This window comes from Amycolatopsis sp. NPDC088138, from assembly GCF_044741685.1.
Classification (GTDB): domain Bacteria; phylum Actinomycetota; class Actinomycetes; order Mycobacteriales; family Pseudonocardiaceae; genus Amycolatopsis.
Map to the genome: position 1 here is coordinate 171,129 of NZ_JBIUTB010000011.1, position 52,559 is coordinate 223,687.

General features: G+C 72.9%; 38 protein-coding genes (1 of these 38 only partly in view). 14 read left to right on the forward strand and 24 right to left on the reverse strand.

What is annotated here, in order from left to right; genetic code table 11:
- The 6 genes from mftC to ACIOD2_RS48320 all read right to left on the reverse strand — a co-directional run.
- Positions 1-652 carry the 5' portion of a mycofactocin radical SAM maturase gene (gene mftC / locus ACIOD2_RS48295; RefSeq protein ID WP_400552710.1) on the reverse strand. 512 nt of this gene lie to the left of the window's left edge, so 652 of the gene's 1,164 nt are visible here — the first part of the coding sequence; the start codon lies at positions 650-652; its stop codon lies beyond the left edge, outside the window.
- Positions 652-942 (reverse strand): mycofactocin biosynthesis chaperone MftB, encoded by a 291-nt coding sequence (gene mftB, locus ACIOD2_RS48300; protein WP_400552712.1) that lies wholly within the window; start codon positions 940-942, stop codon positions 652-654. Before mftB ends, mftC begins: the two co-directional genes overlap by 1 nt.
- Positions 932-1,057 (reverse strand): mycofactocin precursor MftA, encoded by a 126-nt coding sequence (gene mftA, locus ACIOD2_RS48305; RefSeq protein WP_400552714.1) that lies wholly within the window; start codon positions 1,055-1,057, stop codon positions 932-934. Before mftA ends, mftB begins: the two co-directional genes overlap by 11 nt.
- A 257-nt stretch (positions 1,058-1,314) precedes the next feature.
- Entirely contained in the window at positions 1,315-2,091 is a 777-nt protein-coding gene (locus ACIOD2_RS48310) for an SDR family oxidoreductase (RefSeq protein WP_400552715.1), read from the reverse strand.
- A gap of 139 nt (positions 2,092-2,230) precedes the next feature.
- Complete coding sequence (locus ACIOD2_RS48315; protein ID WP_400552717.1) at positions 2,231-3,163, reverse strand: NADP-dependent oxidoreductase; 933 nt, start codon at positions 3,161-3,163, stop codon at positions 2,231-2,233.
- Positions 3,160-4,107, reverse strand: coding sequence for an NADP-dependent oxidoreductase (locus tag ACIOD2_RS48320; protein WP_400552719.1), 948 nt, complete (start codon positions 4,105-4,107; stop codon positions 3,160-3,162). Before ACIOD2_RS48320 ends, ACIOD2_RS48315 begins: the two co-directional genes overlap by 4 nt.
- A 97-nt stretch (positions 4,108-4,204) precedes the next feature.
- Between ACIOD2_RS48320 and ACIOD2_RS48325 the strand changes: the two genes are divergently transcribed.
- Complete coding sequence (locus ACIOD2_RS48325) at positions 4,205-4,675, forward strand: MarR family winged helix-turn-helix transcriptional regulator (protein ID WP_400552721.1); 471 nt, start codon at positions 4,205-4,207, stop codon at positions 4,673-4,675.
- A gap of 373 nt (positions 4,676-5,048) precedes the next feature.
- Here the strand turns inward: ACIOD2_RS48325 and ACIOD2_RS48330 are convergent, their stop codons facing one another.
- On the reverse strand, positions 5,049-5,588 hold the full coding sequence (locus ACIOD2_RS48330; RefSeq protein ID WP_400552722.1) for a hypothetical protein: 540 nt from the start codon (positions 5,586-5,588) through the stop codon (positions 5,049-5,051).
- Positions 5,589-5,743: 155 nt separating this feature from the next.
- Between ACIOD2_RS48330 and ACIOD2_RS48335 the strand changes: the two genes are divergently transcribed.
- Positions 5,744-6,577, forward strand: coding sequence for an SDR family NAD(P)-dependent oxidoreductase (locus tag ACIOD2_RS48335; RefSeq protein ID WP_400552724.1), 834 nt, complete (start codon positions 5,744-5,746; stop codon positions 6,575-6,577).
- 4 nt (positions 6,578-6,581) lie between these two features.
- On the opposite strand, the gene ACIOD2_RS48340 is transcribed toward ACIOD2_RS48335, so the two are convergent.
- A complete protein-coding gene (locus ACIOD2_RS48340; RefSeq protein WP_400552726.1) occupies positions 6,582-8,660 on the reverse strand; it encodes a PQQ-dependent sugar dehydrogenase in 2,079 nt (692 codons plus the stop codon).
- A gap of 172 nt (positions 8,661-8,832) precedes the next feature.
- Here ACIOD2_RS48340 and ACIOD2_RS48345 point away from each other — a divergent pair, with 172 nt between their 5' ends.
- The 5 genes from ACIOD2_RS48345 (at position 8,833) to ACIOD2_RS48365 (ending at position 14,898) form a co-directional block, all read left to right on the forward strand.
- On the forward strand, positions 8,833-11,634 hold the full coding sequence (locus tag ACIOD2_RS48345; RefSeq protein WP_400552728.1) for a glycoside hydrolase family 2 TIM barrel-domain containing protein: 2,802 nt from the start codon (positions 8,833-8,835) through the stop codon (positions 11,632-11,634).
- Between the two features lie 142 nt (positions 11,635-11,776).
- Positions 11,777-12,262 carry a GNAT family N-acetyltransferase gene (locus ACIOD2_RS48350; protein WP_400552730.1) on the forward strand — a complete coding sequence of 162 codons (486 nt, stop codon included), beginning with the start codon at positions 11,777-11,779 and terminating at the stop codon, positions 12,260-12,262.
- Positions 12,259-13,182 carry an amino acid ABC transporter permease gene (locus ACIOD2_RS48355; RefSeq protein ID WP_400552732.1) on the forward strand — a complete coding sequence of 308 codons (924 nt, stop codon included), beginning with the start codon at positions 12,259-12,261 and terminating at the stop codon, positions 13,180-13,182. The genes ACIOD2_RS48350 and ACIOD2_RS48355 overlap by 4 nt, the downstream gene beginning before the upstream one ends.
- Positions 13,179-13,943, forward strand: coding sequence for an amino acid ABC transporter ATP-binding protein (locus ACIOD2_RS48360; RefSeq protein ID WP_323326575.1), 765 nt, complete (start codon positions 13,179-13,181; stop codon positions 13,941-13,943). The genes ACIOD2_RS48355 and ACIOD2_RS48360 overlap by 4 nt, the downstream gene beginning before the upstream one ends.
- Before the next feature lie 19 nt (positions 13,944-13,962).
- Entirely contained in the window at positions 13,963-14,898 is a 936-nt protein-coding gene (locus tag ACIOD2_RS48365) for an ABC transporter substrate-binding protein (RefSeq protein ID WP_400552733.1), read from the forward strand.
- Between the two features lie 6 nt (positions 14,899-14,904).
- On the opposite strand, the gene ACIOD2_RS48370 is transcribed toward ACIOD2_RS48365, so the two are convergent.
- Positions 14,905-15,345 carry a hypothetical protein gene (locus ACIOD2_RS48370; protein WP_400552734.1) on the reverse strand — a complete coding sequence of 147 codons (441 nt, stop codon included), beginning with the start codon at positions 15,343-15,345 and terminating at the stop codon, positions 14,905-14,907.
- A gap of 79 nt (positions 15,346-15,424) precedes the next feature.
- Between ACIOD2_RS48370 and ACIOD2_RS48375 the strand changes: the two genes are divergently transcribed.
- Positions 15,425-16,186, forward strand: a complete 762-nt coding sequence (locus ACIOD2_RS48375) for a maleylpyruvate isomerase family mycothiol-dependent enzyme (protein ID WP_400552736.1) — start codon at positions 15,425-15,427, stop codon at positions 16,184-16,186.
- Between the two features lie 11 nt (positions 16,187-16,197).
- On the opposite strand, the gene ACIOD2_RS48380 is transcribed toward ACIOD2_RS48375, so the two are convergent.
- Positions 16,198-16,776 carry a TetR/AcrR family transcriptional regulator gene (locus ACIOD2_RS48380; protein WP_400552738.1) on the reverse strand — a complete coding sequence of 193 codons (579 nt, stop codon included), beginning with the start codon at positions 16,774-16,776 and terminating at the stop codon, positions 16,198-16,200.
- Positions 16,777-16,863: 87 nt separating this feature from the next.
- Here ACIOD2_RS48380 and ACIOD2_RS48385 point away from each other — a divergent pair, with 87 nt between their 5' ends.
- Positions 16,864-17,745 (forward strand): SDR family oxidoreductase, encoded by an 882-nt coding sequence (locus tag ACIOD2_RS48385; RefSeq protein ID WP_400552739.1) that lies wholly within the window; start codon positions 16,864-16,866, stop codon positions 17,743-17,745.
- A 28-nt stretch (positions 17,746-17,773) separates the two neighbouring features.
- Here the strand turns inward: ACIOD2_RS48385 and ACIOD2_RS48390 are convergent, their stop codons facing one another.
- A complete protein-coding gene (locus ACIOD2_RS48390) occupies positions 17,774-18,391 on the reverse strand; it encodes a TetR family transcriptional regulator (RefSeq protein WP_400552741.1) in 618 nt (205 codons plus the stop codon).
- A gap of 102 nt (positions 18,392-18,493) precedes the next feature.
- Between ACIOD2_RS48390 and ACIOD2_RS48395 the strand changes: the two genes are divergently transcribed.
- Positions 18,494-19,582 (forward strand): FAD-dependent oxidoreductase, encoded by a 1,089-nt coding sequence (locus ACIOD2_RS48395; protein WP_400552743.1) that lies wholly within the window; start codon positions 18,494-18,496, stop codon positions 19,580-19,582.
- A 501-nt stretch (positions 19,583-20,083) separates the two neighbouring features.
- Complete coding sequence (locus tag ACIOD2_RS48400; protein ID WP_400552745.1) at positions 20,084-20,689, forward strand: DUF3159 domain-containing protein; 606 nt, start codon at positions 20,084-20,086, stop codon at positions 20,687-20,689.
- Here the strand turns inward: ACIOD2_RS48400 and ACIOD2_RS48405 are convergent.
- The 4 genes from ACIOD2_RS48405 to ACIOD2_RS48420 form a co-directional block, all read right to left on the reverse strand.
- On the reverse strand, positions 20,678-21,181 hold the full coding sequence (locus ACIOD2_RS48405; RefSeq protein WP_400552747.1) for a roadblock/LC7 domain-containing protein: 504 nt from the start codon (positions 21,179-21,181) through the stop codon (positions 20,678-20,680). The two genes, ACIOD2_RS48400 and ACIOD2_RS48405, sit on opposite strands and share 12 nt — an antisense overlap.
- Entirely contained in the window at positions 21,178-21,546 is a 369-nt protein-coding gene (locus ACIOD2_RS48410) for a hypothetical protein (protein WP_400552749.1), read from the reverse strand. The genes ACIOD2_RS48405 and ACIOD2_RS48410 overlap by 4 nt, the downstream gene beginning before the upstream one ends.
- Before the next feature lie 260 nt (positions 21,547-21,806).
- Entirely contained in the window at positions 21,807-24,893 is a 3,087-nt protein-coding gene (locus tag ACIOD2_RS48415; protein WP_400552751.1) for an ATP-binding protein, read from the reverse strand.
- Positions 24,894-25,163: 270 nt separating this feature from the next.
- A complete protein-coding gene (locus ACIOD2_RS48420; RefSeq protein ID WP_400552752.1) occupies positions 25,164-26,273 on the reverse strand; it encodes an FAD-dependent oxidoreductase in 1,110 nt (369 codons plus the stop codon).
- A gap of 70 nt (positions 26,274-26,343) precedes the next feature.
- Between ACIOD2_RS48420 and ACIOD2_RS48425 the strand changes: the two genes are divergently transcribed.
- Positions 26,344-27,024: a TetR/AcrR family transcriptional regulator gene (locus ACIOD2_RS48425; RefSeq protein ID WP_400552754.1), complete on the forward strand. Its 681-nt coding sequence runs from the start codon at positions 26,344-26,346 to the stop codon at positions 27,022-27,024.
- A 1-nt stretch (position 27,025) separates the two neighbouring features.
- Here ACIOD2_RS48425 and ACIOD2_RS48430 read toward each other — a convergent pair whose 3' ends face one another.
- From ACIOD2_RS48430 to ACIOD2_RS48450, 5 genes are all read right to left on the reverse strand, one after another.
- Entirely contained in the window at positions 27,026-29,311 is a 2,286-nt protein-coding gene (locus ACIOD2_RS48430) for a lantibiotic dehydratase (protein WP_400552755.1), read from the reverse strand.
- Positions 29,308-29,544 (reverse strand): acyl carrier protein, encoded by a 237-nt coding sequence (locus ACIOD2_RS48435; protein WP_400552757.1) that lies wholly within the window; start codon positions 29,542-29,544, stop codon positions 29,308-29,310. The genes ACIOD2_RS48430 and ACIOD2_RS48435 overlap by 4 nt, the downstream gene beginning before the upstream one ends.
- Entirely contained in the window at positions 29,541-30,461 is a 921-nt protein-coding gene (locus ACIOD2_RS48440) for a threonine/serine dehydratase (protein WP_400552759.1), read from the reverse strand. Before ACIOD2_RS48440 ends, ACIOD2_RS48435 begins: the two co-directional genes overlap by 4 nt.
- A 480-nt stretch (positions 30,462-30,941) precedes the next feature.
- Positions 30,942-32,417 carry an amino acid adenylation domain-containing protein gene (locus tag ACIOD2_RS48445; RefSeq protein WP_400552761.1) on the reverse strand — a complete coding sequence of 492 codons (1,476 nt, stop codon included), beginning with the start codon at positions 32,415-32,417 and terminating at the stop codon, positions 30,942-30,944.
- A complete protein-coding gene (locus ACIOD2_RS48450) occupies positions 32,414-34,708 on the reverse strand; it encodes a lantibiotic dehydratase (protein WP_400552763.1) in 2,295 nt (764 codons plus the stop codon). The genes ACIOD2_RS48445 and ACIOD2_RS48450 overlap by 4 nt, the downstream gene beginning before the upstream one ends.
- Before the next feature lie 175 nt (positions 34,709-34,883).
- Here ACIOD2_RS48450 and ACIOD2_RS48455 point away from each other — a divergent pair, with 175 nt between their 5' ends.
- On the forward strand, positions 34,884-35,087 hold the full coding sequence (locus ACIOD2_RS48455; protein ID WP_400552764.1) for an MbtH family protein: 204 nt from the start codon (positions 34,884-34,886) through the stop codon (positions 35,085-35,087).
- Between the two features lie 5 nt (positions 35,088-35,092).
- The gene (locus tag ACIOD2_RS48460) at positions 35,093-36,205 is read left to right on the forward strand and encodes a methyltransferase domain-containing protein (RefSeq protein ID WP_400552767.1); all 1,113 of its coding nucleotides are present in this window, start codon (positions 35,093-35,095) and stop codon (positions 36,203-36,205) included.
- A gap of 359 nt (positions 36,206-36,564) precedes the next feature.
- Here the strand turns inward: ACIOD2_RS48460 and ACIOD2_RS48465 are convergent, their stop codons facing one another.
- From ACIOD2_RS48465 to ACIOD2_RS48480, 4 genes are read right to left on the reverse strand one after another with little or no spacing between them, the layout of a single operon-like run.
- Complete coding sequence (locus ACIOD2_RS48465) at positions 36,565-37,806, reverse strand: MFS transporter (protein WP_400552769.1); 1,242 nt, start codon at positions 37,804-37,806, stop codon at positions 36,565-36,567.
- Positions 37,806-39,032 carry a cytochrome P450 gene (locus ACIOD2_RS48470; RefSeq protein WP_400552771.1) on the reverse strand — a complete coding sequence of 409 codons (1,227 nt, stop codon included), beginning with the start codon at positions 39,030-39,032 and terminating at the stop codon, positions 37,806-37,808. Before ACIOD2_RS48470 ends, ACIOD2_RS48465 begins: the two co-directional genes overlap by 1 nt.
- Positions 39,029-46,219, reverse strand: a complete 7,191-nt coding sequence (locus ACIOD2_RS48475) for an amino acid adenylation domain-containing protein (protein WP_400552773.1) — start codon at positions 46,217-46,219, stop codon at positions 39,029-39,031. The genes ACIOD2_RS48470 and ACIOD2_RS48475 overlap by 4 nt, the downstream gene beginning before the upstream one ends.
- 21 nt (positions 46,220-46,240) lie before the next feature.
- Entirely contained in the window at positions 46,241-52,294 is a 6,054-nt protein-coding gene (locus tag ACIOD2_RS48480) for an amino acid adenylation domain-containing protein (RefSeq protein WP_400552775.1), read from the reverse strand.
- Positions 52,295-52,559 lie beyond the last annotated feature (265 nt).

Consider the following 52,559-nt stretch of genomic DNA (forward strand, 5'->3'; position numbering starts at 1 on the left):
GGTCGACCAGCCAGTCGTACAGCTCGCGCTGCTGGGCGGCGGTCGGGTGCAGCTCGTCCCACGTGTCGGCGCCGCGGCCGGAGGGGCGCAGCCGGGTGATCCGCAGCTGGGCGCGGTAACGGTCGGCGATGGCCTTGAACTCGTCGAGCTGGCCGACGTTGTGGCGGGTCATCACCACGGAGATCTTGAAGTTCTCGAAGCCGGCGTCGGCGAGGTGCCCCATGGCGCGGATCGCCGTGGCGTAGGAGCCCGGGCCGCGGACGTGGTCGTTGACCTCGGCGGTGGCGCCGTCCAGGGAGATCTGGACGTCCACGTAGTCACTGCCGGTCAGCCGGCGGGCCACCTCGGGGGTGATCTTGACGCCGTTGGTGGAGAACTTGACGCCGACGTGGTGCGCGGTGGCGTAGTCGAGGAGTTCCCAGAAGTCCGGGCGCACGGTCGGTTCACCGCCGCCGATGTTGACGTAGAAGACCTGCATCCGCTCGAACTCGTCGATCAGCGCCTTGCACTCCGCGGTGGACAGCTCCCGCGGGTCCCGCCGTCCCGACGAGGAAAGGCAGTGCACGCAGGACAAGTTGCAGGCGTAGGTGAGCTCCCAGGTGAGGCAGATGGGAGCGTCGAGGCCGTACTGGAATTCGTCCACAAGCGACATCACACGCTCCTCGGCCGGATCATCCGTGACTCGGCCAGCGAGGCCAACGCCGCCTGGTAGCGGGGCATTTCACCGGAATCGACCCCGGCTTCGGCGCACGCCGAGCGGGCGGTCGGGTGCTCGGTGAGCCCGCGGACCACGGCCAGCAGCGTCGGGTTCTTCAGGAAGGACAGGCGGCGGGTGCCGAAGTGGTAGAGCAGCGCGCCGAACCGTTCCGGCCGGATCGAGACCCGGTCGTCGAGGCGCCACGCGCTGTCCAGGTCGAACGCCGCCCGCGGGTCAGTAGACACCGCACATGCCGTCGATCGAGACCTCTTCCACGAGCAGGTCTTCGGCGACGGGGGTTTCAACGGAGGCTTCGGTGGTTTCGGCGGATTCGGTCGCGGGGAGGGTCTTCTCGGTCATCGTGACTCCTTCGGCACGGGCTGAGCAGGACACGCGATATTCGTCACCGTGTGACGAATAGAGTAATGGCACGCGGTGCCATAATCAAGGTTGCCGCCGGAACGACCAGGACCAGCTCCGGCGGCAGCTCGACCCGTTCGGCCGTGGGAAGCAGGCGAGAAGTGCGTTGGTGTGCAGGGGAATCCTCCGAGCTCCCGGTGCGGGAACGCCGAAGGGGCGCACCGGAGGAGACCGGTGCGCCCCTTCACCCGTTCCGGTCAGACCGCCTGGGCCGTCGGCAGGATGGTGATCTCGGTGAGGTTGACGTGCCGGGGGACCGACGCGATGAATGCGATCGTCTCCGCGACGTCGGCAGGGCTGAGGCACTCGATGTCGTGCAGCAGGTCGGCCATCAGCTTGCTCGCGTCGGGGTCGGTGACGTGGTCGGGCAGCTCGGTGTCGACCATGCCCGGCTCGACCGCCGAGACGCGGACCATCTTCTGGCCCAGCTCGACGCGCGCGAGGCGGGAGAAGTGGCTGATGTAGGCCTTGGTGCCCGAGTAGACCGAGAACTTCTGCAGCACGCGCGTCGCCGCGATGGAGGACGTCGTGATCAGGTCGGCCGGGCCGCCCGCCTCGCCGGCCGCGACCAGCTGGGGCACGAACGCGCCGAGGACGTTCATCACGCCCGTGACGTTCAGGTCGATCTGGCGCTGCCAGTCGTCCACCTTCAGGTCTTCGATCGGCGAGATCAGCTGCACACCGGCGTTGTTGACCACGAGGTCGGCGCGGCCCAGCTCCCGCTCGACCCGCTGGGCCGCTTCACGGACGGCCTCGCGGTCGGTCACGTCGAGCGGCACGGCCAGCGCGGTGCCGCCGGCTTCGGTGATCCGGGCGACGAGCGCGTCGAGGTTTTCCTTGCGCCGGGCCGCGACGGCGACCTTGGCCCCGAGCTGGGCGAGCCGCTCGGCGGTGGCCTCGCCGATGCCGCTGCTGGCGCCGGTGACGACGGCGACGCGGCCGGTGAGCGGGGTGGTGGTGATGACCTGCGACATGATGGGTTCCTTCCCGATCGGAGGCTGGACCCGGGTGGTCCGTGCCTTCAGAAAACCAGTCGTGCCACCGGGAAAGGGGGCCGAAAAGGGCTCCGCGTATCCAGGGACAAAGTGGTCCCCCCCCGCCGCGCTCGGAACGTTAGAAGGTGATGACGACCTTTCCGCGGATGTGGCGGCCGGCGAAGTCGGTCAGCGCCCGGCGGGCCTCGGCGAAGGGGTATTCCGCGCCGATCTCCGGGCGCAGGGCGCCGGTCGCGGCCAGCCCGGCGAGCTCGGCGAGCCGTCCCGGGGGCGTGGTGGTGCCGGTGTAGCGGGCGGTGACGTCCCGGTCGAAGGACGGCGGCCCGCCGAGCGGCGAGACGACCAGGCCGCCGGGTTTCGCGGCGGCCGCGGACGCGGCGAGGGCCGGTCCGGCCTGGGCGACGTCGATGACGACGTCGACCCCTTCGGGCGCCCGCTCCCGGACCCGCGTGGTGACGTCTTCCGTGGTGTAGTCGACGACTTCGTCGGCACCGAGGGCCCGGAGGTAGTCGCCGTCGCCGTCACGTCCGGTGGCGAACACGGTCGCGCCGGCCCGCTTGGCGAGCTGCACGGCGTACCCGCCGAGGCCGCCGGTGGCGCCGACGACCAGCAGCGTCGACCCGGGTTTCAACCCGGCTTCGTCGAGCAGCGCGGACGCGGTCAGCGCGCCGGTGGGCAGCGCGGCGCCGTGGCGGGCGTCGAGGCCGGCGGGGCGGACGGCGGCCGCGCCGTTGGCCGGGACGAGCGTGTATTCGGCGAACGCGCCCGACGGGACGCCGTTCCAGGCGATCACCGCGTCGCCGACGGCGAACCCGGTGACGTCCTCGCCGAGGGCCTCCACCACGCCGCTGACGTCGACGCCGGGGATGAACGGGTGGCGGACGGGCAGCTCGGCCCGCAGCCGGCCGGTGACGAGGGCGACGTCGACCGGGTTCACCGCCGCGGCCTCCAGCCGGACGAGCAGCTGCCCCGGACCGGGCGCGGGCCGCGGCGCCTCGCCGATCTCCAGCTGGTCCAGCGGGCCGTAGGACCGGGCGAGCAGGGCTTTCATCGGGAGTTCCCTTCACTGGTGAACGGCTTCACGGCGAGCACCCGCTTGCCGCTGACGTGACGGGTCGCGAGGTCGCGGTAGGCGTCCCGGACGTCGTCCAGGGGGTAGGTCCGGGCGATCGGGATGGTCAGCTCGTCCTTCGCGGCGTACTCGGCCAGCCGCGCCCAGATCGCCGGCTCGTCGGCCTGCTCCTGGGCGTCGGAGTGGACGCCGTAGCGCTGGACGGCCCGGCCGTCGGCGATCGTGTTGATCCGGGCGGGGGAGACACCCAGCTCGATCGCGACGTCGACGTTGCCGTCGCCGAAGGTGTCGAGGAACGCGTCGACGCCGTCCGGAGCGGCGGCACGCAGCCGCTCGGCCAGGCCGGGGCCGTACGCGACGGGCTGGATGCCGAACCCGCGCAGGAAGGCGAAGTTGCCTTCGCTCGCGGTGCCGATCACCGTGGCGCCGCGCAGCTTCGCGAGCTGGGCGGCGAGGACCCCGACCCCGCCCGCGGCCGCGGACACCACGACCGTCTCGCCCCGCCGCGGCGCGACGGCGGCCACGCCGGCCCAGGCGGTGGCGCCCGCACCGGCGATGCTCGCCGCTTCGGCCCAGCCGAGCCCGGCGGGCATCGGGGCGAGCGCGTCCGGTCCGGCGACGACGAACTCCGCCTGCGCGGCCCGCGGGGCGAACCCGAGCACCCGGTCGCCGACCGCGAAGCCCGCGACGCCGTCACCCACTTCGGCGACATGACCGGCGAAGTCGTTGCCCTGTCCTTCGGGGAAGTGCGCCGGCCAGACGGCCGCGAACACGCCTTCCCGGATGCCGATCTCGCCCGGGTTCAGCGCCGCGGCCACCACCTCGACCAGCACCTGGCCGCGCCCGGCCCGCGGCCGGGGGACTTCGGCGACCTCGAGCACCTCGGGTCCGCCGTAGCGGGTGTAGCGCACTGCCTTCGGCACCGCAGTCTCCCTTCGACCACGACCAGTTTGTTGATGGGTCCACAAATTAGCCACGACTCTGTGGACGTGTCAACAAAGTCCGCGCTATCGTGGCGGCATGGCTGGCACGAGGTGGCTCGACGAGCGGGAGGCCCGGTTGTGGCAGGCGTACCGCGCTCTCACCCGGGATCTCCAGCGGGCGTTCGACCGCCAGCTGGACCGGGACGGCGGCGTGTCGGGGGCTGACTACGCCCTGCTGGTGCCGCTGTCGGAGGCCCCGGACGGGGTCGTCCGGATGCGCGAGCTGGGCCGCGCGGTCGGGTGGGACCGCAGCCGGCTGTCGCACCAGGTCCGCCGGATGGAGACGCGCGGCCTGGTCACCCGCGAGGACTGCGCCGACGACGCCCGCGGCCTGATGGTCCGCTTGACGCCGAGCGGCCGCACGGCGATCGAGGCGGCCGCCCCGGAGCACGTGGCCACCGTCCGGCGCTACTTCTTCGACCAGCTCTCGGAGGCTGAGCAGGCCACGCTCACCCAGCTGTTCGAGCGGCTGGCGGGGAAGCTCGCCTCGGACGCTGTCGAACAGTAGGCGTCACCGGCGGGCGAGCAGGGCTAGCACCGTGTCGGACGGTGAGCCGGGTTCCGCGTTGTTCGAGCGGCTCGCCGCGGCCGCCGACGGAACGTAGGCCGTCACCCGCGGGCCAGTTGGGTCCAGCAGGGCCGGCGCGGTGTTGGAGGGCGAGCCGGGTTCCGTCCTGTTCGAGCGGCTCGCCGCGGGCGCCGACGGAACTCAGCCCGTCACCCGCGGGCGAGCTGGTCCAGCAGGGTCAGCGCCGTGTCGGACGGTGAGCCCGGTTCCGCGGTCTGCACCACCAGCAGCTGGTCCGGGTCGCCTGCGGGCTGCCAGTTCGGGGTGGCCTATTCGAACGGCTCGCCGCGGACGCCACCGAACAGTAACCCCGTCACCCGCGGGCCAGTTGGTCCAGCAGGGCCAGTGCCGCCTCCGACGGTGAGCCCGGTTCCGCGGTCTGCACCACCAGCAGCTGGTCCGGGTCGCCGTCGGCCTGCCAGATCTGGGTGGCCAGGGTGAGGTCGCCGACCAGCGGGTGGTGGTAGCCAGCGACCGCACTCGTGCGCTGCCGGGGCGCCGCCCACCGAACCGCGAACTCCGCGCTGCGGATGGACAGGTCGCCGATCAGCTCCCCGAGCGCGGGGTCGTCGGGGTGGCGCCGGGCGTCGCGGTGCAGCAGGGCGGTCGTCGTGCCCGCCGCTGCGGGCCAGTCGGCGAACAGGTCGCGCGCGTGCGGGTCGGTGAACACGAAACGGGCCTGGTTGCGCTCGGCGCGGGGCAGCGCCGGGAAGTCGGCGATGAGCGCGGCGGCGAGGCGGTTGCAGGCGAGCACGTCCAGGCGGCGGCCCAGCAGGTGCGCCGGTGCGCGAAGGCCGTCCAGGAGCCGGAGGGTGGCCGGACGCACACGCTGACGGTGTCGTGTGGTGTCCATGACCACCAGGATGCCGCCGGTTCGCGCGCCGGGACGCGGCGAGGGTGGCCCTGTTTGTCCCCCGACCGGCTGGGCCCTTTTCGGACCCCTTTTCGCGGCTGGTGGCTGGTTGTGTGCAGGGCACAGGCAAAACCACCCAGCGAAAGGAAAGACCAATGGCCACCTGGCTCATCACCGGAGCTTCCCGCGGACTCGGCGCGGAGATCGCCCGCGCCGCACTGGCCGGCGGCGACACGGTCGCCGTGGCGGTGCGCAACCCGGACCGCCTGCCCGAGGACCTCAAGAACGCCGAGCGGGTGTTCCCGGTCGCGCTGGACGTGACCGACACCGAGGCCATCGCCCCGGCCGTGGCGTCCGTCGCGGAGCGGTTCGGCGGGATCGACGTCCTGGTCAACAACGCCGGCCGCGGCCTGCTCGGCGCCGTGGAGGAGGTCAGCGACGCCGAAGCGCGTTCGCTGTTCGACCTGAACGTCTTCGGCCTGATCAACGTGACTCGCGCGGTGCTGCCGTACCTGCGTGAAGCGGGCGGCGGCAAGATCGTCCACATCGGATCGCGGTCCGGGTTCGAGGGCGAGCCCGGCGTGGGCCTCTACAGCGCGTCGAAGTTCGCGGTCGCCGGGATCAGCGAGGCGCTGGCGGCGGAGCTGGCGCCGTTCGGGATCCAGAGCATGGTGGTCGAGCCCGGTGTGTTCCGCACCGACTTCCTCGACCAGAGCTCACTTTCCGTCCCGGCGCACCGGGTCGCCGCCTACGACGGCACCCCGGCCCACTCCACATTGGACTGGGTCGACGACGCCAACCACACCCAGCTGGGCGACCCGGTCAAGGGCGCGGCCCTGATCCGCGAGGTGGTGGGCGCGGACAAGCTGCCGGGCCACCTGCTGCTCGGTGCCGACGCGCTCGACCGCTGGCAGGTCAAGGTCGAGCGCGTCGCCGACGACGTCCAGGCGTGGCGCGAGAAGTCCGTCGCCACCGCCCACCAGGACTGAACCGCTACCCGCCGAGGGTGACGTGGAAGATCTTCTCGTCGCTGTTGTCGGGGATGCTGTCCTTGTCGCCGTTGTTGGTGGTGGTCAGCCACAGGCCGCCGTCGGGCGCGGGTTCCACCGTGCGCAACCGGCCGTAGGTGCCGTTGAAGTACGCCTGGACGTTCGTCAGGTCGCTGCCGCTGATCACCTCGCGGTACATCCGGGTCCCGCGCTCGCAGGCGACGTAGAGCACGTCGCGGACGATGGCGATGCCGGAGCAGGAACCGTCCGCCGTGGAGTACGTCCGCTTGGGTGCGATGAAGCCCGCGGTGCCGCACGTCCCGGACGTACCTTCACAGGCGGGCCAGCCGTAGTTGCCGCCCTTGGTGATCAGGTTGGTCTCGTCCATCACCGCGTTGCCGAACTCCTGCTCCCACAACCGGCCCTGGGAGTCGAACGCCAGCCCCTGCGGGTTGCGGTGGCCGTAGCTCCACACCTGGTTGCCGAACGGGTTGTCCGAGGGCACCGTGCCGTCCGGGTTGAGGCGCAGGACCTTGCCGTTGAGGCTGGCCTTGTTCTGCGCGTTGTCGCCGTTCTGGGCGTCGCCGGTGCTGGCGTACAGCTTGCCGTCGGGCCCGAAGCGCAGCCGGCCGCCGTTGTGGAACTTGTTGCGCAGCAAGCCACTGAGCAGGACCTGTTCGGTACTGGTGGTGAGCTTGTCGTTCTCCAGCTTGATCCGCACGATCCGGTTGTCGGACGGCGAGGTGTGCATGATGTAGAGCCAGTGGTCACTGGCGAACGTCGACGGGACGGCCAGGCCGAGCAGCCCGCCCTCGCCGTCGGTGTTGTCGACGCCGGGAACCGTGCCCACGCTGGTCTTGGCGCCGGTGGCGGGGTTCAGGTGGACGATGTCGTGGGCGTCGCGCCGGCTGTAGAGGATGGTGCCGTCCGGCAGGGTCACCAGGCCCCACGGGATGTCGGTGTCGGTGGCGATCTGCGTCACCGCGCACACGGAGTCGCCGCAGGCCGCGCCGGTGGTCACGGTCGTGGACGCGCTGGGCGAAGACACGTTCGCCTGCGCGTCACGCGCGACGACGTAGTACGAGTAGCTCGTGTTCGCCGCCAGGCCGCTGTCGACGAAGGTGGTCGCGGGCGGCGCGGTGGCGGTCCCGGTGACGGTGCCGACCTTGGCGCCGCCGCGGTAGACGTCGTACGCCCGGACGCCGATGTTGTCCGTCGCGGCGGTCCAGTTCAGGGTCACCGTGGTGCCGGACGCGCTGCCGGTCAGCTTCGTGGGCGCGCTCGGCGCCTGGGTGTCCGGCTGGCACTGCGGCGGCGTGATCGGCACCGTGGCACTGGCCTGCGAGACGTTGCCCGCGGCGTCCCGGGCGTTCACGTACAGGCCCCAGGTCACGCCGCCGACCACGGTCAGGCTCGTCGATAGCGTGCTCCCGCTGACCGACTTCATCAGCTGGCCGTCGTGGTACACGTCGTAGAACGCCACGCCCACGTTGTCGGTGGACGCGTTCCACGAGAACGTCACGGCGTCGCAGACCAGGTCGCTCACGCGCGGGTTGCCCGGCACGCTCGGCGGCTGGGTGTCGGCGGCCAGCGTGGTCCGCCACTTCTGGTTGCCCCCGCCGTTGCAGGTGTACAACCCGACCAGGGTGCTGTTCGCGGTGCCCGCTCCGGTGACGTCCAGGCAGAGGCCCGACTGCACGCCGGTGATGGTGCCGTCGGCGTTGATCCGCCACTTCTGGTTGGCGCCGCCGTTGCAGGTGTAGATCTGCGCGTCGGCCGGGGCGGTGGTGCTCGCGCCGGCGACGTCCAGGCACATCGCGGCGTCGTACACCCGCAGCTCGCCCGCCGAAGTGAACGTCCACGCCTGGTTGGCCTGGCCGTTGCAGTCGTAGATGTTGACGCGCGTCTTGGCCGCGGTGCTGTTGCCGACGACGTCCAGGCAGCGCCCGGAGGCCACGCCGACCACGGTCGAGCCGGTGGCGGCGGTCGCGGTGGTGGCCGTGGGCGCGACCAGCGCGGCGGCGGCGATCACCGCGGTCAGGACACCGAGGCGCAGTCTGCGACGGATGTTCGAGGAGAACATTCTCCTACCTTTCACGGTGGATCGGCCGGAGACGGCGGGGGAGGGCCGGAGTGCCGCACCACTGTCGTGGGCCCGCGACCGGACGTCAAGACTTGTCCGCCTGCTTGTCCGGTTGGTCGGCGATTGTCGTTGTACGGTGTGTCATATATCAGATCGGACTCTGGGAGGCCTGGTGGAACTCACCCGTCGTCAGGCTCTGGCGATCAGCGCGGCCGGCGTGGCCGCCGCGGGATGGCCGACGTCCGGAGTGGCTTCGGCGGCCGCGCTCGCGGGGCCGGTGACCGAGACGATGCTGCTCACCGGCGCCGACGCCGACCACACCGTCGACTGGGACTTCCAGGTCACGGCGGGACGCCGCGCCGGCGAATGGGCCACGATCCCGACGCCGTCGAACTGGGAGTGCCACGGCTTCGGCAGCTACCACTACGGCGGTGATCTCGTCCCGGCGGAGAAGGGCAACTACCGGCACTCGTTCACGCCGCCGTCGTCCTGGGCCGGCCGCCGGGTCTTCCTGGTGTTCGAGGCCGCCATGACCGACGCCGACGTGCGAGTCAACGGCGTCTCGGCGGGACCGGTGCACCAGGGCGGCTTCTACCGCTTCCGCTACGACGTCACGGCCCTGCTGCGGCTCGGCGAGGCCAACCTGCTCGAAGCGACCGTCAGCAAGGAGTCGGCCGACAACTCGGTGAACGACGCCGAGCGCCGCGGCGACTTCTGGAACTTCGGCGGGATCTTCCGGCCGGTGTCACTGGTGGCCTACCCGGCCGCCCGGATCGACCGCGTCGCGATCGACGCCCGTGCCGACGGCACCTTCGCCGCCCAGGTCGCGCTCGCCGGGGTGACCGCGGCGGCCCGGCTGACCGCGCAGCTGCGCCGGCTCGACGGCACGGCCGTCGGCAGCGCCTTCTCGGTCGCCGTCGCGAGCGGCGCCACCGGTGCGACCCTGACGACCACCGCGGACCGGCCACCCCTGTGGACGGCCGAAACGCCGAACCTCCACCAGGTCGAGCTGACGCTCGCGAGCGCCGCCGGGACCCCGCTGCACGGCACGGTCGAGCGCTTCGGCTTCCGCACGATCGAGGTGCGGGCCGGTGACGGCGTCTACGTCAACGGGAAGCGGATCGTCCTCAAAGGAGCGAACCGGCACACCTTCTGGCCGACGTCCGGCCGAGCATCCAGTCCGCGCCTCGCCCGCCTCGACATCGGGCTGATGAAGGACATGAACATGAACGCCGTCCGGATGTCGCACTACCCGCCGGACGCGTACTTCCTCGACCTCTGCGACGAGCTCGGGCTCTACGTCCTGGACGAGCTGACCGGCTGGCAGCACGACTACGACGAGGGTGTCGGCGCCCCGCTGGTCAAGGCCCTGGTCGAGCGCGACGTCAACCACCCGTCGATCCTGTTCTGGGACAACGGAAACGAAGGCGGCTGGAACACCGCGCTGGACGACGACTTCGCGCAGTACGACCCGCAGCGGCGGGCGGTGCTGCACCCGTGGACGACCTTCAGCGGCGTCGACACCAGCCACTACCAGACCTACAGCAGCACCGCGACCAAGGCCGCCGGCACCACGATCTTCATGCCGACCGAGTTCCTCCACGGTCTTTACGACGGCGGCGCCGGGGCCGGCCTGAACGACTACTGGAAGCTCATGGGCGGCGCCCAGCGCTCGGCGGGCGGGTTCATCTGGGCGCTCGTCGACGAAAGCGTCGCGCGGGACGACCGCGGTGGCGCCCTCGACACCAACGGCAGCCGCGCCCCCGACGGGATCCTCGGCCCGTACCGGGAGAAGGAAGGCAGCTTCTTCACGATCAAGGACATCTGGTCGCCGGTCCAGCTGGCCAGCCCGGCCTACTACGACTCGGTGTTCCCGGCGTCGTTCGACAAGACCGTGAAACTGGTCAACCGGTACGACTTCACGAACCTCCGCGAGTGCCGGTTCGCCTGGCAGCTGCTGGCTTTCCCCGCGCCCGGCGCGGGCCCCGGCCACCAGGTCCTGTCCCAGGGCGAGGCGGCCGCGCCGGACGTCGCACCGGGCGCCACCGGCGCGGTGACACTCGGCCTGCCCGCCGACTGGACCGGCGCCGACGCGCTGCGGCTGAGCGTGACCGACCGGACCGGCCGGGACGTCGCCGGCTGGACGTGGCGCGTCCGCAAGGCGCCGGACTTCGCCGCGCGCCTGGTCAAGCCGGCGACCACGGGCAGCGTCACCGCGGCCGAGACCGCCACCGACGTCATGCTCGTCGCCGGCGCCACCCGGGTCACCGTCGGCAAGTCCACCGGACGCCTGACCGGCGTACGCCGTGGCAGCACGCCGGTGTCGCTGGTCAACGGTCCCGCCCCGGCGGGCGGGACGGCCACGCTCACCGGGTTCAGCCACTTCCGCGACGGCACCGGCTGGGTCGTGCAGTGCGACTACAGCGGCGATCTGACGTCCGTGCGCTGGCGCCTGGACGCCAACGGCTGGCTGCGGCTGGAGTACCGCTACCGCGCCACCGGCGACCACGACCACCTCGGCGTGAACTTCGACTACCCCGAGGGGAACGTGCGGGGCCTCACCTGGCTCGGGGACGGGCCGTACCGCGTCTACAAGAACCGGCTGCGCGGGGTGTCCCCGGACGTCTGGACCAAGCCGTACAACAACACCGCCACCGGCGCGAGCGGGTTCGCCTACCCGGAGTTCAAGGGTTACCACGCGCGGACCTGCTGGGCGGTGCTGGACACCACCGAAGGCGCGGTCACGGTGGTCGCCGCGGACGAAGGCCTGTTCCTGCGCCTGTTCACCCCGGCGGTGGGACCCGACCCGCAGAACGCCGTGGTCACCTACCCGGCCGGCGGTATCTCGCTGCTGGACGGCATCGCGCCGATCGGCAACAAGTTCCACGGCGTCGCGTCGCTGGGCCCGGAGAGCCGGCCGAACGCCGCCACCGGCGACTACCACCGCACGGTGCACTTCCGCTTCGACGCGTAGCGCGGGATCGTCCAGGATCTGGAACCCGGGGACCACACGTTGACCGGGCGCGGCCCGGCTTCCTAAAGTCGACGACGTCAGCGGAAGGCGCCCCGGGAACGCGGGAGCCTTTCTTTCCCGTTCTTTCGGAACAGGTACCGTCATGCCCGAATCCGTCTGGGTCGCCCAGTCAGATCCGCGGGTCCGGCCGTTGCTCGCGGACCTGGCCCGTGAATACTCGGCGCGTTATCAGCGTGTCCTCAACGACGTCCACTTCGAACTCCGGGAGTACCCGGCGGATCGCTTTTCCCCGCCCGAAGGCGGATTGCTGCTGCTGGTGGCGGGCGCGCACGCCGTCGCGGGCGGCGCGTTCCAGCGCTACGACGAGGAAACCGCCGAGCTCAAGCGGATTTGGACCGACCGCGCGCACCGCGGTCACGGGCTCGGCCGCCGTGTCGTCGCCGAGCTGGAAGCCGAAGCCGCGCACCGCGGTTACACCCGGATCCACCTGACCACCGGCCCGAAACAGCCCGAAGCCCGCGGGCTCTACCTGGCCGCGGGTTACACGCCGCACTTCGACGTCGACGCCGTCCCGGCCACGCGATTGCGCTTCTCGAAAGCGCTTCCCGCCGCGGTGAGCGCGCGGTGACCAGCGACGTCGGGACCCGGCCCGCGCCACTCGCGGCACCGGAGGAGTCACTCAGGATCGTGCCCGCGCGGCACCCGCTGACCTGGCTGGCCGCCGCCGTCGTCGCGGTACTGGTCGCGATGGCGGGCCACGCCTTGGTGACCAACAAGGCCTTCGACTGGCCGACCTTCGCGAAGTACCTGTTCCAGAAATCGATCCTCGACGCCGTCCTGCTCACCCTGGAACTGACCGCGTTCGGCGTGGTCGCCGGATTCCTGATCGGCACCGTCGTGGCGGTCATGCGCATTTCCCGGAATCCGCTGCTGCGCGCGGTCGGCTGGACCTACACGTGGATCTTCCGGTCGGTCCCGCTCATTCTGCAGCTCCTTTTCTGGTACAACCTCGCGATCCTCTACAACGAGATCTCCTTCGGCGTGCCGTTCGGGCCGTCGTTCTTCTCGGTCGGCACGATGAGCCTCATCCCGCCGTTCCTCGCGGCCGGGCTCGGGCTCGCGCTGCACCAGGGGGCCTACGCCGCGGAGATCGTGCGAGCCGGGTTCCTGTCGGTCGACGCGGGCCAGCGTGAGGCGGCCGCCGCGCTGGGCATCCCGGCCGGGCGGCAGTTCCGCCGGATCGTGCTGCCGCAGGCGATGCGCACCATCGTGCCGACCGCGGCCAACGAGATCATCGGCATGGTCAAGGGCACGTCGGTGGTGTACGTGATGGCCCTGCCGGAGCTGTTCTACCAGGTCCAGGTGATCTACACGCGCAGCGGCCGGGTGATCCCGCTGCTGCTCGTCGCGACCGCGTGGTACCTCGCGCTGACCACCGTGCTGTCGATCGGGCAGTTCTACGTCGAGCGCCACTTCGCCCGCGGTGCGCTGCGCACGCTGCCGCCGACGCCGGTGCAGCGGCTGCGCGCCGCCTGGAGGCGCGCATGACCGGCTACATGGTGGACGTCCGCGGCGTGCACAAGAGTTTCGGCGCGCTCACCGTGCTCGACGGCGTGGACCTGCAGGTGCGCGCCGGCGAGGTGACTGTGCTGCTCGGGCCGTCCGGCTCGGGGAAGTCGACGCTGCTGCGGCTGATCAACCACCTCGAACGCGCCGACCGCGGGTTCATCAGCGTCGGCGGCGAGCTGATGGGCTACCGCCGGGCGGGCGACCGGCTGCACGAGCTCAAGGAACGCGAGATCCTCAAGCAGCGCACCCGGATCGGGTTCGTCTTCCAGAACTTCAACCTGTTCGGCCACCTGACCGCGCTGGAGAACGTCGTCGAGGCACCCGTCTCGGCGCAGCGCCGCCCGCGCGCCGAAGCCGAGGCCCGGGCCCGGGACCTGCTCGACCGGGTGGGCCTGGCCGACAAGGCGGGGGAGTACCCGCGGCGGCTGTCGGGCGGCCAGCAGCAGCGGGTCGCGATCGCGCGGGCCCTGGCCCTCGAACCGGACGTGCTGCTCTTCGACGAGCCGACGTCGGCACTCGACCCCGAACTCGTCGGCGAGGTCCTCGCCGTGATCCGCGACCTCGCCCGGGGCGGCACGACGATGGTCGTCGTCACCCACGAACTGGGCTTCGCCCGGGAGGTCGCCGACACCGTGGTGTTCCTCGACGGCGGCCGCGTCGTCGAGCAGGGCCCGCCCTCGGCCGTCCTCGACCACCCCCAGCACGCCCGGACGCGGGCCTTCGTCGACAAAGTCCTTTAAAGGTCCTTTGAGGAGAACCATGAGACTGCGCGCCATCCTGCTCGCTTCGGTGCTCGCGCTCACCGCGTGCGGCAGCCCCGAAGCGGCGACCGAGGCCCCGGCCAAGGCGGGCGGGGTGAACATCACCGCCCAGCAGAACCGCGTCCGGGCCGACAAGGTCGACACGATCGCCGCGCTGGTCCCCGCCGCGATCCGGGCCCGGGGAACCCTGGTCGTGGGCACCACCGGCAACGGCACCCCGCCGCTGTCGTTCCGCGCGGACGACGACAAGACGATCATCGGCGTCGAGCCCGACATCGCCTCGCTCGTGGCCGACGTTCTCGGCCTGAAGCTCGACCTGCAGGCGACGTCGTGGGAGAACCTGTTCCTGTCCATCGAGAACGGCCAGTACGACACCGGGTTCTCGAACATCACCGTGACCGAGGAGCGCAAGGACAAGTACGACTTCGCCAGCTACCGCAAGGACACGCTGGCCTTCGAGGTGCGGGCCGACAAGAACCTCACCGTGCGGGAGGCGAAGGACATCGCCGGGCTCACCGTCGGCGTGGGCGCCGGGACCAACCAGGAGCAGATCCTGCTGCGCTGGGACGAGCAGAACAAGGCGGCGGGCCTCGCCCCGGTGAAGTTCCAGTACTACAACAACACTTCCGACTACTACCTCGCGCTGCAGTCGGGCCGCATCGACGTCTACGTCGGCCCGAACCCGACGTCGGCCTACCACGTGGCGGTCGAGGGCGCGACGAAGATCGTCGGCAGCATCTCCGGCGGCGGCCAGATCCCGGCGGACATCGCGGCGATGACCAAGAAGGGCAACGGCCTGGTGGCCGCCCTGCAGCAGGCGCTGCAGACGATCATCACCGGCGGCAAGTACGCCGAGGTGCTCAAGCGCTGGAACCTGGCCTCGGAGGCGCTCCCGGCGTCGCAGGTCAACCCGCAGGGGCTGCCCCGCAAGTGAGCCCGGTCAGCGGCGGCCGGTGGCCAGGATGACGAGGAACTGGCCGCCGCCCGGCTCGACGTTCGCGGTCACCGGCATGCCCGGCACCAGCCGGGAGAACCGGTCCACCAGCCAGTCCGCCGCTTCCTGGGCGTCCTGTTTGGTCGGGCAGCGGGCCACCATCTCGCGGCCGCCCTTGCGTTCCAGGCGTCCGGCCACGGTGATCAGCGGCGCGGGTTCGGCCACGTGGAGGCGGTCCGGCCAGGCGATGACCACCTTGACCGCGCCCTTGCGGGTGTTGCAGCCGCGGTGCGCGAGCCGCTCGGCGATCTTGGCCTTGCGGTCGGCGGTCCGGCTGTCGACGCTGGGCCCGCGCGAGTCGTTCACCGACATGCCGGGGTCGACCGGTTCGTCGCACACCCAGCAGCGCCAGCCGTCGCGCTCGGCGACGTCATCGAGGAGGCTCATCCGGGCAACCTAGCCTGCCCGGACGCGGCGCCGGAACACCGGCGCCCCTCCGGGAGTTGAGCGGGGCATGAGTCAACTCGTGGACCGTACGATCACCGCCCTGCGCGCCGAGCACGACACGCTCGCCGCCCTCGTCAGCACCCTCACCGACGACCAGCTGGCCGCGACCAGCGGCGCCTCGGAGTGGACCGTCGCCCAGGCCCTGTCCCACCTCGGCAGCGGCGCGGAAATCGGCTACGCGCCCATCGCCAAGGCCGCGGGGGAGGACGTGACGCCCGAAGACAACCCGACGATCTGGGCCCGCTGGGACGGGTCGGCGCCGCGCGCGCAGGCCGAGGGCTTCCTGGAGCACAACGCCCGCTGGCTCGCCCTGGTCGAGGCGTTCACGCCCGAGCAGCGCTCGTCGCTGACCGTCGACCTCGGCTTCCTGCCGGAGCCGGTCCCGCTGCTGACCGCTTTGGGCATGCGGCTCAGCGAGGTGGCCAACCACTCGTGGGACGTGCGGGTGGCCTTCGACTCCGACGCCGGAGTGGACGCCGGCTCGGCCGACGTGCTGGTCGAGCACATGTCCGGCCCCCTCGGCTTCATGCTGGGCTTCCTCGCGAAGCCGGCCGAGCTTGCGGACCCGGCGTCGGTCGCGGTCCCCGGCGGCGCGCTGGTGATCGACGACGCGGTGACCGTGGTGGATCACCTCGAGTCGCCGTCCGCGACGTTCAACGGGCCGGCCGAGGCGTTCATCCGGCTGGTCAGCGGCCGGCTCAAGGCGCCCTACGACCAGGGCGTCACGGTCGAGGGCAAGGTCTCGCTCGACGACCTGCGCCGGGTGTTCCCCGGCTTCTAACCCAGCGCCTTCTAACCCAGTGACGCGCTGGCCGCCCGCAGGTCGTCCAGGGCCGCCAGCGTGTACGGCGCGAGGTCGCCCGCGGCGTCACGGTCGGCCTCGGACCACTCGGCGTAACCCCGCTTGAACGCCAGGACGCCCAGCTCGCCCGCGAGCTGGGCGACCGGGCCGGGTACCCCGCGGGCGGCGAGGGCGGTCGTCATGGCGGCCGCGAGCCCGATGCTCTTGAGGGCGTCACGCTCCTGGAGCTCGGTGCTGGCGGCGATGGCCGCCTTCAGGCGCGGCCCGAGCTGGTGGTTCACCGGGCCCATGGTGTTCGACGCGCGTTCGAGGCCGGCCGCGACCGCCTCGAGCGGGCTGGCCTCCGGCGGCGCCTCGGCGATCCCCTCGGCGAGCAGGCGGCTCAGCGTTTCCTGGCCGGCCACCAGCAGGTCGCGCTTGTCAGGGAAGTAGCGGAAGAACGTGCTGCGCGTGACGCCGGCGTGCTCGGCGATCTGCGCGACCGTGGTGGCGTCGTACCCCTGCTCGGTGAAGAGTTCGACGGCGGCCACGACGAGCCGTTCACGCGCCCCGGGTTCCCATCGTGCCATGGGACGATCATAGGTGATGGGACTAGTGTCTCATCACTCTGGTAGCGTGATGAGACACTAGTCCCATCACGTTCCAGGGAGTGTTCCATGGATGTTTTCGTCACCGGTGGCACCGGGCTGGTCGGCTCCGCCGTCGTCGCGGAGCTGCTCGGCCACGGCCACACCGCGGTGGTCCTCGCCCGCTCCGACGCCTCCGCGGCCGCCGCGGAGAAGGCCGGCGCCAAGACGCTGCGAGGAGGTCTCGCCGACCTGGACACCCTCCGCGCCGGCGCCGCCGGGGCCGGCGGGGTGATCCACCTGGCGTTCAGCAACGACTTCAGCAGCGCCGAGGCGGTCGCGCGGGCCGTCGCCGAGGAAAGCGCCGCCATCGCGGCACTGGGGGAGGAGCTCGTCGGCAGCGAACGTCCCTTCGTCACGGTCTCGGGGACGCCGTGGGTGCCGGGCCGCACGTCCACCGAAGCCGACCCGTTCGCGACCGAGGGCCCGGTCGGCGGCCGCGGCCGCGCCGTCATGGCCGCACTGGACCTGGCCTCGCGCGGGGTCCGGAGCACGGCCGTGCGCCTGCCGCGCACCGTCCACAACGAGGGTGACGGCGGCTTCGCGGGCCTGCTGACCCGGATCGCGCGCCAGTCCGGCGTGTCCGGCTACCCGGGCGACGGCGCCCAGCGCTGGCCGGCCGTGCACGCCCTCGACGCGGCCGTCCTGTTCCGGCTGGCCCTGGAGCAGGCCCCGGCGGGGACCGCCTGGCACGCGGTGGCCGACGAGGGTGACGCGGTGCGGGACATCGCGGCGGTCATCGGCCGCCGGCTGGGCCTGCCGGTCGAGCCGGTGGCCGAGGAGGCCTTCGGCCCGCTGGGCGCGATCTTCGCGATGGACCAGCCGTCGTCCAGCGCCCACACCCGGGAAGCGCTCGGCTGGGAGCCGAAGCACCCGAGCCTGCTCGAGGACCTGGAGAACATCCGGCCCTGACCCGGACCGAGGACCACGGCCACCGCGCTCACGGACGCGGTGGCCGTGCCGTCTCGCCGGTCAGGCAGTGCTGCACGAGCGGGCCGAACGTGGCGACCAGCTCGTCGACCGACGCCGAGGCGATCGGCTCGAGGTGCACGATGTACCGGGCCACCGCGAGCCCCAGGATCTGGACGTTGACCATGCCGGCCCGGACCGCGGCGTCCGGGGTGCCGAGCAGGGCCGCGAGCCGGCCGGTGAGCTCCCGGTCGATGAACTCGCGCAGCAGCGCTTCGGACTTCGGGTCGGTGGGGGCCGACCGGGTCAGCATCACCAGTGGCGTGCGGTCGGACTTGTCGAGGTTCTCCACGAGGGTCCGGACGACGCGCTCGCCGATCGTCGCGACGTCGCCGTCGAAGATCGAGTCGATCGCCGGCGGGACGTCGGCGGACAGGTCGATCACGGCGCCGAACAGCTTCTGCTTGGTGCCGAAGAAGTAGAAGACCATCGCCGGGTCGACCTCGGCCGCGGTGGCGATCATGCGCACGGTGGTGCCGTTGTAACCGTGCTGGTCGAACAGCTCGCGGGCGACCCGCAGGATCCGCTGCCTGCTCTCCGCGCCGGACCGCCAGCGTCCGGGACGGCCGGTGTTGTCGAGTTCTGCCATGGCCGCCGAAGCCTAACACCGCTTTCTTCATCGGCTGGTGGAGTTTTGCCCGCGTTCGCCGTAGGCTGTTCTTCATCGAGCGATGAAGAATGGGGTGAGGGGATGCGGGTCGTGGTGATCGGCGCCGGCCTGGGCGGGTTGACACTCGCGCACGGGTTGCGCCGGGAGGGGATCGACGTCGCGGTGTACGAGCGGGACGCCTCGGCAGGGCGTCCGCAGGGCATCAGCCTGCACGTCGACGAACGGGGAGCGGAAGCACTGCGGGCGTGCCTGCCGCTATCGCACGTCGCGATGGTGGAGGCGACGACGGGCGGGCCGCGCGAGCGGACGCTGGAACTGTCCGAAGTGGACGGGGAGCTCGCCGTCACGGGCACTCGGGTCTCCGGCGCCCGGCCCGGCCGTCAGGTCCACCGGCCGCTGCTGAAGGCGGTGCTGCTCACGGACCTGGACGACGTGGTCCGCTTCGGCGCGGAGTTCACCCGGTTCGAGCACCGCGCCGACGGCACGGTCCGGGTGTGGTTCGCCGACGGCCGCACGGACACCGCGGACGTCCTGGTCGGCGCGGACGGCATCGGCTCGGCGGTGCGCCGCGAGTACCTGCCCGGCGTGCGGGTGGCGGACTCGGGACGCCGGATGCTCATGGGCGCGACCCCGCTGCGCGCCGTGCTCGGCACCGGCCTGCCCGGCCTGGTCGGCGACGACCCCGCCGCCGCGCAGGTGCGCGGCACGACGATGGTGGTGGGCGTGCTGCGGTTCACGGAGTCGCCCGTGTCCGCGCGGAGCCGGTGGCTGCCCGCGCTGCGGCACAGCGCGGTCGACAGGCTCGAGGACTACGTGATGTGGGCGCTGCCGGTGACTGGGGAGCAGCCCGACCCGCACCGCGCGGAGCTACCCGAGGCCCTGCGGCTGCTCGTCACCGAGGCGTGGCCGGACGTCACGGTCACGCTGCGCATCGGGCGGATCCCGCCACCACCGCCCTGGCCTGCGGGTCCGGTGACGCTCATCGGCGACGCCATCCACCTGGCCCCGGGTTTCGGCGGCAACCTGGCGATGCGGGACGCGCACCGGCTGTCCGAGGCACTGGCCTCGGTGCACCGTGGCCGGGCCGGGTTGCTGGAGGCGATCGGTGGTTACGAGGACACCATGCGCCGCACCAGTTTCGTGCCTGTCCCGGTGGCGGTGAGTCGATGAGCCGGCTGCGCCCTGGCGGGGCTGTTCGAGGTGATCGGCGGCTACGAGGAGGCCATGCGCCGCACCAGTTTCGTGCCCATCGCGGTGGCGGTGAGTCGATGAGCCTGCAGCGCCCTGGCGGGACTGTTCGAGGTGATCGGCAGCTACAAGGAGACCATGCGCCGCGACAGTTTCGCGCCCGACGCGGCGACGGTGAGCCGATGAGTCGGCAGCGCCCTGGCCGGGCTGTTCGACGCGACCGGTGGTTACGAGGAGGCCATGCGCCGCGGCAGTTTCGTGCCCATCGCGGTGGCGGTGAGCCGATGAGTCTGCAGCGCCCTGGCCGGGTTGCTCGACACGATCGGATCTGCGAGGACACCATGCGCCGCACCGGTTTCACGCTCGACGTGGCGAAGGTGAGCCGATGAGCCCGCACCGCCGCGGCCGGGGCGGGCTGATCAGCGCCTGCGAGAACACCATGCACTGCACCAGTCTCACGTCCGACACAGCGAAGGTGAGCCGATGAGCCTGCAGCTGCTGACCGGTAAGTCGCTGTCGTTGTTCAGTGCGCTGGGCGGGTGGCGCACCGTCGCCGAAGGGGTCGCGTCGCGGGTGGTGTTCCTGGTCGCGTACCTGGTGAGCGGGCAGGTGCTCACGTCCGGGCTGATCGCGGTCGGCGGCGTGCTCGTGTTCGCCGTGGTGCGGTTGTGCACCGACCGGAAGGTGTGGCAGCCGGCGATCGGGCTGCTCGTGGTCGGGGCGTCCGCGCTGCTGGCCGGGAGCACCGGCCGCGCGGCCGACTTCTACCTCACCGTCGTCCTGGTGCAGGCGGGCGGTGTCGCGGTGTTCCTGCTGTCCCTGCTCGTGCGGTGGCCGGTCGTCGGCGTAGTGCTGGGTGGAAGCCCTTCCTGGCGGCGAGACCGTCCGCGGCGGCGCCGCTACTACTGGTGCACGGCGATCTTCCTGGGCAAGTTCGCCGTCGCCACGGCGGTACTCGTGCCGCTGTACCTGACCGAAGCGGTGATCCCGCTCGGTGTCGCCGCCACGCTGCTGGGCGGCGCCCCCGCGGCCGGCCTCTGCCTCTACCTCTGCTGGCGGATCCTGCGCGAGGACCCGTCACTCCCGTGACGCACGGCGCGAAGCTTCCGGCGCGAGATCGGTGTGCCGGAGCAGCGTCAGCGCCTGCTTGGCGGCCAGGGTGAACAGCCCCATGGTGATGTCCGGCTGGCCGAACACGACGAGCAGGAGCGTCGTTTCGACGGGGAAGACGCAGACGTAACCGGAACTGCCTTCGAACATCGCGCTGCGTGCTTCGCCGATCCGGGCCTGTGCGGTGAACTGCGCGGCGAGCCCGGCGGCCGCCGCCGACATGGCGGCGACGCTGTCGGAATCGACGCTGTCGGTGTCGTTGGCCAGCACCAGGCCGTCGTGGGTGGCCATCAGCAGCCCGGCCACCTGGTCGACCTGCTCCCGGATCTTGCGCAGGACCAGGAGCGTCCGGGCCGAGTCGGGTGGCGGGCCCGGGGCCACCGGCTCCGGTGAGCTCGCGATCGCGGACGCGGGGGTGCGGACCGGCAGCGGCGCGCGGAGGTGCTGGCTGTGGGTGTCGGTACCGCTCATACGGAGAGGCTGGTCTCGATGCGCTTGAGGCTGTGCCGCGCGAGCGCGAGGTTCGCGCGTTCGCGGTCGAGCACCAGGTAGAGGAACAGGGTGTTGTTGCCCCGGGCCGACAGCGGCCGGATCACGTGGTACTGGCGGTGGAGGGTGATGAGGATGTCCTCGATGGCGTCGTCGAGCCCGAGGGAAGCCATCACGCGCAGTTTCGCCCGGACGACCTCGGTGTTGCCGGCCGCCGCGATGTCCAGGTCGAGCCACTCGCCGCCGCCCAGGGAACCGAGGGACATCCCGCTGTCGTAGTCGACGAGCGTCGCGCCGACGGCGCCGGGAATGTTCATCGCTTCTTTCAGCGCAAGGTCGATCGTCATGGAAAAGAGCACTCCTGTCGGACGTTCACGCGCGAATACGGCAAATCGACGAGCCTGCGCCGTTGCCCCAGACAGGTGACGGTAGGTGTCCGCGGCCGATCTGAGTACGCCCGTTCGGAGCAATTTGATTGGTTCGCAGTACGTAGTTTCCGTGGCTTTTTCGCGTGACTGACGACTTGGTCCGGTAATCGTTTACCTGGAATGAGCAGAGGCCCTGGTAGCGCCTGAATCTGCAATTTGCAGTCAGCAAATGTGCGAAGTCAGCGCTGCCGCATCGCCCGGCGGAGCTCGGTGCGGGTGTCGGTGCCGAAGCGGGTGTGGGCCTCGAGCACCAGCTTCCGCACCGTGTCGAGGTTCAGCACCACCCGGTGCGCGATCTCGGCCTCCGAACGTCCCTGCGCCGCGAGCTCCGCGACGCGCCGCAAGCGTGGTGACAGGGCGTTGACGCGCGGCGGCCGCCCGGCGGTGACCCCGAGCCGGCCGAGCTGCTCGGCGAGGTCCTTGCGCAGCGCGAGGGCGCCGCAGTCGTCGGCCAGGGTGACGGCTTCGGTGAGCGTGCGGCGGGCGTCCCCGGGATGCCCGGAGCGGGCGAACTCCGCGCCGAGATCGGCGAGGGTCCGCAGGTACTGCCCCCGGTCCGGCTCGCCGCGCAGCAGCCGTGCGGATTCCTCCAGCAGCGCCGCGCGATCCGCGTCGAGCTCCGCGAGGGTCCGCAGCGCCTGCCCGCGGGTGACCGGGTCGGCGAACCGGTCGGCCAGGCGCAGCGCCTCGGACGCCACCTCGCGCGCCTCGTCCGGCGCCGCCCGGCGCAGCGCCCGGGCCAGGTCGAAGCGCCAGCCGCACACCGCGGGGTTGATCATCGGCGCCGCGTCGAGCCGGCGCCCCACCTCGCGCAGCGCGACCGCGGCGCGGCGGTGATCACCCTGCGCCAGCAGGAGCGCGCCGGTCACCGCCTTGGGCACCGGCATGATGACCGCGTCGGGACGGCGGTCGTGGTAACCGTGGTCCGCGCAGGCCGCCGCGGCCGGGCCGAGCTCCCCGCGGGCCAGCAGCGACTGGGCGAGCGTGCCGGTGGCGAACCACTCGGCGGGCGTCCCGGCGCCGCTGCGGACGGCCAGGCGCAGCGCGATGTCGGTGTCGGCGACGGCGTCGTGCAGCCGGCCGAGCCGCAACGCCGACTGCCCGCGGTTGGCGTAGGCGAACGCGAGGTGCGTGCCCCGCCAGCCGTGCTCCTCGAACTCGTCGACCGCCCGGTCGAACAGGTCGTGGGAGACGTCGGCGGCGCCGGAGTAGAGGTGCACGAACCCGGTCATGGTCGCGACCTCCATGCCCTGGTCCACGTCCGCGAACACGACACCGGCCCGGAAGACCCGCTCGACCGCGGCCAGCCCTTCGGCCCGCGGCCGGCCGCGCAGCACGAGGCTCCACGCGTGCAACACGATCAGCAGCCGCTCCACGTCGGTGCCGCCGGTCAGCGGCGGCGCGATCCGGTCGAGCACGGCCATCCGGTCGGCGCGGAGCGGGTCGTCGCCCCACCAGGCGGCCCACAGCAGCTGTTCGGCGAGCAGGCGCTGCCGCTGCCGTTCGTCGGCGCAGCGGGCGAGCGCGGCGTCGAGCAGCCGGACGCCGGCGCCGAGCTGGTCGGCGTACCCGTGGGTCTTCGCCAGCGCGACGGCCGCGTCGGTGAGCAGCAGGTCGTCGCGTGCCTGCGAGTAGGCCGCGCGCAGTTCGGGCAGCGCCGCCGCGACCTGGCCGAGGGCGAGGGCCTGGCCGTGGCGCAGCCGCACCCGCGGCAGCCGGTCGGCCGGCGGCGGTTCGTCGATCGCCCGCTCGAGGTAGCGCGCCGCGGTGGCGGCGAGACCCGACCCGAGCGCGTCCTCGGCGGCCGCGGTCATCCGGTCGGCGACCCAGGGGTCACCGGCGGCGTGGACGTCGAGCAGGTGCGCCGCGACGGCGTCGGGCGCGGCGTGCCGCTCGTGCAGCAGCCGCGCGGCGGCCAGGTGGTGATCACTGCGGCGGGACGGCTCGATGTCGTCGTAGACGGCGCTGCGGATGATCGGGTGGTGGAAGTCCGCGGTCGGCCCGGGGGCGAGGATCGCGGCACCGCACAGCCGGTCGTACTGCCGCTTCGACTCGGCCGTGGTCAGCCCGGCGAGCAGGGCGGCGTCCGGGAGCGTCTGCCCTGGGCCCAGCACGGCGACGGCGTGGGCCAGGCGCTGTGCGTCCGGGCCGAGCCCGGCGAGCCGTTCGGACAGGTACCGCACGACGTGGCGCGGGGTCAGCGTGCCGACCAGCTCCGCGTCGGCGGCGGTGGGCTTCACCCGGCTTTCCCTGGCCATGTCGAGCATCCACCGCAGGTAGAACGGGTTGCCGCCGCTGCGGTCGAGCAACGCCGCGCAGAACCGCTCGTCGGGTTCGCCGCCGGCCCGTAGGTCGCGGTGCGCCAGGGTGCGCACCGCGTTCAGCCCGAGCGGGTGCGGCCGCACGACTTCCGTCGCCCGCACCCCGATGCGCCGGAGCGTGGCCCGCTCGTGCGGCCGGTGCGCCAGCAGCAGCACGACGGGCAGCCCGGTGAGCCGGTCGGCGAGGAACTCCAGCCACTGCAACGATTCCTCGTCGAGCCAGTGCGCGTCGTCGACGGCGAGCAGCAGGCCCTCTTGGTCGCCGAGGAGGGACGTCGCGTTCACGACGAGCCAGTACAACGCCTCCGTCAGCCCGATGACCGACTCCGGGCCGCGGTGGCGGGCCTGGGGCACCCCGAGCGGCACCCGCGCGAAATCGGCCGCGCCCGCGAACAACGCCCGCCGCTCCCGCTCGGCGTGGCCGGCGACCCAGCGCCCCAGCAACGTGCGGGCCGCGCCGAACGCCATCGTCTCGTCCCGCTGGTTGCCGCGCACGGCCAGCGGCACGAACCCGCGCACCGCCGCCTCCGTGCACACCTGGGCCACGAGCTCCGACTTGCCGATCCCGGCGGGGCCCTCGATCACGACCGTCGCGCCGACCCGCGCCCCCACCGCGTCCAGCACCGCCGAGCAGCGGTCCAGATCGTCGTCGCGCTCCAGCAGCCCGCTGTCGCCGGCGGTGTGCCCCGGCAGCCGCAAGGCGTGCAGGACCCGCCGCACGTCCATCGGAGCCTGCCCGCCGGCCCGCGCCGACACGACGCACCCGGCGACCACCTTGCCGACGAACTCCGGGCGCGGCCGCCGTTTCCCGGACATCACCTCGGAGAACGTGGCCGCGGAGATCCCGCTGCGCCGCGCCAGCACCGCGTCGCTGGGCGCCCCGACCGCCCGCTGCAGGGTGCGCAACCGCCCCCGGACGCGGTCGTCGGGATCCGGGTGAGTCATCTCCGCCTCCCCGCGCCGCCCTCCGACCAGGTTATCGCGGCGCGCCGGATCGTTCGGTTCTTCGAGACGAGTGCGGGCCCGCCCGGATGGCGCCCACGCTGGTTTGTGACCAGTCACGGAGAAGGCGGAACGAACGGAAACCGAAAATGAAGATTCTCTTGACGCCGATTTCGATCGTCAAGCTGTGCGGTACCTGCCTGGCGGTGGGGCTCCTCGTCAGCTTGCTCTTCTGACGGCCGAGACCGTCTGTTGTGGACTCCGGCCTCGCCGTCAGCTGGGCTGGAAGAACGCGAGCAGCCGCCGGCCCGCGTCCGGGGACATCAGCAGTTCCTGCATTTCCGCGGACATGCGGGCGGCGGCGCCGGCGCGTTCGAACATTTCGCTTTCGTAGTCCTTGACCGCGGCGGCGAAGTCGTCCGGGTGCGCGGCCAGCGCGAGGCCGAGCAGGGCGCCGTCCAGCAACGCCATGTTGGCGCCCTCGCCCACCGGTGGCATCAGGTGCGCGGCGTCGCCGACCAGCGTGATGCCGGGGGTCGACGGCCAGGTCAGGCCGAGCGGGAGGGTGGTGATCGACCGCGGCTCTACGGTGTCGTCGCAGGCCGCGATCAGCGCGTGGAACCGCGCGTCCCAGCCGTCGAGCAGGTCGATCAGCCGCGCGCGGGCGGCGGCCGGGTCGTCGAACGGGATCCCGCTGCCGTCGAACCAGTCCTCGCCGGTGTTGTAGAAGTTGACGCCGATGCGGACGCGGCCGTCGCCGTTGCGTTGCGCCGCCAGGGAAAGGCCGTCGCCGAACACCCAGTAGTTGCCGCGCCCGACCATCGCCGCGAGGTCGGGGTGGGTGCGGTCGATGTCGGGGATGCCGAGCTCGACGACATTCTGGCCGATGTGCGCCGGGCGGGCGTCGGTCAGCAGCGCGCGGACCCGGGACTGCGCGCCGTCGGCGCCGACCAGCAGGTCGTACGGCGCCCGGCCGCCGTCGGAGAAGTGCGCCCAGCCGTCACCGGCCGAGGCGAACGCCTGCCCCCAGCGCACCGCGCCGTCGGGGATCGAGTCCAGCAGCAGGGCACGCAGATCGGCGCGGTCGACCTCGGGGCGCAGCGACGGGGCGTCGTCCGGGGTGTCCTCCTGCAGGAGCAGGGTGCCGTCCGGCTCGAGCAGGCGCATGTCCTGGCCTTCCGGACGGGCGATCTTGTGGAACTGGTCGATCAGCCCGGCCTCGCGCAGCGCCCGCTGCCCCGAATGGATGTCGAGCATGCCGCCCTGGCCACGTGCGTCCCGCGACGGTTCGCGTTCGTAGACGGCGGCTTCGATGCCGTGGACGTGCAGCACCCGGGCGAGGGCCAGGCCGCCGAGGCCCGCTCCGACGATGGCGATGGTCACGGTAGCTCTCCTTCGATACACCGTATTGACCAATACAGTGTATCGAGTGATGCGATGTATTGTCACCGTCATGTTGGTGTGGGAGAGGCCGGAGCCACCTGAACGGCCCACCCCGGCCCCGCTGAGCCGGGACGGGATCGTGCGGGCGGCGATCCGGCTGGCCGACGCGGACGGCCTGGACGCCGTGTCGCTGCGCAAGGTCGCCACCGCGCTGGACGTCGGCCCGATGCGGCTCTACGGCTACATCGACAGCAAGGAAGAGCTGCTCGACCTGATGGTCGACGCCGTCTACGCCGAGATCAGGCCGTCCGGCGACGGCTGGCGGGAGGTGCTGAGGTCGCACGCCGAAGCCACTCGCCGCGCCGTCCACCAGCACGAATGGCTCGCCGATCTGCTGGGCGGCCGGCCCCAGCTCGGGCCGAACGCGCTGGCCAACGGGGAGATCGTGCTGGCCGCGCTGGGCGGTGTCGACGTGGACGCCGTCATGCCGGTGGCCGGCGCGGTCAACGCGTACGTGACCGGCGCGGTGCGCCGCGAGATCGCCGAGCGGCGGGCCGAGCGGGCCACCGGGATGGACCAGCAGCGCTGGCAGGCCTCCCGCGGGCCCTACCTGGTGCGGACCCTCGCGACCGGCCGGTACCCGGCGCTGGAACGAGTGGTGCGCGACGCCGCCCACCACGACGCCGACGAGACCTTCCGGATCGGCCTCGACTGCCTGCTCGACGGCATCGCGGCCCGCATCGCGCAGTAACTTACGGCGCCTGGTCCACGGCCACCAGCCGCAGTTCGGCCGTGTACGCCCGGCCCTCGTCGTCGGTGAGCCAGGTCTGGTCCGGGGTGGGCAGCATCTCGGTGATCGTCAGCCGGGCCTGCGGGTCCTGGCGGGCCAGCCGGCGGACGGCTTTGGCCAGGATGTTGACGTACACCGGGCTGTCGAAGTCGACGTAGAACGGCCGCGGTTCGGTGGGGGAGACCACGAACACGAAGCGCGGCAGCTCCAGCTCTTCGCGCCACTGCCGGGCTCGGACGTAACGGCGGGCCTCGTCCTTGTCGGTGGCGAAGGCCAGGTCGGTGGCCGGGCGGCGCCAGGTCTCGCGGGCCACGACCATCCGGTCGATCGTGATCCGCGGGGCGTGGTCACCCTCGGGCAGCAGCCGGAACAGGTCCATCGCCAGCGTGGTGAGCACGTGCGCGAAAACCTCGACGAGCGGGAACCGGGCACCGTCGGGCAGGACCACTTCCAGGTCGCCGTCCCGGTCCTCGACCGCGACGTCCGCGCCCAGCACCGTCCGCGGCCGGCTGGGGTCGACGGTGTGGTCGACCAGGCCCACGTAGTAGTCCTGCTCGCGCACCAGCGACTGGCGGATCCGCGCGGACAGCCGCGCCTTGTGCTCCTTGGCCAGCAACGGGAACAGCCGCGGTTGCGGGAAGTCCCGGCCGGTCTCGGCGAGCAGCTCCCCGGGTGTGGGGTGCTGGTTGACGAACACCGAGAAGCTGATCGTGTTGGCCGCCAGGTGCAGCTCGCCGAGCACCACCTCGAAGTCGTCGCGCGCCACGGCCTCGGTGTCCCCGGCGAAGAGCAGGTCCGGGCTCAGGTAGCGGGCCGTGCCCCAGCCGGTGCGCGGCGCGGCGAAGGCGGCCTCGACCGCGGCGGCGATGTCCGCGCCGCGGCGGCGGATCCGGCTCGCGTCCGACGGCACGTCGAGGATCTCGCGCCACCGGCGCTGGAACTCGTGCTGGATCGCCTCGGCGTCGGTGACGGCGTCGCCGTGCAGGATCGGCATGCAGGCGAACCAGAGTGCGGCCAGGTCCACCGGTCCCGCCGCGCGCAGCCGCTCGAACACCGGGCGCACGCGCTCCATGACGCGTTGCCCGAGTGCCGACGTCATCCAGGTCGCGCTGGTCAGCAGCAGGTCCAGCGGGGCGACCGTGCCGAGGACGCCGGGGCCGAGGCGGGCGCGGGTGGCGCGCACGCAGTCCTGGAAGACGAGCGCGCGGCAGGGCGCCGTCTTCGCCCCTTTGGCTCGGGTGCCGGCGGTGTCGGTCAGCTCGGTGAAGTCCTGTTCCAGCGCGGACATCGCCGCCGACAGCGCGTTGGCGTCGGCGGTGTCGCCCTCGCCGACGGCCCGGATCCGCTCGCGGCCGCGTTCGAGCAGGTCGAGCCCGGCCAGGCCGCGCTCGCGCGCCGCGGGGTCGTCGATCCGGTTCAGCCAGGTGCGCAGGTAGCGCTCGGGGTGGGCGTCGGCAGGCACTTCAAGCTTCCACACGATCCACCGCCGCCGGGCCAGCTCGGCCAGTTCGGCCGTCGTGCCGTCGCCGAGTTCCCGGGCGATCTCGCGGGCCGGGCGCACGCCGTCGCAGGCCTCGAGCACCCGCCGCGTCTCCGGCGACAGCGGCTGGGGCGGGCGGCCGGGCACGACCACGGTGTCACCCGCGATCCGCACGAACGGCACCCGCCGCGGCGCCGTCCACTCCCGCAGCGCCTCGTCCGCGTCGAGGGTCTTGGCCAGGGTGTCCACGGCCCAGCTGGAGAAGTACAGGTTGGCGGCGGAGATCAGGCCGGTTCCCGGGTCGACCTCGACGCCGTGCGCGGCGGGGTCCCACGAACCCCAGCCGACCGGGCCGAAGAAGCCGATGCTGTCGTTCTTGACGCAGAACCGTTCCCAGTAGTGCGCGACCAGGCCCTCGCGGTCGCGGTGGCGGCTGGTGCGTCCGGCTTCGGGCGTCCAGGCGATGAACGGGTCGATCCCGGAGTCCAGGACCGGCCGGTTCTGCCAGGCGACGGCGGCCCGGAACGCGGGCTGGGCGGCGATGCGCTGCAGCTCGCCCGAGGTTTCCCTGGCCGTGTCGGCGAATTCGGCGGCGAAGGCGTCCCAGTCCGGTCCGGAAAGGACGGTGCCGGCGGGGAACTTGTCCGCGTCCCCGGCCAGCCCTTCGGGCGCCAGCCGCAGCACCCCGGCGGCCGGGAAACCCGGTCCGCGCAAGGCGAACTGCGACCAGAGCCGCCAGCGCTCGCCCAGCCGTACGTCGTCGCTCATGCCAGGCCTCCGACAACGGCGGCCAGCTCGGCGGGGGTGGGGTAGGCGAACACCAGCGCGACCGGGACGTCCACGTCGAGCGCGTCCTGGATCCCCGCGGCGATCTGGAAAGCGGCCAGGGAGTCGCCGCCCGCCTCGAAGAAGTCGCTTTCGGTGTCGAGGGTCGTGTCGTCGAGGGCCTCGCGGTAACCGGCCGCGATCAGTTCCGGGACGTCGAGGTGGGTGGTGGTCATGGGGTTGCCTTCCTGGTGTGGTTGTTGCCGCCGGAGACGACGACGGCGGCGCGACCGGTGAAGCCGTGGTGCAGGGCGCCGGCCAGGGCGACGCTGCCGCTGGGTTCGGCCTCGATGCCCGCGTCGTGCAGCAGGCGCATCGCGTGGGTGATCTCCTCGTCGGTGACGCCGACGAGGTCGTCGACGCGCCGGCGGATGATGGGGAACGGCACCGCGCCGGGGTGCTGGGCGCGCAGGCCGTCGGCGATGGTGTCCGGCGGCGGGATCCGCACCGGCTGGTCCGCGGCCAGCGAGCGCGCGTACCGCCGCCCGCCCATCGGCTCGACCCCGACGACCCGCACGGGCCGGGAGTGCTGCTCGGCGGCCAGGCACGCTCCGGCCAGCAGCCCACCACCGCCGGTGGGGACATAAACGACGTCGGTTTCGGGGTCGTCGTCGAGCATCTCGAGGGTGACGGTGGCCTGCCCGGCGACGACGAGTTCGTGGTCGGAGGAGGGCACGACCTGGCCACCGGTCCTCAGTGCGTACTCCCGGGCCTGACGGTCGCGCTCGGCGACCCCGCCGGCGGCGTGCCGGACCCGCGCGCCGAGCCCGCGGATGGCGGCTTCTTTGGCAGCGCTCGCACCTTCGGCCATGACGACGGTGACCTTGACGCCGAGTGCGCGGCCGAGCAGGGCCACGGCGATGCCGTGGTTGCCCGAGGACCCGGTGACGATCTCACTGGCGCCGAGACCGAGCAGGGCGTTGGCGGCTCCGCGGGCTTTGAAGGAGCCGCCTTTTTGGAGGTGCTCGGCTTTGAGCGCGATGCCGGGCAGGCCGTCGACCCGCAGGAGGGGAGTGGGCCGCACGTACCCGGCGATCCGCGCGGCGACAGCCCGCAGATCGGTGGCGGCGGCAGAGCGGAGGGCGCGGCTCATGGTCGGCCACCTTGGGTCGGCCGAGCCACAGGCTTGCAGCACCAGCGGACACCCGACTTCGCCTCGGACGCCACGGAGTGGTCGTCGAAAAACGGGAAGCTTGGGCTGACGGTGTGGTTCACGGCCGACCTCCCTGGCTCAGCCGGGCTCGCCGGGCCCTGGTCGGGTGAGCGAGGCGGCTTAAGGGCTTACCTGGCGTATCCGGGCCTCGGCGGGTCGCGGGTGCGCGGTTCTTGGCCGGTTTCCCTGGTACGGCGGCGTTTGGCCGGTCTCGGTGGGGTGGCTGGGTCCTGCGAGCCGCGGTGGGGTGGAGGGCGCCACGCGTGGCCGGGTTCTTTGGTTCAGCCGGGCCTGGCGGGGCTGTGGGTGTGAGGTTCGCGGTTGGTTTGGTGGGTGCAGCCGAGTCTGGCGGGGCTGCGCGGTTCGCGGTCGGCTCGCCCGAGCGCTGTTGGTCACGCTGGGGTCGGCGGGTTGCGGGGCTCATGGCCGACCTCCCTGGCTCAGCCTTGTCCGGTCCGCCTTGCCCGTGCGGGTGGTCGGCAGGCGGTCCACCCGCCGAAACCGCCGGGGCAGCAGGTGGTGCGGCAGCGTCTCCGCCAGGTGGCGGCGCAGCGCCGCGTCCGTGACGCCGTCCGTCGCGCCCGCTACGTGCGCCACCAAGTGGGCTCGGCCGCGGTCGTCGGTGGCGGCGGTGACCACTGCGCCGTGGACCGCGGTGTGGGTCAGCAGGCGGCCTTCGATCTCGGCCGGGTCCACTCGGTAGCCGCGGATCTTCAGCTGGCGGTCCAGCCGGCCCCGGTACTCCAGGGTGCCGTCCGGGCGGCGGCGGGCCAGGTCGCCGGTGCGGTACGCGCGGGCGCCCGGCGGGCCGGACGGGTCGGGGCGGAAGCGGTCGGCCGTCAGGCCCGGGCGGCCGCGGTAGCCGCGGGCCACGCCCGTGCCGCCGAGGTGGACCTCGCCCTCGGTGCCGTCGGGCACCGGGCGCAGGTCGGCGTCGAGCAGCCGGACCGTCACTCCCGTGCGCGGGGTGCCGACGACGTCCGCCGCGTGCTCGGGCTCCGCCGGGACGTCCAAGCGGGTCGAGGTCATCGTGGCTTCCGTGGGGCCGTAGTGGTTGAGCAGCCGGCCCTCCAGGAGGCTCCGGCCGCCCGCGGCGAGGAACGGGCGCAGCGACTCGCCGCTGGACAGCGTCAGCCGCAGCGATCGCAAGGCGCGCGCGGCCGCGTCGTTCCGGCTCAGGAACGTCAGCAGGGACGGCGTGATGCTGAGGACGGTGTTCACGTCGTACGTGGTGACCGTCTCGGCGAACCCGTCCGCGCGCAGCAGCGTGGAACGCGGGGCCAGGACCAGCTGCCCGCCCGCCAGCAGCGTGGCGAACGTGTCCCGGATCGACGCGTCGTAGCCCAGGGGCGCCAGTTGCAACGTCACCGTGTGGGCGTCGAGACTGCCGTCGCGCACCACGAAACGCAGGTAGGCGTCCAGGTTGCCGCGCTCGATCAACACCGGATTGGGGACGCCGGTCGAGCCCGACGTGTGGCTGACGTACGCCAGCGCACGAGGACCAGGATCTGCGGCCAGGGGAGCGCCACCGGAGCGCCGGTCCAGCCGGATTGCCGGGCCGGGCACCGAAACCCGAGGTTCCGCGGTGCTGATCAGGAACTGCGCACCCGCGCTGTCGAGCATCTGGGCCAGCCGCGGCGCGGGCTGGTCGAGGTCGAGGGTGAGGAACGCACCGCCCGCGCGCAGGACCGCGGCCATCGCGACCACGGCGTCCACTGTGGACTCGACGGCGATCGCGCACACCCGCTCCGGCCCGAAGCCGACGTCGGCCAGTGCAGCCGCCAGCCGGTCGACGCGGGTGGCGAATTCGCCGTACGAGAGCACGGTTTCCGGCGTGCGCAGCGCGGGCGCGTCCGGGGTGTGGCCGCGGATCTCGTCGAGGAACCAGCCGGTCATCGGGCACCGTCCACGACGATGAGGCGCAGCTCGGCCGTGTAGGTCGCGCCGGTGTCGTCGGTGAGCCAGGTGCGGTCCGGGGTGGGCAGCATCTCGGTGATCGTCAGCCGGGCTTCGGGGTCCTGTCGGGCCAGCCGCCGCACCGCCTTGGCCAGGATGTTGACGTACACCGGGCTGTCGAAGTCGACGTAGAACGGACGCGGTTCGGTGGGGGAGACGACGAACACGAACCGCGGCAGCTCCAGTTCCTCCCGCCACTGCCGGGCCCGGACGAACCGGCGGGCCTCGTCGGTGTCGGTGGCGAAGTCCAGGGTCGCGGCGGCACGGCGCCACGTCTCCCGCGCGACGATCAGCCGGTCGATGGTGATCCGCGGCGTGTGGTCGCCGTCCGGGACGAGGGCGAACCGGTCGATCACGCGGTTGGTCAGGGCGCTGCAGAACCCGTCGAGCGCGTCGAACTCGGCGCCGTCGGGCAGCACGGCGACCAGCCGGCCGTCGCGGTCCTCGATCACGGCGTCGGCGCCGAAGACGGTCCGCGGGCGGTGCGGGTCACCGGTGTAGTCGACCAGGGCGACGTGGTAGTCCTCGGGCCGGACCAGCGCGTGCTGGCCGCGCGCGGAGATCCGCGGCGGTGCGGCCTTCGGCAGCATCGGGATCAGCCGCGGCCCGGGGTAGTCGCGGGCGTTCTGCGCGTGCAGCTCGGCGGGCTCGGGGTGCTGGCGCACGAACAGCGAGTGGCCCACGGTGTTCATGGCGACGTGCAGCTCGCCCAGCACCAGCTCGAACTCGCCACGCTCGACGGCGTCCGCGTCGTCGGCCACGACGAGCAGGTCGGGGCTGGCGTAGCGGGACAACGCCCAGCCGTGCTCCGGCCGCGGGAACGCCGTCCGGACGCGGTCGGCGAGTTCGGCGCTGGTGCGGTGGACGCGGCGGGCGTCGCCGGGCAGGTCGAGCACCTCGGCCCAGCGGCGGCGCAGCTCGGCCTGGATCGCGGTGATGTCGGCGACGGACTCGCCGTACGGCGCGGGCAGGCACTCCAGCCACAGCGACCCCAGGTCGACGCGGTCCTGCCGGGTCCGCAGCCGGTCGTAGGCGCGGCGCAGGTGGGCGGCCGCCGACTCGGCGAACCGGCCGGTCATCCAGCGGGCCGCCGTCAGGCACAGGCCCAGCGGGGCCAGCTCGTCCAGCACGGCGGTGCCGACGCTGGCCGTCGCCGAACGCCGGCAGTCGGCGTAGACGAGGGCGCGGCCCGGTGCCGTGCGGGCGCTCTTGGCGCGCTGGGCGGCGACCTGCGTCAGCGACGCGAACTCGGTCTCCAGCGCGGTCATGGCCGCGGACAGCTCGTCGGCGTCCAGGCCGGCCGCGGCCACGCGGTCGCGGCCCTGTTCCAGGGTGTCCAGCATCGCAAGTGCCCGGGTCCGGGCGGGCTCGTCGCCGATGCGGTTCAAGGCCGTGCGCAGGTAGCGCTCCGGGTGGGCGTCGAGCGGCACCTCCAGGCGCCAGACGAGCCAGCGCCGGGCCACCAGCGTCTCCAGATCGGCGCTGACCTCCGCTTCCGGGGCGGGCACCGCCGCGGCGAGCGCGGCCAGGTCCCGGGTGCCGTCGCAGAGGCGCAGCAGTTCCCGTTCCCGCGCGGTGGCCTCCTGCGGCGGACGGCCGGGCACGTGGACCAGGTCGCCGGCCGCGCGCACGAACGGCACCCGGCGCGGCGGGACCCACGGGCGCACCGCGGGATCGGCGTCGACGGTCTTGGCCAGCGCGTCGATCGCCCAGCTGGCGAAGAACACTTCGGTGGCGCTGACCAGGCCTTGCCCCGGGTCGACGGCCAGCCCGCGGCGTCCGGTGTCCCAGCGGCCCCAGCCGACCGGGCCGAAGAAGCCGATGGTGTCGTTCTTGACGCAGAACCGCTGCCAGTAGTGCGCGACCAGCTCCTCGCGTTCCCGCCGTTTGCTGGTGCGGCCTTCGGTGCCCGGGTCCCAGCCCAGGAACAGGCCGACGCCGCGGCCCAGGACCGCCGGGTTCTGCCAGGCGACGGCCGTGCGGAACGCCGGGCGGCTCGCGAACCCCTGCAGGGCCCGGGTCGACTCGGCCACGGCGGTGTCGAACTGGCCGGTGAACTCGGTCCACGCGGCACCGGTGAGGGCCGTTCCGGCACGGAACTTGTCGGCCGCCTCGGCCAGCCCGGCCGGGGCCATCGCGAGCACCCCGGCGGCGGGGAAACCCGGGCCGCGCAGGGCGAACTGGGGCCACAACCGCCATTCGCCGCCGGGCAGCAGCAGGTCTTCCGCCATCACGAACCTCCTCGGATCGACCATCCTCACCACCGTGCCGCCCGCCCGGGTCCCGCTCCAGGGAAGCAGCGGCAGCACCGGATCGCGGGTCCCGTTGCAGGTTTGTCCCTGGTCCGCCCGGGGCGCGGCGGGCAGCGTCGAAGGTCCGTGAAAGCCGGACAACGGAGGGACAGCCGTGGAGGACGACGAGCGCGCCTACCGCGTCGTGCGCAACGACGAGGAGCAGTACTCGATCTGGTCGGCCGAGCAGGAGATCCCGCGCGGCTGGCACGCGGACGGGTTCACCGGGACGCGGCCCGAGTGCCTCGCCCACATCGACGAGGTGTGGGTGGACATGCGGCCGCTGAGCCTGCGCCGGGCGATGGACCCGGCCGGCTGAGCCCGATGCGGATCGACAACGCGGCACTGGCCGTCGTCCGCGACCACTTCGACCGGTCGATGTACTCGCTGCTGGACCACCGGATGTCGCTGGAGCTGCGGCCGAGCCCGACGGGCTTCCCGAAGTACGAGGCGCTGCGCCGGATCGTCGCGCGCCTCGCCCCGGCGCAACGGACGCTGTTCCGGATGTTCCGGCTGGGCGAGACCGTCGACGACACGGCGTTCCACGGGGCGTTCCCGGCCGAGGTGGCCGCGGCGCTGCGGACGGGCGAGCTGGTGGTGGGCGGGCCGGACGGCTGGCGCAGCGCCGACCTGCTCGTGGTGCCCGCCCAGCGGATGCTGCTGATCACCGGCATTCCCGCCGGTTATCCGACCGCTGTGCGGCGGCCGCCGAAGGCCGTGTTCGACCTGTCGACGTCCTTCGTCGCCGCGGCCCTGCCCGCGTCGCTGGCCGGGTGTCGCGTGCTCGACGTCTGCTCGGGCACGGGGGTGCAGGCGTTGCTGTGCGCGTCGCGCGGGGCGCGGGAGGTGGTCGGGCTGGAGCTCAACGAGTCCGCGGTGACCATCGCCCGCGCGAACGCCGTGCTCAACGGGCTCACCGACCGCGTCCGGTTCCGCCGCTCGGACCTGCTCGACGCGCTGGAGCCCGGCGAGCGGTTCGACTTCGTGGTGGCCAACCTGCCCTACGCGCCGGCCCTCGACCCGGACCACCGTCCGTCCACAGTGGCCGAGATCGGCAACCGCCTGCTGTGGCCGCTGCTGACCGAGCTGCCCCCGCACCTGGCCGACGCCGCCCGCGGGATCGTGGCGACATGGCGCTCGGCCGGGCACGCGGGCCGGACGTACCAGCTGGAGTCCATCGCGGCCCGCCTGGCCGAACACGGCTGCGCGGTCGCCGCGTACGTCGACCCGGTGTTCGACACCGTGGACGGCGTCCTCGACCTGCTGCGCACCGAGGTCGGCACCCGCTCGGACGCGGACCTGCTGATGGCCGAGCTGAGGGCGTTGCTGGAGAGCGAATCGGTGGCGATGGACGGCTTCTACAACCAGCTGGTGCAGTTCCGCCACACCGGCGGCCGGGCGGTGCCCCAGGAAGCGGTGACCTTCGGACTGTCCTGAGTGGAGGGGCATCGCGGCCTGACCCAGCTGAGCAACCAAAGACCGGCGGCCGCAGGCCGCCGGTCCTTTGGCGTGCGAGGCGGATCAGCGCGAGGCGAAGCGAGAACACCCAGCGCGGTGACAGCCAGGATCACCGCCGTGCCGCTGACCATTCCGCCCGCGGAACATGGCCGCGAGGTTTCGACGGAGGATTTGGGACGCTGGATGTCCAGAATCCTCCATCGACGAATAATCAGGACCCTGAAGGCGCCGGCTCAAAGCGCCTGATGTCGCGCCTCTGACGCTCGTCAACAACTGGTCCGGCAAGACGAACTGCCGCCCGGATCTTCGACTGGCGACCCCCTCGGCCACCGGTCCTTTCAGCGCGAGGCGCGAACCCGAGGCGAGGCAAGAACACCCAGCGCAGTGACACCCAGGATCAAAGCCGTACCGCCGAACATGAGCGCCGTATGCACCTGAGCCAACGCTCCACAAAGGACCAAAGAGATCGGCGCCACCGCGTAACCCAGCACCATGTCCAGCGAGAGCACCCGGCTCAGCACCGACTCGTCGATCGTGCGCTGGATCCAGCTCAGGCCGAAGACCCCCTGGAACCCGATGGCGAACCCCATCGCCAGGACCGTCGCGACCGCCGCCACCGTGTTGTGCACGACGCCGAGCACCGCTGTGCCCACCGCGAGCCAGCCCGCCAGCGCCGCGATCAGCAGGCCGATCCGGGGACGCCCGTCGACCAGGCCGCCCGTCAGGCCACCCAGGACGGCCCCGGCGGCCAACGCACCGTTGAGGACGCCCAACGTCGTCGGGCCGCCGGAAAGCTCGAACCGGGCCAGGTCGGCGAAACCCACCGTGAACGCGCCCGCGTAGCAGAACGTCACCGCCGCGTCGATGGCGAGGATCGTGCGGATCCGGGGATCGGACCACGCGTACCGCAGGCCGGCGCGGATGCGGACGAGCATGCGCTCCGGCTCAAGCGTCCGAGCCGGGGAGTAGTCGCCACGGGTGCGGACGCCCAGGACGCACAACCCGCACAGCGCGAAGCACAGCGCGTCGACGAGGAACGCGACGTCGGCGTCGGACACGGCCACCACCACGCCGCCCACGGCCGGGCCGACCATCGCTGCGATCCGGGAACCCGTGCCGAGCAGGGCGTTGGCCGGTGCCAGCAGGTCCTTCGCCACCACCGACGGCAGGACGGTCATCCGGGCCGGCTGGAAGAACGCGTCCACCGCGCCGAACGCCGCGGCCGCGGCGCACAGCAGCCCGATGCTCAGCGTGCCCGTCAGCCCGGTCAGGCCGACCGACGCCATCACCGCCGTCCGGGCCCAGCTGGAGAGCACCATGATCCGGCGGGGTGACCACTTGTCGGCCAGCGAGCCGCCGACCAGGGTGAGCAGCGCCCGCGGGATCGCCTGCAACGCCAGCACGTACCCCAGCGCCAGCGTGGAACCGGTCAGGCTCAACGTGATCCAGGAGAACGCGACGTAGCTGAACCCGTCACCCAGCAACGACAGCGACTGGCCCAGCCAGAGCAACCGGAACGGGCCCAGCCGGGCGGGGGCCCACAGCCTCGAGCCCGCGGTCACGGCCGACCGCCCGCTCATCAGTACCTCACCGGCAACGCCGTCAGGCTCCGGTTGAGCAGGGACAGCTGCCATTCGTGCCCGGACCCGGCCGGCGCCAGGTCCGGGTAGTCGTGCACCAGCACGGTCAGCACGGCCCGGGCCACCAGCCGGGCCAGCGCGGCCCCGATGCAGAAGTGCGCGCCGTGCCCGAACCCCAGGTGGGTGGAATCGCTGCGGTGCACCGAAAACCGCTCCGGCTCGGGGAACCGGTCCGGGTCGCGGTTGGCCGCCGCGGTGACCAGGAAGATCCGGTCGCCCGCGTGCACGTCGTGGCCGTCGAGGTCGAAGTCGCGGGCCGCGGCGCGGATGGACATCTTGGACGGGCCGTCGAAGCGCAGCGCCTCCTCGACGCTCGCCGGCAGCAGCTCCGGGTCCGCACGCACCGCGGCCAGCTCCTCGGGGTGCTGGAGCAGCGCGCGGACGCCGTTGGCGATCAGGTTGCTGGTCGTCTCGCCGCCGGCGAAGGCCAGCTGGGTGAGCATCCCGACGAACTCGGCCTCGCTGACCGACGCCCCGATCTCGCCGCCCGCCAGCACCGAGCTGATCAGGTCGTCGGCGGGCTCGGCCCGCCGCGCCCGGACCAGGCCGGCCAGGTAGTCGTCCAGGTTGACCAGGGACTGCAGCGACGTCCGGTACTCGCGTTCCTCCTGGGTGGCGCCGAGCACCAGGTCGCCGACCCGGGCGTTCCAGTACCAGAACGACGGGCCGTCCCGCTGCGGGACGCCCAGCCAGCGCGCGAACACCAAGGCGGGCAACGGCTTGGCGACGTCGGCCAGCAGGTCGCCGACCTGGCCGGGCGCGGCCCGCCGGGCCAGCAGCGCCCGGGTCGCGCGGGCCACCATGTCCGCGTAACGGCCGACCGCGCGGGCGGAGAACGGCTCCTGGAACACCTTGCGCAGCCGGCGGTGCTCCGGCGGGTCGTTGAACACCATCCAGCGGGACAGGATCGCGAACGCCCGTTCGGCGTCGTCGCGGGCCCCGGCGGGCACGGCGTCCATCAGCGGCCGCACCCGGTCGGCGGTGATCGCCGGTTCGCGCAGGCACCGGGTCAGCGGCGCGTGCCCGGTCACCAGCCACGCGCGGTGCATGGTGCTCCAGTACACCGGGTCGTGCTCGCGCAGCGCGGCGAGGTACCCGTACGGCTCGGCGTTGATCGCGGGGTCGAGCAGATACCGCTCGGTGAAGGTCGTGAGCGTGCCGGTCATCGTCCCTCCCGGATCCCGTCGAGCAGCGCGGCGACCTCACGCACGTTCGGCTCGGTGAGCATCGACATGTGGCTGCCCGGCACCACGTGCACGGTCAGGCCGCCGCGGGCCAGGTCCCGCCAGCGGTCGAGGTAGGACTGGTAGTCCATGTCCAGGCCGGGCATGGGTTCGCCCGCGGGAGCGTCCGCGGCGTCCTGGCCGACGAGCAGGTGGATGGCCCCCGGGTACGGCTCGACCCGGTACTCGGCCATGGCCGTCAGCAGCGAGTGCCAGACCTCGATGGGCGCGTTCTCGACGAGCTGGGCTTCGTCGGCCCGCATCCCGGCGCCCAGCAGCAACGCCGTCAGCTCGGCCGAGAGCGCGTCCCGCCGAGGGGACGGCGCCATCGCCCGCACCTGGTCACGCAGCGGCAGCGCGTCGAGCATGTCCTGACCCAGCCGGGCCAGCCGGCGGGCCGCCTCCGGGTTGGGCAGGTAGGGCTCGATGAGGATCAGCGGGTCGACGTCCCGGCCCTGCGCCCGCAGCTGGGAAGCCATCTCCAGCACCAGGTTGCCGCCGAGCGACCAGCCCAGCACGGCGTGCGGGCCGGGCTCGTCGCGCTCGAGGATCTCGGCGACGTAGTTAGCGGCGATGCCGGGCACGGTGACCGGGTCGACCCCGCCGAGCAGGCCCCGGGCCTGGAACCCGACGACCGGGCCGCGGCCGAGGGCGCGGGCCAGCGGCACGTACCAGGTGGCGCTGCCGCCCGAGGGGTGCACGCAGTAGAGCGGTTCGCCGACGCCGTCGCGCAGCCGGACCTCCGACCGCAGCGCGGTCAGCTCCCGGTCCGGTCCGCCCGCGTCGACGCGGGTGGCCAGCTGCGCGATCGTGGTCAGCTCCACCAGATCCCGCACCGACAGCGGCACGCCGCGGGAAGTGGCGATGGCGGCGATCCGCACGGTGGACAGCGAACTGCCGCCCACGCGGTAGAAGTCGTCGTGCACGCCGACGTCGGACACGCCGAGCACCTCCTGCCAGATGTCGGCCAGGATCCGCTCGGTCGGGGTGCCCGGCGCGACGTAGTCGGTGCCGGTGTCCGGCCGCTCGGCCGGCGGCAGTGGCAGGGCCCGGCGGTCGACCTTGGCGCTGCCGTTGAGCGGCAGCGCGTCGAGGAAGACGAACCAGGCGGGCACCATCTGCGCGGGCACCCGGGTGCGCAGCGCCCGCCGCAGCGACTCGGCGTCCGACGTCTCGCCCACCACGTAGGCGACCAGCGCGGGCTCGCCGGGCAGGTCCTCACGCAGCAGCACGACGGCCTGGCGCACCTCGGGCAGCGCGCGCAGCGCGTGTTCGATCTCGCCGAGCTCGATGCGGAAGCCGCGCAGTTTCACCTGGGAGTCACGGCGCCCCAGCCATTCCACGGCGCCGTCGACGCGCTGGCGGGCCAGGTCGCCGGTGCGGAAGAGCCGCTCGCCGGGTGCGCCGTACGGGTGCGGCACGAAGCTCGCCGCGGTCAGGCCGGGCCGGCCCAGGTAGCCGCGGGCCAGGCCCGCGCCGCCGAGGTACAGCTCGCCCGGCACGCCGACCGGCACCGGCTGGAACCGCTCGTCGAGCACGTAGGACTCGGTGTTGCGGAACGGCAGGCCCATCACCGGCCGGCCTTCGCCCGGCGCGCACCGGGCGATGTGGGTCCAGACGGTGGCTTCCGTGGGCCCGAAACAGTTGTAGAAGGCCCGGCCCGGCGACCACGTCTCGACGATCTGCTCGGTGGGCGCCTCGCCGCCGGTCAGCAGGGTGCGCACGGTCGGCAGCTCCTCGCCCGCCAGCATGGTCAGCGCGGTGGGCACGATGGTCGCGGTGGTGACGCCGAGGTCGCCGATGGTGCGGGCCAGGTCCGGCCCGGGACGCAGGTTTTCCACCGGCGCCGTGCACAGCCGCGCGCCGTTGGCCAGCGCCATGACGATCTCGTGGATCGAGACGTCGAAGTTGAACGACGCCAGCTGCAGGATCCGCTCGTCCGGGGCCGTGGCGAACACCTCGCGCTGGGCGTGGACCAGGTTGACCAGCCCGCGGTGCGGCACGACGACACCCTTGGGCAGCCCGGTCGAGCCGGACGTGTAGAGCACGTACGCCGGGTGGTCCAGGTGCGGACGTACGGGCGTGCCGACCGGGCCCGACTCGGGCTCGTCCAGCAGTACCTTGGTGCCGTTGAAGGGAACTGTTCCGTCCACATCGGACTCGGTGAGCAGCACGCGCATCCCGCTGTCGGTGACCATGAAGGCCAGCCGGTCGGCCGGGTAACCGGGATCCAGCGGCAGGAACGCGCCACCGGCCTTGAGCACGGCCAGCGCCGCGCGCACCTGGTCCGGCCCCCGCCGGGCGCAGATCCCGACGACGACCTCGGGCCCGACGCCGAGCCCGGCCAGCCGCGCCGCCAGCGCGTCCGAGCCGGTGTCCAGCTCGGTGTAGGTCAGCGACGTCCCTTCGTGCGCGACGGCCACCGCGTCCGGGGTGCGGACCGCGTGCTCGTGGACGTACTCGGGGAACAGCGCCACCGGGTTGGTGGCCACCGGGCCGTGGGCCCACGGCCCGAGCGCCCGTTCGCGGGCGGCACCGGCGAGGGCCGGGCGGGTGACCGGGCCCTCGGGGTCGGCCACCATCCGCTCGACCAGGTCCCGGATCAGGTCGGCGAGCTGGTCCGCGGTCGCCGGGTCGAGGTACTCGGGGTCGACGTCGATGCTGAACCCGTCCACGCTCATGTTGATGTACAACGGGAACATCGTCCGCGCGAACTCCTCGGCCTCCTCCCAGTTCTCCGGCGCGAGCTGGTGGAAGTTGACGTAGTTGAAGACGGTGTCGAGCAGGTTCGGCGCGCCCGGGCGCAGCCGCGCGATCCGGGCCAGCGGCACCACCCGGTGCGGCATCAGGTCCTGCTCGGCGGCGAACACGGTGTGGATCAGCTCCAGCCAGCTCTCCGGCTCGCCGGTGATGCCGAAGGGCACCGTGTTGACGAACAGGCCGCGCATCCGGTCCGCGCCCGCCCGCTCCGGGCGGCCGTTGGTGGTCAACCCGACGGCGTGCCCGCGGGTCTGGTCGTCGCGTTCGGCGAACAGGCCCATCGTGTGGTGGAAGGCGGCCAGCAGCACACTGCGCCGCGGCACCCCGGCCCGGGTGGCCAGCGCGCCGATGTCCCCGGCCAGGCCGGCGAAGGAGCGGCGCACCTCGTACAGCACCGCGCCGTCGGTCGCGCCGCGGCGGGTGAACCGCACCGGGGCCAGGTCGGCGAGCACGCCGCGCCAGAAAGCCAGCGACTCCTCCGAAGACGTGGCGGCCCGTTCGGCCGCGACGTACTCGGCGTACCGCGGCGCCGGCTCCGGATCGGGCAGGGTTTCCCCGCGCACGATCCGCCCGTGCAGCGCGACCAGGTCGGCGATCATCGACGTCAGGCTCCAGCCGTCGATGGCGACGTGGCAGTCGGTGATGACGATCCGCAGGTCGTGCTCGGTGAGCTGGTGCAGGTGCACCCGGATCAGCGGGGCCCGGCCCAGGTCGAAGCGGTTGGCGAACTCGGTGTCGGCGTAGCGGCGGCGGGCCGCCCGCTGCCCGTCGCGGTCGAGCCCGCGCAGGTCGGTGTACCCGACCCGCAGCGTGGCGTTCTCGTGCACCAGCTGCAGGGGTTCGCGGTAGGACACCAGGTCGATCGCCGTGCGCAGGTTGTCGTGCGTGCGCACGAGCCGGTCCATCGCGGCCTGGAACGCGTCCCGGTCGAAGGCCTCGGTCACGGTGATCTTCAGGTCCGTGACGTTGTGGTAGGCGCCGATCCGGGGCTGCGCCAGCATTTCGTGCAGCATCCCGGCCTGCAGCATGGTCAGCGGGTAGGCGTCGGCCAGGCCCTCCGGCAGGCGGGCCCGGTCGGCCGGGTCGAGCATGGCGAACGGTTCCACCGGCGCGGGTTCGTCGCCCGGCGCCTCGGTGGTCAGCGCGGCCAGCTCGCCCAGGGTGCGGGCGCGGAACAGGTCGGCCACGGAGAGCCCCAGCCCGGCCGCGCGGGCCAACCCGATCACCCGCAGCGCCAGGATCGAGTCGCCGCCGAGCTCGAAGAAGTTGTCGGCGAGCCCGGCGCGGCCGACCCCGAGCACCTCGGCCCAGACCGCGGCCAGCGTCGCCTCGGTCGCCGTCCGCGGTGCGACGTGCTCGGCCGGGGTCACGACGGCGCCGTCCCGCACGGCCAGCAGCGCGGCCCGGTCGACCTTGCCGTTCGCGGTGACCGGCAGCGCGGGGTGGGCCACGAACAGCGCGGGCACCATGTACTCCGGCAGCGTGGCCCGGAGCGCGGTACGCAACGCGGGGACGTCGAGCGGCCGCGCCCCGTCCGTCACGACGTGCCCGACCAGCCGGGCGTCACCGCCGGGCTCGGGACGGGCCACGACGGCGGCGTCGGCCACGCCGGGGCAGTCCCGCAGCGCGCTCTCGACCTCACCCGGTTCGACGCGGTAGCCGCGGATCTTGACCTGGTGATCGGCGCGTCCGACGTAGTTCAGCTGCCCGTCGGGCAGCACCCGCACCAGGTCGCCGCTGCGGTACATCCGGGCGCCGTCGCCGGCGAACCGGTCGGTGGTGAAGCGCGCCGCGGTCAGCTCCGGGCGGTTGCGGTAGCCCAGCGCGACGCCGTCGCCGGCCACGTACAGCTCCCCGACGGTGCCCGGGGGCACGAGCCGGCCGCGCGCGTCCAGGACGTACCCGCGGGAGCCGTACATCGGCAGGCCCACCGGGGACGTCACCGCGGCGGTGGTGTCCGCGGCGGTGATCAGCCGGTAGGTGACGTGCACGGTGGTCTCGGTGATGCCGTACATGTTCACCAGCGCGGGCCGCTCGTCCGCCGGTGCGGCGAACCACTCCCGGTACTCCCGGGCGTCGAAGGCGTCCCCGGCGAAGACGACGGTGCGCAGCGCCAGGTCGGCGAAGCCCGCGCCCTCGCGCTCCAGGTGGGCCCGCAGGCCACTGAACGCGGCGTTGGTCTGGGTCAGCACGGTGACGCCCTCGTCCCGCAGCACGGCGTGCACCTCGGCCGGGTCGCGGACCTCGTCCTCGGTCAGCACCACCGTGCGGCCGCCGACGGTCAGCGCGCCCCACAGCTCCCACACCGACAGGTCGAACGTCGCCGAGTGCACCAGCGCCCAGACGTCATCGGCACCGAAGTCGAAGCACCGGTCGGCCGCGTCGAACAGCCAGGCCACGTTGCCGTGGGTGACCTCGACGCCCTTGGGCTGCCCGGTCGACCCCGAGGTGTACATGACGTACGCCGGGGCGTCGCCGGTCCGGATCTCGGGCACCATCCCGGTGAGCACGGGGCCCTCCAGCGGAATCGGCTCGACCGGCAGCCCGGCCAGCGCGGCCCGCCCGGCCTCGTCGGTGACCGCGGCCGTGATGCGAGCGTCGGTGACCACGAACTCCAGGCGGCCCCGCGGGTGCGCCGGGTCCAGCGGCAGGTAGGCCGCGCCGGCCCGCCACACCCCGAGCACCGCCACCGCCAGCTCGACCGACCGGGCCAGGCTGATCCCGACCAGGGAGTCCACCGCGATCCCGGTCGCCCGCAGGCGCAGCGCGAGCGCGTCGGCCCGGGCGTCCAGCTCGGCGTAGGTCAGGGCGGCGCCGCCCCCGCTGACCGCGACCGCGTCCGGCCGCAGCCGGACCTGCTCGGCGAAGCGGTCCAGCACCGGACGGGCGGGCGCCGCGGCGGGCCGGTGCTGTCCCGGCCCCTGCGGGCCGAGCAGCCAGGACCGCTCGGCCTCGGTCAGCAGGTCCAGCTCGCCGAGCCGGGTGTCCGGCCGTTCCGCGAACGCCTGCAGCACCGTCACCATGTGGTCGGCCAGCCGCGCGACGGTCTCCGGCGTGAACAGGTCGGTCCGGTAGAGCCAGGACAGCCGGACGCGGCCGTCGTGCTCCGCGGCCTCCAGCGCGAGGTCGAACTTGGCCTCGGTCAGCGCCACCGGGAACGCCTCCCCGGCCGCCTCGCCCAGGGTGAACCCGCCCGAGCCCGCGCCGGCGTGCGAAAACAGCACCGAGCACAGGGGAGTGCGGGAGAGGTCCCGGTCCGGCACCAGCTCGTCGACGATCCGCTCGAACGGCACGCTCTGGTGGCCCAGCGCGTCCAGCACCCGCTCCCGGGTCCGCGCGAGCAGCCCGGCGCTCGTCGGGTCGTCGGTGAGGTCGGCGCGCATGACGAGGGTGTTGACGAAGAACCCGGCCAGGTCCTCGGTTTCCGGGCGGTCGCGGTTGGCCACGATCGTGCCGACGGCGACGTCGTCCTGTCCACTGTGGAACGCCAGGGTCGCCTGCAGCGCCGCGAGCAGCGTCATGAACGGCGTGGTGTCGGCGCGGCGGCCCACCTCGGCCAGCGCTTGCGTGAGCGGCTCGGGCAGCTCGACGCGGTGCACCGCGCCCGCGTGCGACCGGATGGCGGGGCGGGGGTGATCGGTGGGCAGCTCGAGGGGGCTGAGCCCGGCCAGGGCGTCGCGCCAGTGGTCGAGGTCGGCCTTCGCCGCCTCGGAGTCGGCGGAATCCCGTTGCCAGACGGCGTAATCGAGGTAGTCGACGGCCAGCCGGGGGAGCCGGGCGGCCTCGCCCGCCAGCCGCGCCCGGTACAGCTCGCGCAGGTCGCGCAGCAGGACGTCCAGCGACCAGCCGTCGGTGACGATGTGGTGCATGGCCAGCACGAGCACGTGCTCCTCGGCCGCGAAGCGCACCAGCGCGGCCCGGAAGGCGGGCTCGGCGGCCAGGTCGAACGGCGCGGTGGCCAGCTCGTGGACGGTGTCCGCGTCACCGTCGAGTACCCGCAGGCAGCCGCTCCGGGTGGGCAGAACCTGTTGTGCCGGAACACCTTGCTCGTCGGGGAAGAGCACCCGGAGCTGCTCGTGCCGGGCGACGAGGTCGTCGATCGCCGCGCCGAGCGCGTCGACGTCCAGGGGCCCGCGCAGCCGCCAGGCGGCGGGCATCAGGTACTCCGTGCTGCCCGGTTCGAGCTGGTCCAGGAAGTAGAGCCGCTGCTGGGTGGCCGACAGCGGCGCCCGGTCGCCGCCGGGGTCCCGGCGGGGGATCCCGGCCGGTTCGGCGGTGGCCGCGCCGCGCAGCCGCTGCGCGAGCAGGCGTTGTGCAGCCGCCGACAGGTTCGCCCGTGACGACGGGGCGCGGGTCTCCGAGGTGGTCATGCCGTGTGTCCTTCCCGTTCGTCAGCTGCGGTGATCCACCGTCAGGGACAGATCGATCTCGTCGTCGCTCAACGCGGCGATCTCCGCGATGAGCCGGTCTTCCACCCGGGCCGCGAGCCGCGCGACGGTCGGGTCTTCGAACAGGTCGCGCACCTGCACCGGGCAGCCGAACGCGGCCCGCAGCCGAGCGGCGACCGCGACCGCGCGCAGGGAATGCCCGCCCAGGGCGAAGAAGTCCTCGTGCCGGCCGACCCGCGCGACCCCGAGCACCTCGGCCCAGATCTGCGCGGTGACCGTCTCGGTGGGACTGTCCGGGGCCTCGAACCCGGCCGCCACCGGCACGTCCGGGGCGGGCAGCGCGGCGACGTCGACCTTGCCCGGCACGGTCCGCGGCAACGACTCCAGCGCCACGAACACCGGCGGCACCAGGTAACCCGGCAGCCGGTTCGCGCACCACTCGCGCAGGGGTCCGACGTCGCCGGCCACGTAGGCGACCAGAGCAGGCTCGCCCCGGACGTCCCGGACCACGACGGCGGCGTCGGTCACCGCGGGGTGCTCGCGGAGCACGGCCTCGACCTCGCCCGGCTCGACCCGGAAGCCCCGGATCTGGACCTGGTCGTCGACGCGGCCGAGGAACTCCAGCGTCGCGTCCGGCCGCCACCGCACCAGGTCGCCGGTGCGGTAGAGCCGCCCGCCGGTGCCGCCGAAGGCGTCCGGCACGAACTTCTCCGCGGTGGCGCCCGGACGGCCGAGGTAGCCGTGGGCCAGCTCGTCGCCGCCCACCAGCAGCTCGCCGGGCACTCCGGCCGGGACGAGCGCGCCGCGGGCGTCCACCACGTACAGCCGGCGGCCACCCAGCGGCCCGCCGATCGGGACCCGCCCGGCGCCCGGGCCGGTGACCCGGTGCGCGGTGCTGGAGATGACGGACTCGGTGGGGCCGTAGGTGTTCACCACCGGCACCGCGGGCCGCTGCTCGAACCAGCGGTTCAGCGTCGCGGCCGGCAGGACCTCGCCGCCGGTGACCAGCAATCGGAGTCCGCCCAGGTCGACGTCGGCGGCGGTCAGCTCGGTCAAATACGACGGCGTCAGCTCCAGGACGGTCACGCCCTCGGCGCGCACGTGCTCGGCCAGCTCGTGCACCGACCAGACGTCGTCCGGGCGCAGCACGACCCTCGCTCCCACGCTGAGCGCGGGCAGGATCTGCTCGAACGAGGCGTCGAAGGAGAACGACGCGAAGGACAGCACGCGGTCGTTTTTGTTGATATCGAAGCAATCCCGGGCCGCGGCGACGTGCGCGGCGAGGGCGCCGTGCGGGACCGCGACCGCCTTGGGCCGCCCGGACGAGCCCGAGGTGAAGATGACGTAGGCGGTCTCACGAGGATCGGGCGTCCGCGGCCCGACCGCGTCCGCGCGCACGTCGGTGTCGTGGATGACGTGCTCGACCCCGGCTTCGGCGATCATGAACGCGAGCCGCTGCTCCGGGAACCGCGGGTCCAGGGGGACGTACACCCCGCCCGCGCGCCAGACGGCCAGCATCGCCACCACCGACCGCACGCCCCGGGCCAGCCGCACCCCGACCGCCGTGCTGGGCCGGACGCCGTCGGTCACCAGCGCTCCGGCCAGCCGGCCGACCTGCTCGTCCAGCTCGCGGTAGCGCAGGGTCTCGTCGCCGCACACCAGCGCGACGTCGTCCGGCGCTCCGGCGACCAGGAACGGATCGTTTTTGGTCTGGCTGTTTCCGGCCCAGGCCAGCAACTCGGTGCGCTCGGCCGCGGCGAGCAGGTCGACGTCGCCGATCCGCGCCTCCGGGTCGGCGGCCACCGCGGCCAGTGTCCGGCGCATCCACTCGGCGAACCGGTGCACGGTCTCTTCGTCGAAGAGGTCGGTGCTGTACTCGAGGTCCAGGTCGATCCGGTCGGGGTGGAGCACCACGTTCGCGGTCAGGTCGAACTTGGCCGACTGCCACGGCAGCGTGAACGGCGCGAACTCGAGATCCGCGACCGCGGGCGCCGGGCTCGCCGCCGACTCGGCCAGGTCGAACATGACCTGGAACAACGGGTTGCGCGAGAGGTCGCGCTCCGGGCGCAGGTCCTGCACCAGGTGCTCGAACGGCACGTCCTGGTGGTCGAACGCGCCGAGCACACCCTGGCGGACCCGGTCCAGGAAGGTGCTGAACGCCGGGTCGCCGGCCAGGTCGCCGCGCAGCACCACGGTGTTGACGAAGAACCCGACCAGCCGTTCCAGCTCGGTCCGCCCGCGCCCGGCCACCGGGGTGCCCACCGGGATGTCCGTCCGGCCGGCCCAGCGGCCGAGCACCACCTGGAACACGGCCAGCAGCACCATGAACCGGGTCGCGCCGCAGCGGGCGGCCAGCGCGTCGAGCTCGGTCACCAGCGGCCACGAGACGCGCACGGCCGCGCCGCGACCCGAGCGCACGGCGGGCCGGGGCCGGTCGGCGGGAAGGTCCAAAGTAGACATGTCGGCCAGCGCGTGCCGCCAGTACTCCAGCTGCCCGCTCGTGTCCCGGTCCCGTTGCCAGACCGCGAAATCGCCGTACTGCACGGATGGCTGTTCGATGTGGCGTCCGGCGTAGGACTCGGCGAGCTCGTCGAACACGAGGCCCGTGGACCAGCCGTCGGTGGCGACGTGGTGGAAGGCGAGCACCACGACGTGGTCGTCGGGACCCAGCGCCCACACCCCGGCCCGCAGCAGCGGCGGCTCGGCCAGGTTGAACCGGGCGGTGGCGAACGCGATCGCCTCGGCCCGCACGGTGTCGGCGGTCCCTTCGGTCCAGTGCAGGGGCACGGTGACGGCGTCGCGGACCAGCTGCACCGGGCGTCCGTCCAGCTCGACCAGGGCGGTGCGCAGCACCTCGTGCCGCGCCACGACGTCGTTCAGCGCGCCCTGCCACTTGGCGCGATCCAGCGGCCCGCGCACCCGCCAGGAGAACCACAGCACGTAGTCCGCGCCCAGCTCGGACATCCGGTCGAGGAACCACAGCCGTTCCTGGGCGAACGACATCGGCAGCGGCCCGCGCCGGTCCACCGGCACGATCCCGGCGCCGCCGGCCGCACGGCCCGCGGCGGCGACGCGAGGGCCGAAGTCGCGGATGCGCGGGTTCTCGAACAGCGTGCGCAGCTCGACGTCCCGGTCGAGACGCTCGGCGACGCGGGACACGGCCATCGTGGCCAGCAGCGAATGCCCGCCCAGGTCGAAGAAGGAGTCGTCGATGCCGATCGGCTCGACGCCGAGCACCTCGCTCCAGATGGCCGCGATGGCCCGCTCGGTGTCGTCGCGGGGCGCGGTGAACCCGGCGTCCGGGGCGAGCCGGTGCTGGTGCGCGTCGGGCAGGGCGGCCCGGTCGAGCTTGCCCGCAGCGTTCACCGGCAGCGCGTCCAGGGCCACGATTTCGGTGGGCACGGCGTACGCCGGCAGCCACTGCCCGCATTCGGCGCGCACGCCTGCGGTCTCGCCGACGACGTAACCGATCAGCGTCTGCCCGCCCTGCGAGTCCTGGCGCACGGCGGACGCGGCGGCGCGAACGCCTTCACAGCGGGCCAGGGCGGTGTCGACCTCGCCGAGTTCGATCCGGAAGCCGCGCACCTTGACCTGGTCGTCGACCCGGCCCAGGAACTCCAGCTCGCCGTCCGGGCGACGGCGCACCAGGTCGCCGGTGCGGTAGAGCCGCCCGCCGGTGCCGCCGAAGGGGTCGGGCACAAAGCGTTCCGCCGTCAGTCCGGGACGGCCGAGGTAGCCCCGGGCCAGCTCTTGGCCGCCGATGAGCAGCTCGCCGGTGGGTGCCGGGCGGTCTTGGCCGTCCACAATGTACGTTCGCCGGTTACCCAGCGGTCGTCCGATGGGGATCGTATCGTCCACTGTGGACACGTCGTGCACAGTCGCGGTGACGACGGTTTCGGTGGGGCCGTAGGCGTTGCCGACCCGGACCCAGGGGGCGTGGTGCCGCCATGCGGCGAGCGCGCTGGGCGGGACGGTTTCGCCGCCCAGGATCAGCAGCCGCAGCGAACGCAGGGCGGGTGCGGTGGCCTCGGTGAGCGTGAAGGCCAGTTCCGACCAGTACGTCGGCGGCAGGTTGAGCACGGTCAGGCCGCGGTCGCGGACGATCATGGGGATTTGTGAGGGCAGCCACTGGTCGTCCGGGCGGACGACCACGGTGGCGCCGGTGCTCAGCGCGGGCAGCAGCTGGTCCAGGGACGCGTCGAAGGAGAACGAGGAGAAGGCCAGGACGCGGTCGGCCGCGGTGAACCCGAAGTGCTCGCGCGCCGCGGCGACGTGCGCCGCCAAGGCGTGGTGTTCGACGCCGACGGCCTTGGGACGCCCGGAGGAACCCGAGGTGAAGATGACGTAGGCGAGGTCGTTCGGGTGCGGCTGGGCGGGCGGTGCGGACGGTCCGGTCTCGGTCACCCGTACGTCAGGCACGTTCAGGTTCCTGGCTCCGGTGTCCGTGATCACGTGCGTGACGTCCACTTCGGACACGATGAACCGCTGCCTTTCGTGCGGCAGCGCGGGGTCGAGCGGGACGTACACCCCGCCCGTCCGCCAGGTCGCGAGCATCGCGGCGACCGACCACACCCCGCGTCCGACGCACACCGCGACCGTGTCGCCGCGGTGCACGCCACGGGCATGCAGTGCACCGGCCAGTCCCTCGACCATCGTGTCGAGTTCGGCGTAGGTCACCTCGCGCTCGGCGTCGACGACGGCTGTTGCGTGCGGATCTCCTTGTACGGCGAAGTAATCCGTCGTGGTCTTGTCGCGGAGCGGGCCCAGCACGGCGGCGAGGTCGGCCACCGGGGTTTCGGGCGCGGCGAGCACCGCGGCCAGCAGCGTCCGGTAGCCCTCGCTGAACCGCTGCATGGTGCCGTCGTCGAAGAGGGTCGTGGCGTACTGCAGCCGGGCGGCGAGCCCGCCGTCGGGGCGCAGGTTGAGGTCGAGGAAGACGTCCATCGGCGCGCCGACCAGCGGCGGCGGCACCAGTTCGGCGTCCAGTCCGGGCAGGCGGATCGGCGCGAGTGCGGTGTTGACCAGGGTGAAGGAGGCCTGCGCCAGGGGGTGGCGGGACAGGTCGCGCTCGGTGCTGACCGCGCCCACGACCTGCTCGAACGGCGCCTCGGCCGCGGAAAGGCCGCTCAGCACGGTGTCCTTCACCCGGCCCAGCAGCTCGGTGAAACCCGGGCCCCCGCTCAGGTCGGTGCGCTGGACGACGGTGTTGACGAACGGCCCGATCAGCCCGGCCAGCTCGGGCCGGGTGCGGTCGGAAAGCGTGGTGCACACGGCGATGTCGTCGCGGCCGCAGTAGTGCGCGAGCAGGGCCTGGTACACGGCGAGCAGCAGCATGTACCGGGTCACGCGGTGGGTCTTGGCGAGCTCGTCCGCCGCGGCGACCAGCTCGGCGGGGATGGTGAAGCGCACGACGTCACCGGCGCCGTCCCAGAACGCCGGGCGCGGCCGGTCGGTCGGCAGGTCGAGCGGGGCGAGCCCGGCCAGCCGGGTGCGCCAGTGTTCGAGCAGCCGCTCCAGCCGTGCACCGGACAGCCGTTCGCGCTGCTTTCGGGCGACGTCGGCGTACTTCGTCGTCGGCGGGGCCACCGGCTCGCCCCGGTAACCGGCCGCGAGCTCGTTGAGCATGACGTCCCAGGACCGCCCATCGACGGCGATGTGGTGCACGACCACGAGCAGGAGATGATCGCCGGAGTCGAGGCGCGCCAGGGTGAGGCGCACGGGCGGGGCCACCGCGAGGTCCATCGGACGGCTCAGCTCCCGGTCGAACAGCTCGGCGGCGTCGCGGGCCCGGGTCCGGTCCACCCGCGCCCGCCCCGGCGGCTCGACCCGCGGCCGGGGTTCCCCGTCGACGGCGGCGAACCGGGTGCGCAGCACCTCGTGCCGGTCGACGATCGCGGTTGTGGAGCGGATGAGGGCGTCGGTGTCCAGGTCACCGGACAGCCGCAAAGCGAGCGGCAGCAGGTAGTCCGCCGAGCCCGGGTCGAGCTGCTGGGCGAACCAGAGCCGCCGCTGCGCGAACGACACCTGCGTGCCGTCGTCGTTGACCCCGTCATGCACTTTCGGCCTCCCGGGTGTTGTCCCCGGCCGAGTCTGCTTCGCCCGCAGGGGCGCTCACCAGGGAAGCGGCGGCACCCGCCGGGTGCGCCCAGTTCTGCAGGTTCTACCCATGCCGCGCGGTTCATGCGGCGGTCGTCCCGTCCAAAGCCGTGAAGGTGGCAATTAGGGGCAGAGTGTGCCACAATGAGACCAATACCGCCGTAAGGGGGGTGGCTCCCCGGGCGGGGCAGAAAAGCCCCCCGCGCCAAACGGGGGGGGCCCCCGG

Excerpts from the sequence above, each read along its gene's own strand:
- ACIOD2_RS48350 (WP_400552730.1), top strand. The coding sequence starts at position 11,777 with ATGCCCGAATCCGTCTGGGTCGCCCAGTCAGATCCGCGGGTCCGGCCG.
- ACIOD2_RS48405 (WP_400552747.1), bottom strand. The coding sequence starts at position 21,181 with ATGAGCGGTACCGACACCCACAGCCAGCACCTCCGCGCGCCGCTGCCG.
- mftA (WP_400552714.1), bottom strand. The coding sequence starts at position 1,057 with ATGACCGAGAAGACCCTCCCCGCGACCGAATCCGCCGAAACCACCGAA.
- ACIOD2_RS48445 (WP_400552761.1), bottom strand. The coding sequence starts at position 32,417 with ATGACCGGCTGGTTCCTCGACGAGATCCGCGGCCACACCCCGGACGCG.
- ACIOD2_RS48335 (WP_400552724.1), top strand. The coding sequence starts at position 5,744 with ATGGCCACCTGGCTCATCACCGGAGCTTCCCGCGGACTCGGCGCGGAG.
- ACIOD2_RS48385 (WP_400552739.1), top strand. The coding sequence starts at position 16,864 with ATGGATGTTTTCGTCACCGGTGGCACCGGGCTGGTCGGCTCCGCCGTC.
- ACIOD2_RS48395 (WP_400552743.1), top strand. The coding sequence starts at position 18,494 with ATGCGGGTCGTGGTGATCGGCGCCGGCCTGGGCGGGTTGACACTCGCG.
- ACIOD2_RS48460 (WP_400552767.1), top strand. The coding sequence starts at position 35,093 with ATGCGGATCGACAACGCGGCACTGGCCGTCGTCCGCGACCACTTCGAC.
- ACIOD2_RS48415 (WP_400552751.1), bottom strand. The coding sequence starts at position 24,893 with ATGACTCACCCGGATCCCGACGACCGCGTCCGGGGGCGGTTGCGCACC.
- ACIOD2_RS48440 (WP_400552759.1), bottom strand. The coding sequence starts at position 30,461 with ATGAGCCGCGCCCTCCGCTCTGCCGCCGCCACCGATCTGCGGGCTGTC.
- ACIOD2_RS48450 (WP_400552763.1), bottom strand. The coding sequence starts at position 34,708 with ATGGCGGAAGACCTGCTGCTGCCCGGCGGCGAATGGCGGTTGTGGCCC.
- ACIOD2_RS48465 (WP_400552769.1), bottom strand. The coding sequence starts at position 37,806 with ATGAGCGGGCGGTCGGCCGTGACCGCGGGCTCGAGGCTGTGGGCCCCC.
- ACIOD2_RS48380 (WP_400552738.1), bottom strand. The coding sequence starts at position 16,776 with ATGGCACGATGGGAACCCGGGGCGCGTGAACGGCTCGTCGTGGCCGCC.
- ACIOD2_RS48310 (WP_400552715.1), bottom strand. The coding sequence starts at position 2,091 with ATGTCGCAGGTCATCACCACCACCCCGCTCACCGGCCGCGTCGCCGTC.
- ACIOD2_RS48315 (WP_400552717.1), bottom strand. The coding sequence starts at position 3,163 with ATGAAAGCCCTGCTCGCCCGGTCCTACGGCCCGCTGGACCAGCTGGAG.
- ACIOD2_RS48325 (WP_400552721.1), top strand. The coding sequence starts at position 4,205 with ATGGCTGGCACGAGGTGGCTCGACGAGCGGGAGGCCCGGTTGTGGCAG.
- ACIOD2_RS48365 (WP_400552733.1), top strand. The coding sequence starts at position 13,963 with ATGAGACTGCGCGCCATCCTGCTCGCTTCGGTGCTCGCGCTCACCGCG.
- ACIOD2_RS48340 (WP_400552726.1), bottom strand. The coding sequence starts at position 8,660 with ATGTTCTCCTCGAACATCCGTCGCAGACTGCGCCTCGGTGTCCTGACC.
- ACIOD2_RS48390 (WP_400552741.1), bottom strand. The coding sequence starts at position 18,391 with ATGGCAGAACTCGACAACACCGGCCGTCCCGGACGCTGGCGGTCCGGC.
- ACIOD2_RS48470 (WP_400552771.1), bottom strand. The coding sequence starts at position 39,032 with ATGACCGGCACGCTCACGACCTTCACCGAGCGGTATCTGCTCGACCCC.
- ACIOD2_RS48330 (WP_400552722.1), bottom strand. The coding sequence starts at position 5,588 with ATGGACACCACACGACACCGTCAGCGTGTGCGTCCGGCCACCCTCCGG.
- ACIOD2_RS48475 (WP_400552773.1), bottom strand. The coding sequence starts at position 46,219 with ATGACCACCTCGGAGACCCGCGCCCCGTCGTCACGGGCGAACCTGTCG.
- ACIOD2_RS48410 (WP_400552749.1), bottom strand. The coding sequence starts at position 21,546 with ATGACGATCGACCTTGCGCTGAAAGAAGCGATGAACATTCCCGGCGCC.
- ACIOD2_RS48370 (WP_400552734.1), bottom strand. The coding sequence starts at position 15,345 with ATGAGCCTCCTCGATGACGTCGCCGAGCGCGACGGCTGGCGCTGCTGG.
- ACIOD2_RS48435 (WP_400552757.1), bottom strand. The coding sequence starts at position 29,544 with ATGACCACCACCCACCTCGACGTCCCGGAACTGATCGCGGCCGGTTAC.
- ACIOD2_RS48400 (WP_400552745.1), top strand. The coding sequence starts at position 20,084 with ATGAGCCTGCAGCTGCTGACCGGTAAGTCGCTGTCGTTGTTCAGTGCG.
- ACIOD2_RS48430 (WP_400552755.1), bottom strand. The coding sequence starts at position 29,311 with ATGAGCGACGACGTACGGCTGGGCGAGCGCTGGCGGCTCTGGTCGCAG.
- ACIOD2_RS48360 (WP_323326575.1), top strand. The coding sequence starts at position 13,179 with ATGACCGGCTACATGGTGGACGTCCGCGGCGTGCACAAGAGTTTCGGC.
- ACIOD2_RS48425 (WP_400552754.1), top strand. The coding sequence starts at position 26,344 with ATGTTGGTGTGGGAGAGGCCGGAGCCACCTGAACGGCCCACCCCGGCC.